Here is a 57,671-nt window from a genome sequence, read left to right as displayed (position 1 = left end):
AATCTATTTAGAAAAATTATACCGCTTTTTTTCATCTTCTTCTTTAATGCCCTTTTGGCCCAGGAACTATTGATCGAGGCTGAAAACTTTGACAATCCGGGAGGTTGGGTAATCGACCCTCAATTTGAACAACAGATGGGTTCCCCCTATCTTTTGGCGCATGGCATGGGGGTGCCTGTTGAAAATGCCATGACCAAAGTGAAATTCGAAACCGTTGGTAAGTATCACGTTTGGGTACGAACCAAGAACTGGGTCCCTGGCAATTGGGAGGCACCAGGGCGATTTCAACTAAAAGTAAATTCACAATTGATTGACAAGACGTTAGGTCTCCGCTCTGGTTGGGGATGGGAATATGTCGACAACATCAATGTGACAGCACATGAAATTCAACTGGAACTCATCGATTTGACTGGATTCAATGGCAGGGTTGATGCTATTTATTTTTCCACAAAAAATGAAGAACCACCATCTTCTTCTAAAAAGCTGGCATCATGGCGAAAGACCATCAAGTCCGAACCCAATGCGCCACCAATCACGAAATCATATGATTTAGTGGTTGTAGGTGGGGGAATCGCCGGTTGTGCCGCGGCTATAGCCGCAGCGGAGGAAGGCCTAAAAATCGCATTGATTCATGACCGCCCTGTACTTGGTGGGAATGCCAGTGAAGAGATCAGGGTTCATACGCTGGGTATCTATGGGAACTTTGAACGCATTCTTAAAAAAATAGATACCGAGCACTACCCCAATGGGAGTGATGAGGCAAAACTCGACCAGAAAAAACGGGATGATAACGTTAAAAATTATAGCAATATCGACCTATTCCTGAATCACCGGGCCTATGATGCCCTAGCCAAGGACAGTATCATTCAATATGTGGACGCAAGACATACATCCACAGGAGATCGCATTCGGTTTACAGCCCCGCGATTTGTAGATTCCACGGGTGACGGTTGGATAGGATATTGGGCAGGTGCCGAGTTTTCATATGGCCGTGAAAGTGTGGATACATACAGAGAGGAATGGGAAGAGCATGGTGAATTATGGAGTCCGAAAGAACCCGACAATGCCGTCATGGGCTCATCGGTATTATGGGGTTCAAAAGAAACATCATCCCAACAGGCTTTTCCAGAGGTACCGTGGGCCATGCCTGTGGCTAAGGATTATGCAAAAGTAGCCGGGGAATGGCAATGGGAGTTCAGCAGTCCGGATTTGAACCAAATCGATGACGCCGAAGAAATTCGCGACCACATGCTACGGGCTATTTATGGTTCGTTCGCAAATGCCAAAAAACAGCCTGAAAATGCCCATCGCGAACTTGAATGGGTATCCTATTTAGTAGGGAAAAGGGAATCACGAAGATTAATTGGCGACCATGTTTTCACCTTTAACGATGCAAAGGAAGGGCGCAAATTTCGCGATGGGGTGGTGATTGAAATAAGGGCCGTCGATATACACTATCAGACGGTACTTGAAAATGAGAACAACCCTGATTTTATATCGGAGGCACTTTTTTACAATACTCCTGAATATTATATTCCGTATCGAAGTTTGTACTCCAAGAATATTTCCAATCTTTTTATGGCCGGAAGAAATTTCAGCTGTTCCCACGCAGGGTTGGGCGGACCAAGGGTTATGCGAACCACGGGCCAGATGGGCGCTGCAGTGGGTTTTGCCGCTGCCCTTTGCAAAAAGTACGATGTTAATCCGAGGGAGATTTATACCGGTTATTTAGATGAATATTTAGCGTTGATAGAAGAGCAGAAATTTGAAAAGATCCCAGATTCAAAACAATGAAAACCTCTTTTTCCATACTTCTACTTATACTGCTCTTTTCAGGAAGACCCACCAGTGAATTAAAGGAGGTTCCCAACAAGCTTCCTATGAGTGATTTTTTGGATAAAGCGCCTGAATTTTATGTATTGCAATGGAACGTTGGCACAAAACTGACATCCCAAAAAACGGAGTTTTTCATCGAAGTAGATTCTGTGGGAAAACAGGGTATCGATGTTTTACTGAATCAAAGGAAAGAACCCGTTCTATATACCGCTGCTATTTCGACCCCCGTATGCGCTGATGGAGAATGCAAATTAATGAATCTAAAATTGTATTGGACACTTTTAGGGGAATATGCCGGTTTTGACCGCTATCCCGATTTACCCTTGACCAAATACGACCATGATATATTTCTGGAAGAAGATTATCAAAAACTACATGAACTTTTGACCGATGATAAAAGTATCCTGGGAAGAAGAAGTATTGACCGTTTGGTAGAGCAACCTAAAATGCGGACTGTTAATGGCGTGGATGCCGTTTCGGGGGCGACCATTACCCAAGTAAAAGAATCTATTGTACCTGGTGCACTTTATTCTTGTTACACCGCTTGGCATTTAGCACATGGGGATATTCGTGAAAAATTAAAAGCTAGGACCCTTGCTGTATTAAACGAGAATATAATAATCGATATGCTCTATAGCAATAACCCGGAATACCAGCTTTTTGCATTGGAAAAAATGGATCAGGAATTATATCTGCAACATCATGTTCAAATTTCGGAAATATTCAAAACGGCCATCCCATTGGTTCGCAGTGTCGTTGCGAAAAGCTTTATGACACATTTTAAAGCAACCCCGAACTTGCAACTACCCTTCTGGCAAGCTTTCGATAAAATAGATGTTGGCAGCCGTAGTTTATTACTGAAAAATTTGGATACAGCACCCCCTTTTGTTGTTGACATCCTATCTGGTAAGTTATCGGCAATGAGTAAAAATCAACTTAATAGCTTTTTCAGCCATTTATCGCCAAAGCATGAATTATCACGCGAAATTCTAAATAACATTGAAACATTTGCGAATTCCGATAGTGAAACCTACGCCTATCTTGCAAAGCAATATATAGAGGAAGGACAATAGAACTCCTTAAATAGAACCTATGGGAGACCAATTTATCGGCAAATTGATCATTGAATTTTAAGTAAGTAGTGAAACTATACTCACGTATCAACAAAACAATATGAAAACAACGGCAATACTTATTGCGCTATTGACTTTACTCTCATGTTTTGAACTCGATTCAAAAGAGGTAATACGACCAAATATCCTATGGATAATAGCCGAAGACTTGTCTCCATTTATGGGCTGCTATGGCGATTCAATAAACCAGGGGCACACGCCAATCATCGATCAATTGGCTTCAGAAGGTGTCCTTTTTAAACATGCCTATTCCACGGCTCCCGTCTGTTCAGCAAGTAGATCTGCATTGATAACCGGTGTAATGCAAACTTCCACTGGTACGCATCAACACCGTTCAAGCCGAACCGTCGATGGTGAAATTGTTCCTGAAGCGCTTCGAATCCATCTTCCTAAATATGTCAAGACCATACCCGAACTCATGAAAGCTGCTGGCTATTTTACCTTCAACAATGGTAAAGACGATTACAATTTTCACTACGACCGTAATGTACTTTATGATGTGGGAAATTCTGACGAGTATAAAACAGGCATGAATGGTTGGCAAGGCAACCGGGCTAAGAACTTCATGTCATTGACCCAAGCTGTATGGAGCAATCGTCCTGATAAGGATCAACCTTGGTTTGGTCAAGTTCAAATCATGGGAGGAAAAGCAGATGCCAAATATGTTCGGGAGGGAGAAAAGCTGGAAATTAATGATGTTCCGCTGCCCCCCTATTTTCCGAATATTCCATCGCAACGAGCGGCATGGACTACACATTACAATGCCAATCGTGGATCGGATGTACAACTAGAAAAGATTCTGGCTCAATTGAAAGCGGATGGCGAATTGGAAAACACGATTATTTTTTTCTTTTCCGACCACGGAAGCAATACCTCCTTGCGTCACAAGCAATTTTGTTATGAAGGTGGTATGCAAGTGCCCTTGATCATTAAAGGAAATCATGCATCACTTGAAGCGGGAAAAGTCCGTGATGAACTTGTATCGCTTCTTGATGTTAGTGCCACGACTTTAGCCTTGGCCGGAGCTGAATTACCGGAATATCTTGACGGGCAGAATTTGTTCGCCAAAGATTATAGAGCTCCGAAATTCGTCATAGGAGCTAGAGATAGGTGTGATTATACAATTGACCGTATTCGTACTGTTCGTTCAGAAGAGTTCCGCTATATAAGAAATTATTACCCGAATCGACCAATGCTGCAGGCCGGTTATCGGGATAATAGACCCATAGTAACGGATATGAAAGACCTATACGAAGAAGACAAACTCACAGAATATCAAGAGGAGCATTGGTTCGGAATTCGCCCAGAGGAGGAATTCTATGACCTGGAAACTGACCCACACCAAATGAGCAACCTTGCCAGTGATTCAAGTTTTGAAGTCGTTCTTCAGGAACATAGAAACGTATTGGAAACTTGGATTAAAGAGACTGATGACAAAGGGCAATATCCTGAATCGGCAACTCAACTTAAAGCTACATATGAATTATGGAAAAACCGACCGATCTTTAAAAATGCCAAAGTCAATCCAGAATTTGATCAATTTCAGGAATAAATATGTTGACCTTTGGGAAAATGAAAATAGTGAAAGTAATTATAATATCGTTATGTGTAGCATCATTGGCCTCCTGCAAACAGGAAAAAGCAAAGGTAGTAACGTGAAAATACGTCTCCAGATTTCAAGATTGAATTCGGAAAAGTTTCCCCGAAATCGATATATAGAAACGATGGCCTAAGTATTTGGGGCGGGTCTTTGGGTATGGCCCTGCCAAAGCTGAAGATGGTTCACACGGCGGACAATCATCAAAAATAGAATACACTGCTGAGGACATTCGATTTACGGTAGCGAAAGACAAAAAGGCCATGTATGTTTTCTTCTTGGGAAAGCCGGAAGCAGGAGAACTTATAGAAATACGTACCATAGGAGGCTATCATCGCAACATTCCTCCGGCACCAATAAAAAAGGTAAATGTATTGGGTTCTAATGTAGCGGTGAATTGGGAACTGACAGCTGAAAGCTTTTATCTGACGATACCTGTAAATGGAATGAACGAAATCGCAACCGTATTCAAGTTTGAATTGGAATAAATCAAAGCTTTCGAAAATTTCGAAGAGGTTACAATCTTGATTTAACAGGGTTGTAAAGTATTTGTCTAGTGAAAAAATATGGCATCTTGAACAATATGGATTAGTTTTATTTATATGCCATTAATGAAGTAAAAGCCAGTTAATAATTACGTAACATGAAAACAATCCTGAAATTAATACTATTTCTTTTTTGTTCTATAAATCTATCAGGGCAAGATAATTCCCAAAAATCAAAGCCTAACATCCTTTGGATAATAACAGATGACCAAAGGGCAGATGCTTTGGAATGTTATAACAGGGCAACCACTGGTAAGAGCGAGAGCAGTCTAGGCTACGTGATGTCTCCTAACATAGACAAACTTGCGGCTGAAGGTACATTGTTCGTTAATGCTTATAACAATTCTCCCATGTGTGCAATTTCAAGAGCTTCAATGCATATGGGACGTTATCCGTTTAGATCTGGGCATTATAAATTCTATTCGCATCAGGAGGCGGACGTTTCAAAACCATTGGTGTCCCAAATTATGAGAAATAAAGGCTACGGCACTGCAGCATTCGGCAAAACCCATTGGTCAATTGATAAAAACTTGGATAAGACAAAAAACAGACCAAATGATATGTTCGATTTAGTCGTTCATTTTGAAGGAGATCTTCAAAACAAGGGGTATGGAGATATATTTACAACTGGTGCCACTATAGAATTTCCTGATGGGATTTTTAAATTGATCAACAGAACGGAGACCACCATATATCCAAATGGTCCCGAGGTGAAATATATCACGAATGATATAGAAAAAGAAATTCCGGAAGCCGACCGAAAATTACGTGCAAAAGTGGATAAGGATTTTGATATTCTAAGAGTATATACCCGACCACACAATACGTTGATAATCGGTGGAGAAAACCCGAATCCGGCAGGAAAAACTATAGACGGATTAATTGTACAAGAATTCAAAAGTTATCTTGAAAATACTGATAAATCGTATGCTACCATATCGGGAAGAAAGGTGGAGGGTGCCGATAGCAATAAACCATTATTTTTGAATATAGGTTTTACATGGCCACACACCCCTGTCTTACCTCCAAAAAAATATCGAGACATTTTCAAGAACAAAAAATACAACCTTCCGGAGTTCAGCACGGATGAATTGTCCAATTTTCCTCCTCAATTGGTGTTGCATTATAACGAATGCAAAGCAGATCAATTAAAACAAGAAGAAAAACTACAAGCCATTCGAGATTACTATGCGTTTTGTGCCTACGGAGATGCACTGATCGGTGATGCCGTTGAAACATTTAAAAAGTATTGCGAAGAAAAAGATGAGGAATACCTGATTGTTTATACGGTAGGTGATCATGGATGGCATCTGGGGGAACAGGGCGTCATGGCAAAATTCGGCCCTTGGAAGCAATCTTTACATGATGCGGTCATAGTGGTCTCATCGGACAAAGAGAAATTTCCTGCAGGTAAAGTGAATACCGACATCGTTGAATATGTAGATTTTGTACCTACATTTTTGGCTGTAGGTGGTGTTGACATTGCTCAAAAAGAATACAATTACCTTGATGGTTATGATTTACAGGATGTGATTACCAATAAGGCACCAAAACGCCAATATGCCCTTGGAGAAATTAATGTGGTCAATGGTCATCGAGCATATATGCGAAACCTTGATTTTGCTTTTTCAATGCGCAGCAGGGATATGTGGGATGATGTTCATAGTCCAGACCAAAACAAAGATGTTAGATGGGCATTGACCTGTGACCGACCTAAAGCCGATATGGCCTTGTATGATCTTAAGGTCGACCCTTTAGAAAAAAATAATGTTGCGGATAAAAAAGAATACAGGGCATTGGCAGATTGGTTCAGAAACAAGTTGGGCAACATTGTATTGGGGGATGGCAGAGTAGAATGTGATTGGACTTTACCCAATAGTTATAACATCAGCAACTTTGCCGGAGGCGCCGATGATAAAAAACTGGACATTCCCAAAGAAATAATTCCAATGCACTAATTACCACCTATGTTAAGGTACAAATCTGAATTTATCACATGGCAAAATGAATAGAACTAAAATTGTAAAGACTAAAGGATGATTGATACTCTTTTCCCTTTTGGGTTTAACTATCAACTGTTGCCTAAATGTACAAGGGAAAACGGAAGAAAGCAACAGTTACTAAATCTAGAAAGTCCCCAAATATTTACGAAAAGTGGAACACCCACTGCCCTATTGTGTGGCGCAAATACTTTGAACGCCAACGGTAGACGTGAATCTTTTAAGGTATAGATACCTTTCAAAATTTAAAAAGAATGATCCCATAAGAAGTTATATGATAATAACCATAGTCAGCACTGTTTTTTTATTCAAATGAACCTAACCCTATTTTTACCAATGACCAATAGAGCCCGTATTTTAAGACAATTATTTGTAGTACTACTGACCATACAGAATGTTGCCTCATATGCACAAGACATTGATTTCAGTTTTTTGGATGATAATTTAACAGTGGACCAGCAATCGGAAATTTTGGTTTCACAAATGACCGTCGATGAAAAAATAAGTCAATTGACGAATCACGCCGCGGCAATCCCAAGGTTGAAGGTTCCGGATTATGATTGGTGGAACGAGGCCTTGCATGGTGTTGCCCGTAACGGGAAGGCAACGGTTTTCCCCCAAGCCATCGCTTTGGCGGCTACTTTTGACCCTGAATTGGCCAAGCAGGTTGCTTCCGCCATCTCTACCGAAGCAAGGGCCAAATTTGCCATTTCCCAAAGCATGGGAAACCATAGCAAATATGCAGGTTTAACATTTTGGACACCCAATATAAACATATTTAGAGATCCCCGATGGGGAAGAGGTCAAGAGACGTATGGGGAAGATCCTTTTCTAACGTCTAAAATAGGTGTTGCATTTGTAAAAGGATTACAAGGAGACGACCCTTTTTATTTAAAAACAGCAGCATGCGCCAAACACTATGCCGTACATTCAGGCCCTGAGGAGATCAGACATACCTTCAATGCCGAACCTAGCCAACAGGATCTGTATGAAACGTATTTACCCGCTTTTGAAGCATTGGTCACCGAGGCGAAGGTAGAAGGCGTTATGGGTGCCTACAATGCGGTTTTCGGTGAGCCGGCTTGTGCCAATACTTTTTTATTGCAGGATCTACTAAAGGATAAATGGGGATTTGATGGCTATATCACCTCTGATTGTGGGGCAATTGGGGGTATTGTATATAAGCAAAAGTTCGTAAAAACACCAGAGGAAGCTGCGGCCGTAGCCTTAAAGGCCGGTGTAAACCTAAATTGTGGTGAAACCTACAAACAGTTAAAAAAGGCCCTTGAAGAAGGTTTGGTGACTGAAGCCCTTATTCACGAACGTACCAAACAACTATTCAAGACTCGTTTTAGGTTGGGAATTTTAGGAGGTTCTAAGAATAATCCCTACGTAAATATCGGCCCTGAAGAAATTCACAGTGAGGCGCATGTAGCTTTGGCACGCGAGGTTGCACAAAAATCGATTGTCCTTTTAAAGAACAACAACAAGGTACTGCCATTGCCCAAGGATATAAAAGTGCCCTATGTCACTGGCCCCTTTGCCAATTCGGCCGATATGCTAATCGGCAATTACTACGGGGTGAGTCCTAATTTGGTCACCATCTTGGAGGGCATCACCGATGCCGTTTCATTGGGGTCTTCGTTGAACTATCGTTCGGGTGCCCTTCCTTTTCAAGCCAACTTGAATCCTTTGAACTGGGCCCCCAAAGTGGCCGCCGAATCCGACGTGACTATTTGTGTCGTGGGGATTACGGCAGACATGGAAGGAGAAGAAGTAGATGCCATTGCGGCAGCGGATAAGGGGGACCGTAAAGATTTAAAACTACCTGCGAACCAGATAAAATACATAAAGGAAATCGCTGAAAATAAAAAGGGCCCATTGGTTTTGGTTGTAGCCAGTGGGAGTCCGGTTTCACTGGAGGGCATTGAAGAACACTGCGATGCGATCTTGCAAATTTGGTATCCCGGGGAACAAGGGGGCAATGCTGTAGCCGATGTACTTTTCGGGGATATTTTACCTTCAGGTCATTTACCATTGACTTTTCCGAAGAATGTGGCCCAATTACCAGCGTATGACGATTATTCGATGAGGGGAAGAACCTATAAATATATGATGGAAGAACCTGCGTATCCCTTCGGTTTTGGCCTAAGCTATTCCAAAAGCGAATTCAGGAATTTAGCCTTGAGTTCTTTAAAATTGAATAAAAAAGAGAAATTGACCATTACTGTTGATGTTGCGAATATTGGTGCGTATGATATGGAAGAAGTGGTACAGGTATATGTAAGTCCTAAAGATACCTCTGGAGGTATTCCTTTGAAAAGTTTAAAGGCATTCAAACGGGTTTCACTAAAGAAAGGTGAGGAAAAAACATTGACTTTTTCATTGGAGCCAGAAGATTTGAAGGTAATCAACGAAAAGGGAGAGAAAATTTGGCGAAAAGGGGAATATACGATACTTGTTGGCAATTCATCACCAGGTGATTTAAGTATCCGACTGGGCGCAGCAATCCCCCAAAAAACGATTATACAACTGAGATAATAAAACTAAAATAAAAAATAGTAAATGCGAATAGCGATATATCTAGTGATAGGTTTCTTGGTTTTTAGCACAGGACTTAAAGCTCAGGCCCCTTCAGATGCCACATCTCAAATCGAAGCACGATTGGAGGGTATTATAGCTTCGATGACCATGGACGAAAAATTGGCGCAAATAGAGGGCATACGACTTAACCAATTATTGGTCGATGGGAAGCTCTCTCTTGAAAAGTGTCGAAAAGTGATCCCTGATGGTATTGGACATTTCTGCCAGTTTTCATCGGGATTGACCCTTTCACCTATAGAGCTCAGGGATTTGGTTAGAGAAGTGCAGCATTATCTAATGACCGAAACCAAAATGAAAATTCCTGCTATCTTCCATGAAGAGGCCATAACGGGTTTCGCAACAAAGGGAGCTACCACTTTTCCACAACAAATTGGAGTTGGCTGTTCTTGGAACCCGGATATCGTAAGAAAAAATGCGGCGTCAACCGCTAGGAACATGCGTGCGGCAGGCGCAACCTATGCCTTATCCCCTATGCTCGATATCAGTCGCACGGCACACTGGAACCGTCTAGAGGAAAGCTATGGAGAGGATGCCTACCTTACTTCGCGTTTAGGAGTTGCTTTTATCAAAGGGCTACAGGGCGATGATTTAGCAACTGGGGTAGCAGCTACTGCAAAACATTTTGCGGGGTATGGCACACAAAATCAGAACAAAAAAGAATTGTATGAGGAATATTTAATGCCCCATGAAGCTGCCATAAAGTTGGCAGGGGTTAAAAGTATAATGCCTTCCTATGGAAAATATAAGGCCTTAGCGGTAGCCGCGAATCCCATTATGGTGAATCAAATATTGCGGAAAGAAGTCGGTTTCGATGGAGTGGTGGTGAGCGATTATGGGGCCATCAACCTTATTCATACAGGGCATAAACAGGCGAAAAATTCCATGGAAGCCGGTGCGTTGGCTTTAAATGCAGGTATTGATATAGAATTGGCCGAGCCCATTGCCTATCCTTTACTTCCAAAAGCCCTTGAAGAAGGCCTAGTAACCGAAGAACTAATCAATACGGCGGTCAAACGTTTGCTAATGATGAAGGCTAAATTGGGCTTGTTGGATAATAACCCGGTCATAGGAAAAGATGGTTTACTTGATTTTGACCCTCCTTCGAACAGAAAACTGGCCTATGACGCAGCATGCCAATCCATTGTCCTATTGAAAAACAATGGTATCCTTCCTTTAAAAAAAGATATTGGCAAAATTGCTTTGGTAGGACCCAATGCCGCGACAGTCCATGGGTTGCTTGGGGATTATACGTACCAGTCTATGGTTTCATTTTGGTGGGGCCAATCTTTTGATCCGAACAACCCCAAATTGGTCACTCTAAAAGAAGGTCTGGAATCCAAGTTAGGAAGTGACGTTGAAATCCTTCATGAACGAGGGTGCGATTGGAGTGCTCCTCTAGAATCAATAGTGATAGCCGACGGTTTAGGTGATGATAGGCTAAGCAAGGTGAAAATGTTGACTATTAAAGGGCTGCCACAACCGGATTTGCAAAACGCCCTGAATATTTCCAAAGAAAGTGATGTTATCATTGCCGCCATGGGAGAGAATATCTATTTGTGTGGGGAGGGAAGAGAACGTAAAGGCATTCGATTGCCAGGAGAGCAAGAAGCCTTTGTCGAAAAACTTATTGAAACGGGCAAACCTGTTATTCTTGTGATGTTCGGGGGTCGCCAGCAACTTGTGGACAAATTTGAAGGTACATGTGCCGCGATCATCCAGGCTTGGTTCCCTGGAGAGGAAGGAGGAAACGCTGTTGCCGATGTACTCTTGGGTAATGTGAATCCATCGGGGAAACTTTGTGTGACATATCCGAGAACGGAAGCAAAAGAAGAAATAAACTACAAGAATGGTTATATGGACGATAATATGCCGCAATATCCTTTTGGGTATGGTCTGTCGTATACACAATACGAATACAGCGACTTAAAATTGAAACCTGAAGTAGCCATCACCGATGAACGATTCTCCCTTTCATTCAATATAAAGAATACAGGGGCCATGAACGGAACCGAAATCGTACAGTTGTATGTTTCACCCGTCGGGGAATCATCGACCATGAAGCCCATTCAGCTGAAAGGTTTTGAACGGATAAGCTTAAATTCTGGGGAAGAAAAAACGGTAACCTTTAAGATATCCCCCCAACAATTGGCCCAATATAAAAAGGACCTATGGTTTGTTGAAGCGGACAAGTACGAGTTCAAGGTGGGAGCTTCTTGCACCGATATCCGTTTAAATGGGATTTTGGAATTATCAGGGAACAACCTGATACTAGAAAATGGAAGGAACGTTTTTTTCGCGATCAGTGAATAAAAAAGAGGCCATTATTTGATGAAATATCAAAAACATAAGGTGATAAGCATTCTATTAGTAGCTTCCAATACAATGTGAGACACCTCTATTACAGGTTGAAAATGAATGGAAGAATTGGAGATCAAATGCTAAATCATCTTTAATTCCGGCTTAAAAAATATAACATCATGAACTTGAAGAATGCCCTGGTAAAAATCGTACTCAGTATTTTGATCATTGGCACTGTTTTATCCTGTAAGGATTCAAAATCGGAAAAAACAGTTGAATCAACTTTGGAAACAAAAACCACAGGTGTTTTTCCCCATAAAATACCCACTGAAAAACCCGATATTCCCTTGAGTGCTGCCATGGAACGCATGTTCAGCTATCCGGCTCCCAGGGTGCATGACAATGAACTTTTTTCCCAATTTAAATATACCCGATTAAAGGGTTTTGACTATCATAATGGCGATGGAACCGTATCCCGGCGCGACCCTTCGCGACCCATTCTGGTGGATGATAAATTTTATGTCTATTATACGAAACGACATACCGTAGTGCCCCCAATTGGCGCGAATCGCGCAAAGGAAGCGACAGATGAAATTCCATCTACCGATTGGGATTTATGCGATATCTGGTATGCAACCAGTGAAGATGGATTTACTTGGGAAGAACAAGGGGTAGCCGTATCAAGGCCACCCAAACCCGCACCGGGATGGCGTTCGGTTGCCACTCCTGATATTTTGGTATGGAAAGATAAATACTACCTCTATTACCAGGCCTTTAATGAACCCAGTGGACTTCGGGGAGATTGGTGTCCGGTATCGGTATCCTATGCCGATTCCCCCGATGGGCCGTGGACCCATGGTGGCGATTCTGTTATACCGTTTGGCAAAAAAGGCGAATGGGACCAAGATGCTACGCACGATCCACATCCGATCGTTTACAAGGGTAAAATTTATTTGTATTATAAGGCCGCTTACAACAAATGGCCAGATATACGTGATAAATATGCTGTAGCCCATGGGCTAGTGATTGCAGATGATCCTTTGGGACCTTTTGAGAAACATCCATTGAATCCCGTGCTCAATTCGGGTCATGAGACGACCTATTTCCCTTTTAAGGAAGGAGTTGCCGCGCTGGCGATCAAGGATGGAAACGAACGGGAAACGATGCAGTATGCCAAAGATGGGGTCAATTTTGAAATTGCCTCCAGTTTATCGCTTACCCCTACGGCAGCAGCACCTTTCGTTGCAGATGCTTTCACAGATACTGATTACGGCAGGGGATTTACCTGGGGGTTATGTCATTTTATAAACGCAGGAACTTCCCAAAAACAATACTCCATAATGGCACGATTTGATTGTGACCTAAGCTTGGATTTTGATGAGCCCGATATTTTTAAAAAAACAGGGGTATGGCATAAACCCGAAGTATATTTTGAACAAGGTCTAAGTAGGCCGGGAAACTAGAACAATTGATAATAAAAACGTCGAAGGCAACACTATAAAAATGTTTTTAGACAGGAGCTTGATGAAATTGATATAATGTTTACAGCTTGTCAATTGATTTAAAGAAAGTTAGCGTATTTATAAAGCTGAAAATCAATTCATGTGACAATTATTCAAACGATACTAAAACGATTAAAAATGATGTCTTTAGAAAGAATTGTATTGAGCGTAATGATTTTTTGTAGTACCAATGTATTCCGGGGCAATGCCCAAGTAAACGATTCAGGGCCACCTAAGCCACCCGTCGGTAAACGTTGGATATTAAACCCTGCTTTTTCGGACGAATTTAACGGTACAGTGCTAGATACAACAAAGTGGCTTGATCATCATCCTACATGGATAGGTAGACCTCCAGGGTTGTTTATGCCTTCGCAGGTTTCAGTTGCAGATGGTTCCCTGCAATTAAAAGGGCAAAAGATGAATAATGACACCATTGTTCATGCTTATGGAAAAGATATAACCTTCAATATCAAAGGAGCTGCCGTTGTTTCAAAAAGGCCGGTATTCCTCGGATACTACGAGTGCAGGGTCAAAGCAGCAGCAACAACGATGTCAACTACGTTTTGGTTTTCCGGTAATGGAGGTGTAGGCCCTAATGGGTGTGATAGCTATGGACAAGAATGGGATATTCAAGAGTGTATTGGAAGGGAAGGTGACTTTGAAGGAAAATACTTCGCTAGTGGAATGCATTCGAATGCACATTATTGGTATACCGATTGTGATGAAGGGAAACACGATTACCGGGCTGCTCAGGTAAGGTTTGAGGATACGGAATTGGCTTCAAAAGATTTTCATGTGTACGGCGGTTGGTGGCGCGATGAAAAATCTGCCAGTTATTATTACGATGATAGGGAGCCCAAACATCAAAAATTTTATGATAAGATAACAGATAAACCAATGGATAAGCCCATGTATATGAGATTGGTCCATGAAACCTATCCATTTCCATGGATTTCATTACCTACTGATGAGGAATTGGCAGATGACACTAAGAATACGGTTTATTATGATTGGGTCAGGGGTTACGAACTTGTTGGCCTTAATGCCTCTAACGAATCTAAATTGGAACAGGATTTAGGGCTATATGACGAAACTATAATTTTCGAAAGTGCCGAAATCAATTTAAGAAATTCGAAGACCCTAAATATTCCATTGAGCTACAAAGCCAATACGGATCGGCAAATTGAATTGGTACTATTTGATCTTGAAGGGAAAAAGATCCAAGAATCGATTTTTGTGGCATTTGCTGGTTACGCCAATCTGGAATTCAACTTTAAACTGGATAAGGAATTAAAACCTATGGCCGGTTATAAGTTGGTGGCAAGTATGCGTCCCATGGAAGGTGATCAAAAAAGCTCAATAGATGCAAATACCGTGTTTGTCAATCTTGTAAAGTAGAAATCAATAATAAGTTTAAAGTAAAACACCCTAAATGAAAAAAACAGCTTTACCTTTTATGGCAGTCCTTATTTTTTGTGCTTTTAGTATCCTAAAAGCGCAAGAAAGTGTGGTATATGAAGAATCCTGGGAATCACTTTCCAAGGTAAACCAAACACCCGATTGGTTTCTAGATGCCAAATTGGGCATTTATGCACACTGGGGCCCTGTATCAGAAGCATTTGAAGGCACCGACCCCAGCAAGAACTATAGCGGTTGGCATGGTATGATCATGTATCAAGACGGAAAGAAAGTACCCACTAAAAATGGAGAGCCCTCAAACAATTACTTACATCATAAAAAGAAATATGGTGATCCGGCCAAGTATGGGTACAAGTATATCATCGAAAATTTCAAACCCATAAAATTCAATGCCAAAGAATGGGCTGAATTATTTGCCAAATCGGGGGCAAAATTTGCGGGACCTGTAGCCATGCATCATGATAATTTTGCGATGTGGGATGCCAAATCAACACGATGGAACTCGATGAATTATGGGGGAATCGACCCCTCCGCAACCCTGAAAAAGGAGATTGAGGCGCAAGGATTGAAATTTATGGCCTCCTTCCATCATGCCTTTACCTGGAAATATTTTGCGCCAGCACACCAATATGGTGGGGTTGATCCCCAAGATTATGATTTGTACACGAATCCCCATAGTTTGGAATCGGATGTGCCAGATGACCGTTTCCGCGAGGAGTGGTGGGCCAAGCTCAAAGAATATATCGATATATACCAGCCCGATTTAATTTGGTTCGACTGGTGGTTGGAAAACCTTCCAGAAGCGGACCGTCAGAAATTTTTGGCCTACTATTATAATGAGGCACAAAAATGGGGCAAAGAAGTTTGTGTGGCCTATAAAGAAAGTACTTTTCCCATTACAACTGCCATTAAAGACTATGAGCGAGGTCGGCCAAACCAACCTAAAAGCCCGGCATGGTTGACAGATACTTCGCCAGGAGCTTGGTTCTACCGTCCTGGGGCGGAGTTTAAAAAACCAAACGATTTGATAGATATTTTGGTCGACATCGTGGCGAAAAATGGCTTGATGCTATTAAATGTACCTCCAAATCCGGATGGCTCCATACCAGAGGAAATGGTTTATCTACTTACCGAAATGGGTGCTTGGCTAAAGGTCAATGGTGATGCTATCTACAAAACCCGTCCGTGGACGGTCTTTGGCGAAGGTCCGACCCGCTTGCCTGAAGGCGGGCATAAAATTGAGAAAATCGAAATTGAATATACAAATACGGATATTCGATATACTAAAAAATCTGATAAAGAAATCTATGCTATTGTGATGGACAAACCGGAAGAAGACATCGTGATGAAGACCTTGAGCACAGATATTGGTGCATTAAACTCAAAAATCATGAGTGTGAGTTTATTGGGCAGTGATGAAAAATTGGAGTGGGAAAGGAATTCCCGTGGATTGGTAATTAAACCGCCCAAGTCATATCCCACAGACTATGCACATGCATTTAAAATTGTGATGGAAGGGTATAAAGAAAACGACATTGGTGGTAACGAAGATGCACACAAAGATTAGTCCATCAGACACATTATTCAAAAAGACACCCTAAATAAATTTTAAAAGATGAAACTGCAAAGATTGATAGTTGTTAGCATGATACTCTTAGTTTTGATTTCCTGCAAAAAAATCCAAAATGAAAAGGAGGTTACCTTATCTGAAACGAATACTATAGGCTTTCCTTTCAAACTTCCGGAAAAAAAGCCCAATAGAGCAATGAGTAAGGCAAGTGCACGTAATTATGATGCGTATTCAGCCCCCAGACCCTCTCAAAATGAATTGTATTCGCAATTCAAATATACCGAGCTCAAGGGTTTTGACTATAATAATGATGACGGCACTATTTCACGTCGTGATCCTTCAAAGGTTATCTTTGCCAACGGTAAATATTATGTGTGGTACACCCATCGCCATACCCCCACCCCGCCTCAAGGGGCTGAAAAATCGAACGATACCATTCCTTCAAGCGACTGGGATCTGGCCGATATTTGGTACGCTACGAGCGAGGATGGCTTTACATGGCAAGAGCAAGGGGTCGCCGTGCCGCGACCTCCCAAACCCAATGTGGGATGGCGATCGGTAACAACAACCGATATTCTGGAATGGGAAGGCAAATATTATTTGTATTACCAAGGTTTTATGGAGGCCAGCGGTAAGCGAGGGGATGATTGTCCGGTTGCTGTATCTTATGCCGATTCACCCGATGGTCCTTGGACTCCACACAATAAAATTGTGATTCCCAATGGTGCTGAAGGCGAATGGGATCAATACTCGATCCATGACCCATATCCCTTGGTATATAAGGGCAAAATCTACCTCTACTATAAATCCGATTTTGATGGAGACCCAGAGCTGGTCAGAATGCAAGGTTTGGCCATTGCCGACAATCCTTTGGGCCCTTTTACAAAGCATCCATTGAATCCCGTTATCAATTCGGGGCATGAAACTACGCTATTCCCATTTATGGAAGGGATTGCTGCCTTGGTTATCAGGGATGGCAATGAACATAATACAGTACAATATGCAGCGGACGGGGTTAACTTTGATATTGCCTCGATCACGTATTTAATGCCCAATGCCGCTGGACCTTATATTCCCGATGCCTTTACCAATACGGATTATGGAAAAGGTATTACCTGGGGCCTATCACATTTTACGAACGCAACGATTTGGAGTCAAAACCATGCTATACTCGCCCGTTTTGATTGCGATCTGAGCCTTGATATTCATGACCCGGATATGAAGCGCGCCCATGAATACTACAAGCCTGAATTTTATTTTGAACATGGGTTGAATGAAAAGCAGAAAAACCGTATTCTGAAGGAGAACAAAAACAGGGAATAGGTAAAAGGTAGCACTATTTGAAACGCTTATCGTTACTTCGTACATCACGGATACGGGCATTCGAAACATCATCAAAAACGACCACTTTCCGTGCGTCCTTCTCAATCATATTGACTTGAATATTCTCGAGAACCAATCCGTCGATATGTCTTGCATAAATACCGGAGGCCGGCAACGTACCTACCAAATGGAATTCGGGCCACCATCCATCCAATACATCGAGTGTATACTCCTTGATATTGGCTTTTTGGGCGTCTTCCTTAGTTCCTCCTCCAGAAATTGTAAATTGGATATCCTTCATGATCACCTCCTCTATTTTGTGATCAGGAAGTCCTGTTAAAAAGAAAGCCGAATTCTTATCGCCTTTAGAATTGTCAACTACGATATTACTGAATATAAAATGGTGCATTCGTTTCAAAGGTTCAAACTGGCCTTCTGGAGTCTCATTTGAAGCCCGTTGTTGGCAAAAAGTCATGAAAATAGGTCTGGGAACATTCTCCATCACTAAATTACTGAAGACCATATTCTTCATTTCACCCCCTTCATTCTGTTGGATCTTAAGTCCTGAATCCTGTATGTCCCGAAACGTACAATTGGTAACACTGACCGACTCGATATTGCCCCTAGAAAGAAGTCCAATACGCATCCCTGCCCATTTCGATGTGAAAGTACAATTGCTCACCACAACATTTTTACATGGTCTGTCGGGCCTGGAAGCTTGCAGACAGATGCTGTCATCACTGGTGTCGAACGTGCTATTAATAACACGTACATCGGTACAACCGTCAAAGTCAAGCCCATCCCCATTGCCATTGACCCTACTGACAATGTTGATGGCACTTACACTGATATTGTCACAGTAGAGCCATGCTGATGTCCATGCAGCTGGATTTATCAACGTAATATCATTTAAGTGGATGTCCTTACAATTTAAAAAGCGAATCATCATCGGTCGGCCCGTGTCCTTATTGAAAATTCCCTGTGGCCATTGCCGTCTATGGTCCCATAACCCTCAATGGCAATGGAGGTGGCATCTTTGGCAAAAATGAGGCAACTATCCATATGTGGCTCATTCTTGTACATATTCTTATGGGTATCTGTGGTATAATCTTCATAATTAGGACTACCCAATAGTACGGTACCATTACCGATATGCAGTGTTACGTTGTCTTTCAAATACAGGGTCCCGGTCATGTACTTACCCCCACCTGATAGCAACACTGTTCCTCCACCATTTCGAGTACATTCATTGATTGCAGTTTGTATGGCAATTGTATTTAAAGTAGTTCCATCATTGACCGCCCCGTAATCCTTTACATGATAAGTTTGGGCCGATGTACTCAAAAGAATAAAAAAAAATGCTAAAGGTAAATTGAAGAATAATCGTCTCATTTATACATATTTTAGAATTGTTCCCAAAAAGCATCTTCCCATTTAAGACCTTCGGTCCTGTTCTTCTTTAAACGTTCCCGTAAAAATGAAAGCGTCTCATTAAATTCAGGTTTTTGCGACAGGTCTGCAGTTTCATAAGGATCATTCTGCAAATCGAACAATTGTGTATTACGCTTCCCTCCTACTTGATATTCAATCAATTTATACCGTTCATCTCGAAGGGCACGTTGGGTGTGCCTATACCCAAAGTATAACTCTTTTCTGATCATTGGGTTAGTGGGATCTTCAATCGATTTGGCCAGACTAATTCCAGTAACAGAAAACGGAACTTCTATTCCAGTCAATTCACACAAAGTCGGAAAGATATCATAGGTATAGCAAAGGTCCTTACGGGTTTCATTTTTGGGAATGCCAGGACCATTAAAGACAATGGGGACATGAATACCCCCATCCTCATACAAATTTTGTTTGCCGAATAGTCCATGACTGCCCATTCCCAAACCACTATCGGTTGCAAATACAATAATTGTGTTCTTGGTCATGTTTTTGTCCTCTAGAGCTTGTAGTACTTTGCCTATTTGATCATCCAGATGAGTGATAATTGCATAATAGTCAGCCAGTTGATATTTCGTATCCCGTTCTGTTCTTGGATAAGGTGCCAACTTTTCATCACGTATATAAAGATCCCCATTATCAAAAGGATGCATCGCCATATAATTGGGAGGTAATGCTATTGTTTCCGGGGCATACATTTCATGGTATTTTTTCGGGGCATTTCTGGTATCATGGGGTGCATGAAAGGGTACATATAAAAGAAATGGTTCTTCTTTGTTATAGCTTTCCAAAAAATCCACTGCAGACTTCGCAAAGATCTCACTGGAGTGTGGCCCCATATGTTCTAGATTGGAATCTGGCTCCAAATGAATTTCTTGATGATCCCCAGCCATAAAATACAAGTGTTCTTCATCATAGGTGCCATCTTCCCGAAAATCTTGGTAGGGCATTCTAAAATGGGGGACATAATACCCGTTTGAAAGCCCAAATAAGGTTGCCCCACCCATAAAACCACGCATAGAAGCTTCAGGACCATTATGGGATTTGCCCGTAATGAAAGTGAAATATCCAGCATTCTTAAAGGCTGTTGGGAAAGACATCATTGATTCCGGAAAATAATGGCCATTTCCATCCGGGAGTTCAAAAACCCCACGCCCTGTCAACAACTGGGCCCTGCTCGGGGCGCAAACCGCCCCTGAATTTGCCCCTTGTATATAGGCATTGGTAAATGTGGTGCCACCTTTGATCAGTTTATCAAGGTTCGGGGTTTTAACTTGGCCATTGCCCAAAGCCCCAACAGCATCAAATCGATGATCGTCAGTAAAAATGATAACGATGTTGGGCTTGTTAGATGCATTTTTTTGGGCATGAACGAACTGATTGAATAACAGCCAGCTAACAATCAATAAACCCAGTGCTGTTTTTTGAAACATATCGTTAACTTACAATTGAAAAACCTTTTCCAAAAGTATCCACTTTTCACCTTTTTTAGCCCAAGGCAAGCCTTGCTGATATTTCCACATGAGTTGTTCCCATTCCTGTACCTTCGGATTATTGGCATCCATTTCAGCTTTTTTTTCCGGATTAAAAGTCTCGTCCACCTCCATGATCATGAACATACGATTTCCTGTGAGATAGATTTGCATATCAACAATTCCCGCGTCCCTGATACTCTTTGTGATCTCAGGCCAGGCGTTTCCGGCGGCATGGTATTTCTTATATTCCGCAATGAGTTTTGGGTCGTCTTTTAGGTCACAAGAGTAACAGAATCTAGTTGTATTTTTCGACATAATATGGACTTTTATGTTTTTAATGGATGACGGGTTTAGTGACTTTAAATGCGTACATACCATAAAGCGCTACAACAATCAAACAGATCATCGGGAGAATAAATGAAAAATGAATTTCGGGGATACCGGCGGTGACGATATCGCCAAAAACTTCTTTTCCATCAACCCTATCGCCATAATCCATGATCAAGGCTTGGGTCTTAGGTAAAAAGGCGCCTCCCACAATGGCCATGATAAGCCCGGAAGAAGCCAATTTTGCTTCCTCTCCCATATCCTTAAGTGCTAGGCCATAAATCGTAGGGAACATAATGGACATGAATACGGAGACCAAGACCAAGAACACTAAACTTGTAAGTCCCGATGTTACAATTACCCCAGCACACATTGCTGCTGCAGCGACGCCGAAAATTGCCAACATTTTAGCTGGATTGATCTTCTGCATCAGTGCGGTACCTATAAACCTAGTAATTACGAAGGAAACCATTGCGGTAATATTCCACCAGGTTGCCTCGATACCCAAACTACTCGATTGGTTCAAGTATTCGACCAATTGAAAAATGGCCGTCCAACACATGATTTGTGCCCCAACATAGAACATTTGGGTAATGACCCCCAATACATAGGTTTTGCTTTTAAATATTCTATTGAGGGATTCTTTTATCGATAAATGATCCCCCATGACCATGGCAGGAATCCTTGTTTTCCAGATGACAAAGAATACCAATGCCACAAAAAGGCCAACAGCGATATATGGAAAACTTATGACCCCAAGGTCATGTACTTTGATCTCGGCCGCCTTTTCTGCCCCAAGGGCCACAATGGCACTACTATCCGCATAATCCACGGAAAGCAATCTGTCGAGCACTACAAATTTCGCGATCAACATTCCGGTCAATGAACCAATCGGATTAAATGATTGGGCTAGATTCAATCGTCGTGTTGCCGTTTTCGGACTTCCCATCGAGAGGATCAAAGGATTGGAGGTTGTTTCCAAAAAGCCTAATCCACAGGTAATCACAAATAGGGAAATCAAGAAATAAGTATAAGAGCCATTCTCGGCTGCCGGATAAAAAAGCATGGCCCCAATAGCGTATAATGCCAAACCGAGCAATAGTCCCGATTTGTAACTGAATTTACGGATGAACAAGGCTGCAGGAATGGCCATAACCCCGTATCCAAAGTAAAAAGCGAACTGCACGTTGTACGCTTCTTCATTAGACAACACCATTACTTTTTTAAATGCCGCGACCATAGGGTTGGTAAGGTCGTTTGCAAAGCCCCAAAGCGCAAATATCGAAGTAGCGGCAATAAAAGGAACCAATAGTTCCTTAGGTACAACTGGTATTTTCTTGGTTATATTCATGCATTTGGTTGTTTAGTTGATTTCGATGAGCAGACCCATTGGGTTTTATATCTGATAGGTTTATCTTATTCCGTTAAGAGTGAACGATCTAAATGGACATAGCCCCCATCAACAAAGATAAATTGACCTGTCGTATGGGATGATCTTTCGGAAATCGTAAATAAGCACGTATCCGCTATTTCCTGTGGTGTTGTCATACGGTTTTCCAAGGGTATCTTCTTTACGATAGATTTAAGTTTTTCCTCGCCATCTTCAAGGGTTTTGATCCAATTATCATAGGCTGGTGTCCAACTTTCGGCAATAATAATGGCATTAGATCTTATCCCATATTTTATAAGGTCAACAGCCCACTCTCTGGTCAATCCCAGTACGCCACCTTTCGAAGCGGCATAGCCTGAAGTGTTCCCTTGTCCTGTCAAAGCTACTTTGGAACCGATGTTCAAAATATTTCCCTTTGATTTCTTTAAAAAAGGAAGTGCATGTTTCACCACTAAAAAGTAACTTACCATGTTCAATTTCAATGAATTCATGAATTCATCATAGGTAGCATCCAGTCCTACCCCGTCGTTTACCCCCACATTATTGATGACAACATCTATTTTTCCATATTTTTCTATGATGGCATTCATTGCCTTTTCTATCTGCTTTGGGTCTGTGACGTCCGTTTTACAAAAGAGGGCATCAATTCCTTTTTTCTGGATACTTTCCACATAAGAAAACCCACGGTCATTTCTATCGATTACTGCCGGTATCGCCCCTTCTTCCGCTAAATTTTGAAGTATGGTCTCCCCTATGCTCCCCTGAATACCTGCTGCCCCAGAGATAACGACTACTTTTCCCTTTAATCCTAAATCCATTGCGCTTTACTTTAGATTATAAAAATTTATGGCATTGCCGCCCATAATCTTTTGCTGTTCTGTTGTGCTTAGATCTGTAATAAAATTAATTACTAATTGCTTTACACGGGCATAATTCCCAGCTACGAGACATACCGGCCAATCCGAGCCGTACATAAGCCTATCCGGGCCAAATACCTCTAAAACCACATTCATATACGGAATGATCTGCTCGGGGGTCCATGAATTGAAATCGGCCTCAGTAATCATGCCCGATAATTTACAATAAACATTTTCGTGCTTGGCAATTTCTTTCATCAAAATGGCCCATCCATCAAAGAAACCATCCTTAATATAAGGTTTGCCCATATGGTCTATAACAAATCGCTGATTTGGAAACCGCTTTACGAATTCAAGGGTAGCGCCCAATTGGTGCGGGAAAATCAAGATATCATAGGTGTATCCATACTTTTCCAAATGGGATATACCCCTCATAAAATCAGGTCGTAACAAAAAATTATGATCCGCTTCCCCTTGAACAATATGTCGAAATCCCTTTATTTTCTTTTGTTCGCCATATTTTTCCAAAACAGGACCAATTCCTTTATCGCGCAAATCCACCCAACCTACGATTCCTTTAATAAAGTCATTCGACTTGGCCAGATCCAACAAAAAATAAGTCTCCTGTAGCGTTTGATCCGCTTGTACGGCCACGCAACCGTCAATATCATTTTCTTCAAAAACCTTTTTTAAGTCTGATGGCAAAAAATCCTTTCTAATCACAGCCATTGCATTATCTATCCAGCTATGTTTTACAGGATTGTAGTGCCAAAAGTGTTGATGGGCATCGATTGTCATTTCGTTATTGGGATATTTCTACTTTTATTACAGTGGCCATTTCATCAATACGTGATGACGGTGCTTTGACCTTAAGTCCTTTTTCTTCATCATAGGACCAATCTATTTTTTCATCACTACCCAGAAAAGCTACCCTTTCAATGGTAGGGGCATCGTGTATTTTTTCTTTGGCAAAAGATTCCAAAACCAACTCCTTATCTGGTTCAACAGCCCCAAGGACGATCGCATAAATTGAATAATCCTTGGTAGTATAGCGAATATCCTTATTCGAATATTTGAGTTTCATGAAGGCCTTATGGTTTTTGAAATGTCCTTCTGGTTCTTTGGTAGGACCTTCACCAAAAGTGTACCATGCCTCGGTATCGTATATGGCCTCTCCATATTTCTTGAGCCAGGAACCCATTTTAAGAATTCCTTCTTTTTGATTTTCAGGTATGGTACCATCGGCTTTGGGGGAGACATTTAAAAGTAGTACCCCATTCTTACTTACAATGTCGATCAACATATGAAGTACATCAACGGCAGGTTTCACCCCTAAGTCCTCGGTATAGCACCAACTACCATTACTAATGGTCGCATCGGTCATCCAAGTTTTTGTTCCGATGTTATTCTTTCGGGCTTGTTCCAGATCCTCAATACTCATATTCAAAGGAAGGTCATGCTGTTTTCGTACAATCACAACTTCTTGTTCCTTACGGGCAGCTTCATTGAGATAATAGGCCGCGAATTCTTTTCGATATTCCTCGGGGATATCACCAAGCACATAATCGAACCAGATGATATCGGGATGGTAGTTGTCTATCACCTCTTTCAATTTGCCAAACCACACCTCTTTATACCATTTTTCGGGCTCCATATTCCCATACATCAATTGTAAATCAGGATCATTTGAACTTGGGGGCATTCCTTCGAAATAGGGATAATGACTATTGGGTACCTCCTTGCCAAGTTCGGTGCTTCGCTGAAGGTTCTTGGCATGATGGAATGCCGTGATGAATCTCATTCCCTTGCCTTTGATTGCTTTCTCGAGCTCCCCGGTAATATCGCGTTTTGGCCCGGTATCCATCGTATTCCAGGGCGTGATTTCACTATCCCACATGGCATAACCATCATGGTGTTCCGCTACAGGTCCGGCAAATTGTGCCCCAGCATCCTTAAAAAGTTGGGCCCATTCGTCCGCATTGAATTTTTCTGCCTTGAACATGGGCGCAAAATCATGATATCCGAATTCTGAGGGTTCCCCATATTTTTCAACATGGTGCTTATAGACCTTGTTGTCTTTAAAATGCATCCATCTAGGATACCATTCATTGCTAAATGCGGGCACGGAGTACAAACCCCAATGGAAATAGATTCCCAATTTAGAATTCTTGAACCATTCGGGAGACTCATTGTGTTCGCCTAAAGACGCCCAATCTTCCTTAAATTCGGGTGTCTGATCAATAGTAGGTGGTGTCTTTGTTTTGGATTCTTGTTTTTCGGTACAGGCAAAAGAAATTGCCAAAATCAATAAAACCAAAACTCCTAATTTAAATATTTTCATCATTGAACCTTTATTATTGAACTCATTTTAAAAATTGACCATCGCTTTGATCACACCATTGGCTGGGTCCAACCAACCATCAAAATTACTGATCATCTCATCGAGATCGACGGTATGGGTGATGAAGGAATCGATGGGGAAATTCCCATCCTTCAGAACGGAAATGACGTGTTCAAAATCCTCCAAAGTGGCATTTCGGCTACACATCAAGGTAGTTTCCTTGGCATGGATGGCAGGGTGTGCAAACACAATTTCCCCTTTAGAGAGCCCAACCAAAACATATCGACCCCCATGGGACATATAGTTATGCCCAAATTCCAACGCCCCTTTATGGCCCGACGCATCAAAGACCGCCGTGGCCAGGTCATTATTGGTAATCTGACGCACTTTATCTACCGAACCTTCCCCGCCCAAAACGATATGATCAACCCCGATTTTTTCCTTGGCATACTGAAGCCTTCCTTGGTTCACATCCAAAGCGATGACCTTTGCCCCTGCAATTTGAGCCAATTTCATGATACCAATACCTATAGGGCCACAACCTACTACAACAATGGTTTCACCGGGTTGTAATTGTGCCCTTCGTATGGCATGGGCCCCGATGGCAAGGGGTTCCACTATAGCCATAGCATTATCGTTCAAATCGGGAGTGCGGATCAAAAGACTGATCGGAACCGATATCTTCTCTTGCATACCACCATCGGTATGTACCCCCAAAACCCTCATTTTCGTACAACAATTCGTCTTCCCGTTTCTACAGGCAATACATGAATTGCAATTGACATAGGGCATAACAACCACGTTGTCCCCTGGCCTGATTCCCTTATCATTTTCCTCGATCTCCAAAACCTCGGAGGCCAGTTCATGACCTAAGATCCTAGGATATTCAAAGAAGGCTTGATTGCCGGCATAGGCATGTAAGTCGGTGCCACAAATACCTACTTTTTTTATTTTCAAAATGGCTTCTCCAGGCACTTTTTTTGGTTCATCTTTCTCCTTTAGGATAAATTCACCGGGCTTTTCACAAACAATATATTTCATTGTACATTAAAATTGATATTTAAAGAACGCACCCTTACGGTGCGCTCTTAAATTATTGAAAGCTAACTCACATCACTATCTTAAGGCGTACCCAATGTTATTTCAAAAACATGGGCAAAATCCCCTGACTTTTCCCCCAAATCCTCAATGGATAATCCACTCTCTGATCGGGTAAATTTTATGTTTTCCTTACCGCCCAAAAGATGTACATTTTTAATTTTCAAATCCTTTGCATACTCACTTATACTCGATAAAGACTTTATGTTTACCAAACCATTATCTGGCCATTCTAACAGAATTGCATATAATTTATCCCCTTTTTGGGTAAAGCGGATGTCCTGTCCGGTAAAACCCTTGTTTTGTCCTTCTGAATGATGGCCTTTTTTGACTTCTGTTGGCCCTTCTCCATATGTCTTCCAGTATTTGGTATCATAAATAGCTTCGCCATTCAAGGCCAACCAATCGCCAATTTGCATTAAAATCTGCTTTTGATCTTCAGGTATTGTGCCATCGGCTTTGGGGCCTATGTTTAGTAATAGATTTCCGTTTTTTGAAACAATATCTACTAAATCATCAATAAGACTATTGGTTGTTTTTGACTCCCAGTTAGCTACATGGGACCAAGAATTTTTACCTATTGAGGTGTCTGTTTGCCAAGGCAATTTTCGAATTCCGGGAAGTTTTCCACGTTCCAGGTCATAAATTACCGTTCCTTCCGGAAAAGCCTCATGGTCAAAATTCTTGTCATTAATGACCACTTCTTTTCCCCACTCGATTCCCTTATTATAATAGTAAGCCGCAATTTTAGGTCGAACATCTGCGAAATCGGGAATATCCAAATAAAAATCAAACCAAAGTATATCGGGTTGGTAATTGTCAATCAAATCTACAGTGCGGTCCCACCATAACTTTTTAAATTCCTCGGATACAGGCTCGGTTACATCCTTTCCTTTTGGAGAATACAAATCGGCATACTCAGGATCTACAGTATCGAAATGCTCCTTTTTGTTGTAGAACGACCAGTTAAATGCATAATGAGAGGAAGCCCCCATGATCAGACCTTGTTCCCGACCCTCTTTAAAAAGTTCTCCCAGCACATCTCTTTTGGGTCCCATATTGACCGCATTCCATCGTGTGGTATTCGATTTATACATAGCAAAGCCATCATGATGATCGGCAACGGGGATCACATATTTGGCGCCCGATTTTTTGAACAGAGATATCCATTCCTTGGCACTGAACTTTTCAGCTTTGAACATAGGAACAAAATCCTTATACCCAAACTCTTTTTGATCGCCCCATTTTTCTTTATGATGAAGAAAAGTGGCATTAGGGCCTTTACTTTCCAAATCAAGTTGGGCCGTAAAGGTGGCTGTATCCATGTACATCTGGCGTGGATACCATTCAGAACCAAATGCCGGGACCGAATAAACCCCCCAATGAATGAAAATCCCAAATTTGGCATTGTTGAACCATTCGGGATCTTTATAGTTTTTTTTGATGGACTCCCAGTTGGGTTCAAATTTCAATTCCGAACCTGTAACCGCTACACCGGGTTCTGTCTTATTTTGATCCGATTTGCAAGATAAAAAAAAGGTAAGGATGGCAAGTAGTAGGAGCTGATGAATTCTAATAGACATGACTTCTCTTTAAAATGTCCCGCTAAAATCAGATTTTTTTGACCAAAGCTAAACTACGCACGTATAAATAAGTGCAACAAATGGTTATTCCAAAAAATTATATAATGATTTACATTTAAGGCCATGGAAAACCATTTCTATTTTGAAAAGGCCCGAACATATTTTTTTTGATAGACCAAAGGGGAACAGCCCATGAACTTTTTGAACTGTCTATAAAAGAAAGGTAGACTTTCATACCCACAGGAATAGGCAATTTGACTGATCTGCATGTTTGTTTCGATTAACATCTTGCACGCCAGATTAATACGATATTCATTTATAAAGGTGAAAAACGATTTGTTAAAGGCCTTTTTGAAGAATCGACAAAAAGCCTCATCACCCATAGAAACCAATGAGGAAACATCGGTAAGCTTGATCTTCTTATCGTAATTGTTTTGAACAAAATCATAAACCTTGTCTATTCTTTTGTTCGTTATCCGATTCAAATTAGGTAAAAAACCAGAAGTGGTAAGCGTTTCCATTTCATGGGTAGTACTTAACTCCTCCAATAATTGTAGAAAACCAATAAGTTTTGTAAAAGGTGGGAAATCCATAATCTCCTTTAATTTTTCAGATATGCCTTGGGCGTACTTTTCATTGAATTTAATACCCTCCGAAGCCTTGTTCAATACTGCCCTTATCGTTTTGAATTCATTTCTTAACAGCCAATCCGAACCTAAAAGATGGTCATCCCATTGAAAAACCAAAGATTTGACCTGAGTAGTGTTCTGGGGAGAATTTTTCCAACAATGCGGTAAGTTCGAACCTAAAAGTACAAGGTCTCCCTCTTCAAATTTTTCAACGCTATTACCAACATATCGTATCCCTTTCCCTTTTTCTATATAAGTAAGTTCATATTCAGCATGAAAATGCCAAGGTGCATCAAAATTTTCATTTTCATAAACGAAGGCATTGAAAGAACTCTCCCCAGACCCGGTTATTTTTTCATACTGTGCTTTCAAGACAAGACTATTTTTGGTTTAACCTTATTTATTATACCTCTTTTGTTGTAAAAATGACAAATAAAATGTCAAAATAAGGTATAAGTTGGTTAAAATCAAGGTAGAAATACCTTTTCCGTGTTACTACCTTTATTTTTTATTCATTCGAGGTAATCAACAAATTCAGAGCAACCCATGGCGGATTAAATTATATTCCTTTCTTTTAAGCATTCGTTTCAATCCAAAGTTTAAACACCCTTCACTCACTTAATGAAATATGCATTTCAAATATCCAAAATTTTCATTGTAATAGTAACGGTGTTTACCTTAATCCAATGTGGCGATAAAAAACCAACCCTAGAACAAAAAGAAAATTCCGAAGAAGTTTCAGATACCATTATAGTTGCCGACCTATCCAAATTGATCATTCAAAAACCAGTCGACCTGAACACCCCGGAAGATATGGTTTGGATTCCCGGAGGCGAATTCATGCAGGGTGCCATCCCAGAGGATAAAATGGCCATGCCCCATGAAAAACCTGCACATAAGGCTGCAGTTGATGGTTTCTTTATGGATATTACCGAGGTAACAAATGCCCAATTTAAAAGGTTTGTTGATGCAACGGGATACATTACCGTGGCCGAAAGAAAGATCGATTGGGAGGAACTTAAGAAGCAAGTCCCGGAAGGCACTCCCAAACCCCATGATTCTATCTTGCAACCTGGATCTTTGACCTTTAAAAAAACCAAGAGCCCCGTACCCAATCTATATGATTTCTCACAATGGTGGGATTGGACCATAGGTGCCAATTGGAAACACCCTAATGGCCCAGATTCAAACGTAAAGGGCAAGGATAACCATCCCGTTGTCCATATTGCATACGAAGATGCCTTGGCCTATTGCGAATGGGCAGGCAAACGATTGCCCACTGAAGCAGAATGGGAAAGGGCAGCGCATGGTAATAAGAAGGGAAATATCTATTTTTGGGGTGATGAGGCTTCAGCATTGTCACAAATGGCGAATAGTTGGGAAGGGGAATTTCCGGTAAATAATACACAGGTTGATGGTTTTGAACGGCGGGCCCCCGTAAAAACCTACCCTCCCAATGATTTTGGCTTGTATGACATGGCAGGAAATGTTTGGGAATGGACCAATGACTGGTATAGAACAGATCATTACCTTGAGGTTTCCATGGCGCATGTAGTATCGGTAAACCCCAAAGGAGCGGCTACCCCCTATAATGTTCGGGAACCTTATGCCAAGGAAAAAATAATGAAAGGGGGCTCATTCTTGTGCAATGCATCCTATTGTGCAAGTTATCGGGTTTCCTCAAGAATGGCCACAAGTGTGGATTCTTCATTGGAACACTTGGGCTTTAGAACTGTTGCCTCTGTTGCCATGGTCAGGAATATGAAAAACAAATAATATAGAAATATGCGATTTTTAGACAATTTCAAACCAGAACTTACTGTTGAATCCCCAGGTAGAATAAATATAATCGGGGAACACACCGATTATAATATGGGATATGTACTGCCTACGGCCATAGAAAAGAAGATAACGTTCAAGTTTCAAAAAAATGGATCGGATAAAATCTGCCATGTCTACAGTAAGGGTTATGACACCGGGTTCGAATTGTCTTTGGATACCATTGAAATAAGTAAGGTTGAATGGGAAAACTACATTTTGGGTGTTTTGAATGAAATATCAAAAAGGACAGATAAACTCAGAGGTTTTGACTGCGTACTTGAAAGTCATGTGCCTATTGGTTCTGGAGTGAGTTCTTCGGCCGCATTGGAATGCGGGTTGGCTTTTGGTTTAAATGAAATGTTCGATTTGGGATTGAGCAAAATGGATATCGTAAAGCTATCACAAGCTGCTGAGCATACCTATGCGGGCACCAAATGTGGTATCATGGACCAATTTGCCTCCGTCATGAGCAAGAAGGGGCATGTCATTCTATTGGATTGTGAGTCACTGGAATATTCCTATATCCCTATACACATAAAACCATACAAGATCGTACTCTTGAACACCAATGTTTCGCACAATCTTGCGTCCGGGGAATATAACAAAAGAAGGGCCCAGTGTGAAACAGGGGTTAGCGCACTTCAGAAGATCTATCCTGAAGTAAAATCGTTGCGTAATGCCAATATGGACATGTTGAATGAGGTAAAGGATACCATCGACGAAACGGTCTACAATCGTTGTGCCTATGTCATACAGGAGAAAACCAGGGTTTTAGAGGCTGTTGAGGCCCTTAAGGCCAATAATCTCAAGAGAGTTGGCGAATTATTGTATGAAACCCATGAAGGATTGAGCAAAATGTATGAGGTAAGTTGTCCTGAATTGGATTTTCTGGTAGCGTTTACAAAAGGTAATGATGCGGTCTTGGGGGCACGGATGATGGGCGGTGGATTTGGTGGTTGTACCATAAATTTAGTACACGAAGATGCCATTGAAGAATTTGTAGCTGCGGCATCAAAAGCCTATGAGAAAGCATATAACCTTAAATTAACTTGGTTTGAAGCCAGCCCTAGCCAAGGAACGTCGATCCTAAAAAAATAATATGAGCACTGAATTCAACGAAAATCCGCATAGAAGGTTTAATATTTTAACAGGGGAATGGATCTTGGTATCGCCCCACAGAACGAAACGACCATGGCAAGGCAAGACCGAAAAACCTGCTTTGGAAACCAAGCCAAAGTATGATCCAAACTGCTATTTGTGTCCTACCAATGGCAGAATGGGCGGTGCGGTAAATCCCGATTATAAAAAGCCTTTTTCATTTGTGAATGATTTTTCAGCACTCCTTAAGGATGTAAAGGAAGATAAATATGAAAATGGTTTGCTTTATGCCGAATCCGAATCCGGTATCTGTAAAGTAGTTTGTTTTTCGCCAGATCACTCCCTAACGCTGCCTTTAATGTCCACAGAAGAAATCACCGATGTAATTTCATTATGGCAGCAGGAATATAAGGAACTGGGCGCTATTGATGGAATAAACCATGTTCAGATTTTTGAGAACAAGGGCGATGTCATGGGTTGTAGTAATCCGCACCCCCATGGACAAATATGGGCGCAACGGAGTATCCCCCAGGAAGTTCAAAAGAAATGCGATCGGTTATCGACCTACTGGAAAGCTCACAAAGCAAGTATTTTAGAAGATTATGTGAAGCAGGAAATGGAAATGGACGAACGCATTATTCTAGAAAACGAACATTTTGTATCCTTAATTCCCTATTGGGCGGTGTGGCCTTATGAAACCATGATCGTTCCAAAGAGAAAGATGGCCCATATCGGTGAACTTTCCGATGCAGGGAAAAAGGCATTTGCCGATATCCTGCGAAAAACTACCATACGACTGGACAATGTCTTTCAAACTTCGTTTCCGTATTCCGCGGGAATCCATCAGGCACCCACAGACGGAGAAGCACATCCTGAGTGGCATTTTCACATGTCTTTTTATCCACCATTATTGCGGTCGGCAACCGTTAAAAAGTTTATGGTAGGCTATGAGATGTTCGCAAACCCCCAAAGGGACATCACAGCGGAACAGGCGGCAAATACCATTAAAGCTTTGTCAGATATTCATTATTCCAAACAATAGGATTTCATCATAAACCTAGTAGTAAAAAAATGATTTATTATGCCATTTATATTGATTATATGATAAATATCATGTCAAAATAAGGTATTATTTGGCTAAAATCAACGTAGAAATTGCCTGCTAATTGATTTACTTTTAATGACAATATAAAATGTGTTGTCATGACCAAAAGAGAAATCATCAAATCTGTGTTGGAACATAAAAAACCTCCCTATGTTCCATGGTCCTTTAAATTCACCAAAGAACCCAAGGAAATGCTTCAGGAGTATTACAAAACAGATGACCTCGATGTCGTCTTGGGAAATCACATCCTAAACCTAGGCAGTGATATTGGCTTCTTTGAAGAAGTAAAGAAAGACCATTTTAAAGACGTTTTTAATGTGGTATGGGATCGATCTATAGATAAGGATATCGGAATGCCCATTGAGGACATTATAAAAGATCCCACTTTGGAAGGAATTCAATTCCCTAATCCCCATGACCCTCGCTTCTTTGCGAATATTGAGTCAGAAATCGAAAAAAAGCCTGATTTGTTCAGGGTCTTTCAAATAGGGTTTTCGCTTTATGAAAGGGCCTGGTCTATGCGGGGCATGGAAAATCTGTTAATGGACTTTTTCATGTATCCCGATTTTGTACACGAATTACTGGGCAAAATTGCGGATTACAATATTGCCCAAGTGGACAAAGCCCTGGAATATGACATCGACGCCGTTTATTTTGGGGATGATTGGGGGCAACAACACGGATTGATCATGGGTGCCGATCTTTGGCATGAATTTTTATATCCCCACATCAAAAGAATGTACAAAAGAGTCAAGGATGCAGGCAAATATGTGATGATCCATTCCTGTGGTGACGTCGATGAATTGTTCCCATCCCTAATAGATGCAGGTTTAAACTGCTTTAACCCTTTTCAACCAGAGGTGATGGATGTACATCAGATCCACTCCGAATATCTAGGTAAGCTTTGTTTCCATGGAGGCTTGTCCATGCAGAAGACCTTGCCTTTTGGAACCAAGGAAGATGTAACCAAGGAATCATTGGCGCTTTTGGAAATGGGCCGAAAAGGAGGCTATATTTTCTCCCCTTCCCATTCCGTGGAAAGTGATACGTCTCTAGAAAACATCCTGGCCTTTATAGAGGTGGCCCAATCCCAATTGAAAGAATTAAAACCAGTATAATATCATGGAAATTTTAGCAAAAATCTCTGACTGTATTGAATTCGGAAAAATAAACAAAACCTCCCCATATCCTCCAAACATGAAGGATCAAGACGGGGCCGATGAACTTACCAAACAAGCCTTGGATGAAGGCATTTCTGCAAATGACATATTGGCCAAAGGATTGATTGTTGGTATGGAGAAGGTTGGTGTTAAATTTAGGGAAAACAAGATTTTCGTTCCTCAGGTATTGATGTCGGCAAAAGCGATGAGCACGGCAATGATGCATTTAAAACCGATTTTTGCCAAAGGGAACGTACAGAAAAAAGGAATTTTTATCATTGGCACCGTTGCCGGTGACTTACATGATATCGGGAAAAATCTGGTATCAATGATCGTAGAAGGTAATGGATATGAGGTCATTGACCTGGGCACGGATGTTCCTGCCAATAAATTCATTGACACCATCAACGAATTTCCTGATGCCATTATTGGCTTATCCTCCTTACTGACAACAACAATGCAAAGTATGGAAAACATCGTGAAGGAAATAAAAACGAAGTTCCCAAATCAAAAAGTGACCATTGGAGGGGCACCCATTACACAGGATTTCTGTGATAAGATCGGCGCGGATAATTACTCCCAAGACCCCCAAGGTGTTGTCGAGTTTATGAACAATCTAAAAAAATCGGCATAATGCAAGGGTTAGAACTTATTCAAGCGGCAATGAAACGCCAAAAGGTAGCCCGTATTCCTTGGGTACCCTTTGTAGGTGCCCATGCAGGGGAATTGTTGGGATTGGATGCCACCACATATTTTAAATCGGAAAACCATATTGTAAATGGGGCCGAATTAGCGATAAAAAAATACAATCCCGATGGCATTCCAGTGACCTTCGACCTTCAAATAGAAGCAGAGGTTCTGGGCTGTGATATCAAATGGTCCCAAGATAATCCACCTGCGGTGGTTTCCCATCCGCTTGCCGATGGCAGTCTGAAACTGGAAGACCTAAAAGTTCCATGCCGGTGCAAAGGGAGAATCGCCACGGTTATGAATGCCGCGACAAAAATCAAGGAGAATCATCCGAATATCGCTTTATACGGTTTGATTACCGGCCCATTTACCCTGGCATTGCACCTTTTGGGCACCGATATATTCATGAAATTATTCGAAGATCCCGAATATGTTGGAAAGGTTATGGACTTTGCAACAAAAGTGGGCAAGGCCATGTCTGATTACTATGTCGAGGCAGGGTGCGATGTTATCGCAGTTGTCGACCCCATGGTAAGTCAAATAGACCCAATGTCTTTTGAAACATTCGTTTCACCGTATTGTACCGATTTATTCGGTCATATTAGAGAAAGTGGTGCCTTAAGCTCGTTCTTTGTTTGCGGCAACGCCTCCCAGAATATTGAAGCAATGTGTAAATGCAAGCCGGACAATATTTCTATAGATGAAAATATTCCTCTTGATTTCGTTAAAGAGCACGCAGAGAACTATAAGATTAGCTTCGGTGGTAATATGAAGTTGACTTCGGTATTGTTAATGGGAACTCCAGAAGAATCGAAATTTGAAGCCATTGAGTGTATGGACATCGGCGGGGATACTGGCTTTATCCTGGCCCCTGGTTGTGATCTGCCCATGGCCACGCCCGTTGAAAATCTTGAGGCAATAGCAGAAATCGTTCATGATACATACCAACAGGATGTTCTGAGGGCAAAAGGACAGACAGCCAAGAATATTGAGCTTCTTGATTTGGAAAATTATTTTGAAAAGGATAAAGTAAAAATAGACATCATCACATTGGATTCCGCCTCTTGTGCTCCTTGCCAATATATGGTGAAGGCCGTTAAACTTGCAGTCGATGATTTTAATGCGAACAATATTGAATATAAAGAACATAAGATAAAAAATGAGGAAGGCATTCAAATGATGCTATCGCTTGGAGTTAGAAATCTTCCTACAATTTGTATTGATGGTGAAGTTGAATTCATTTCGATTATCCCACCGAAATCAGAATTGGTCGCACGAATCCAAAAACATTTAGACCGAAAGCAATTGGCCAAAGTATGATCGCAGATTTAATTCTTATCAGTGGATTTTTAGGCAGTGGAAAAACCACACTGCTTAAAAAGCTATTGAACTTACACAAGAATAAAAGAATTGCGGTCATTCAAAATGAGTTCGCCCCTACCGGTGTTGATGGAAAAGAGCTTAAAATTGAAAACCAGGATTTCAAATTGGTCGAGATCAACAATGGCTCTGTTTTTTGCGTTTGCTTGTTGGGCAATTTCATAGAGAACCTATCGACCTTATTGGATCAGTACGATCCCGAGGTAATTTACTTAGAGGCCTCCGGTCTTTCTGACCCGATTTCTATCTGCGAATTGTTGAATAATGATAGCATCAGTAACAAGGTGCGATATGCCGGAGCATGGTGCGTTGTAGACGCCTTGAATTTTGATAAAAGTGCTGCCTTTGTGCAACGTGCAAAACATCAAATCAGGGTTGCTGATAAAATTATATTGAACAAAATAGATTTGGTCGATGCATCCAAAACCGCAAAAGTCATCCAATCTATAAAAGAAATAAATCCGTTCGCGCTCATTGAGAAGCATGTATTCTGCAAAATCAATTCCACACAATTGATGCAAGTAACTTCAATTCCTGAAGGTGCGATGGAGGACACACGTCCCGAAGACATTAAAACTGCCGTGTATAGAACCACTGATATTATTCCCCTAGAAAGTTTAGAGACCTTTTTACAGGAACTGGGCAAAATAAGTATACGCGCAAAGGGTTTCGTCAGGGTCGCTGGGAACGAATACCGCCTTTTCCATTTAACCTTTGGCAATTATGAGATTATTCCCCTCAAGGATTTCACAGGGAATTGCGAAATTATCGCATTTGGGGCGCAAATGAACCTGAGGTTGTTGCGGGCAACGTTTCGAAAAGCAAAAGAATTAGTGTCATGACAAAAGCCTGTTCCTATAACATCGATTTTTCGGACATCAAACTTGAAAAGGAAGAAATATCTTCTTTTATGGGATTGGGCCCTACGCCTGACGAACCATTCAACACCATGATCGATCAGGCCCTTGAATTATTGTCCCAGAATAAGAACATACGAGGGGGATTCGTAATAAGACCGGTCACGGATTTTTCCATAAAAGATGGCAGTATTACAATCGAAGATAAATCGTTCAAGACAGGAAAAATGATTACCTCATTTTTACGAGGTTCAGAATTTGCCGCCCTTTTTACGTGTACTGCTGGCTATGAGGTTGAGAAATGGAGCAATAAGTATAAAAAAGACGAGGATTATGTAATGAGTTATGTAATTGACGCCACTGGTTCTCTTTTAGTGGAAGGTGCTATGGACATTGTTTATAAGAAATTGAAGGACTATACTGACACCCATAACTTGTCGCTCACAAACAGATATAGTCCAGGATATTGCGAATGGAAGGTTGCCGACCAACAAAATCTCTTTTCATTACTACCAAAGGATTTTTGTAATATACAGCTAAGCCAGTCCTCGTTGATGAGTCCAATTAAGTCTGTGAGCGGTATTGTCGGGATTGGTAAATCTGTACAACACAGGGGGTATATATGCGATTCATGCCACAGTAAGGACTGTGTTTATCGTGCCAAGAAAATGTATGTGCGGCACTGATCTGCACTTAACCTGAACCGTTCAAAATTTTCCAAAACCAACCACCAAATCACTTCAGAAAGTCCTTATCTTAACACGATAAGTACACAAACCCATCCAAAAGGTCAAAATAAGCACTATTTTGGTTAATAATGATACTGATTTTACCAATGGGATTAATCATTTTTGGAAATACAAATAAAGTACCTCACTATTAAACGGTCAAGATAATGAAGAAAAGCAAAATCACAGATCCTTTTGAAAAGGCCAGGCTTGAAAAAGGGTATGGCGAAATGAATGATCAAAATGATCCGGTCGTCATGGTTTTAGGCCATAAAGATGTTCGTAGGTGTGCACATAATTGGAAGACGTTTCAATCCGGTGCTGAACCTGGGCGCATTGTAATTCCTTCAGAGGTAAACATCAGGGATATACGACAAATACCTTTTGAGGTCGACCCACCATTACATGGAGTGTATAGAGCTGTGGTTGAACCTTGGTTTAAACGTCCGTTGGAGGCCGAATATGAGGCCAAATTGAAGAAGCAAATCAATTCCTTGGTCGATGAGACTTTGAAGAAAGATACCGTAGAGGTCATTCGGGAATTTTCATTGGTCTTACAATCCCGTGCATTGACCCTATTATTCAATGTGCCCAATGAAGAATCAGAAACCTGGATTTCCTGGGGCACCCATGTTTTCAGAAGTGAGGAGACGGCCTTGGATGCTGACAAAGCCAATATATTGTATGACTACATAGACAAACAAATTGAAAATAGCATAAAAAATCCCGGAGCCGATTTCTACTCCAAATTACTTGCCTCTGAAGTCAATGGACAGAAACTCACAAAAGAAGAAATAAAGGGGGTACTTATCTTGACCTTTGCTGGAGGTCGGGATACGGTTATCAACGCGATCACTAATTCCATTGCCTATTTTGCCGAACATCCCGAATCTTTGGAAAGGCTTCGTAAAGAGCCTGAATTAATCCATTTTGCGATTGAGGAATTGGTTCGCTATTTCTCACCATTGACCCAAATGGGACGTGTCGCCACCGAGGAAACACAAGTTTGTGGGCATGCCGTAAAAGCGGATAGCAGAATTTCTTTATGTTGGGCTTCCGCCAACCGAGACGCCTCTGTTTTTGACAATGCCAATGAGGTGGTTATCGATCGGAAAATAAACCCCCATGTCGCTTTTGGCTTTGGCACCCATAATTGTTTAGGGGCCACACATGCAAGACAAATATTGAAAGTTTTAGTGCATACTTTAATAGATAAGGTACAATCCATAGCTATTTTGGATTATAAAGAAAACATAGAAGACCTTGGCGAATTCAAACGTAAGGTTGGATATGACAAAATCAATGTGAAATTTAATGCGAAATAAAAATAAAATGGCAAAAATTACATTCGTTACAAGGGATAACGAAACCATAACGGTTGAAGGAAAATCGGGCAGTATCATGGAACTGGCCGTTAAAAACAGGATAGAGGGTATCGATGGGAATTGTGGCGGGGTTTGTTCCTGCGCTACTTGTCACGTGCATGTACAACCGGAATTTTGGGAAAAGACCGGTGCCCCTAGCGATTTGGAAAGCGATCTGCTCGAGTTCGACGAAAATGTTAGTGAATACAGTCGTTTGTCTTGCCAAATACAAATCAGTAAAGACTTGGATGGACTAGTGCTAAAAGTGGCCAATTAAACATTTATGATCGATACATCCGATAAAATTTGTGTGGTCATTGGTGCAAGCCATGCCGGTGTGAATTTTGCCTTTGCCCTACGGCGTGAAGGTTGGGAAGGAAAAATCATCGTATTCGATAGCGATGCCGAACTTCCCTATCATAGACCACCCTTGTCAAAATCATGTTTAACCGTAAATGATGATTCCCAATCAAATTTATTGTTTCCGGAGGAAAGCTATAAGGATGATTCTATTACCCTATGTTTGGGTAGGACCGTGGTATCGATCAATAAAGAAGCAAAAACCGTTAAAACATCGGATGGAATGGATCAGGCCTATGATACATTGGTTTTGGCCATGGGAGCGCGACCTTTCATTCCATCTATAAAAGGTATCGAAACGGCCAAAAATATTTTTCCGTTGCGAACATGGGATGATGCCATTAAAATTGGTTTGGCCCTAAGGCATTCCGATAGAAAACGCGTCGTGGTCATCGGCGGGGGTTATATCGGTTTGGAAACCGCTGCTTCTTTACGAAAGTTAGGGGCGGAAGTGACGGTCTTAGAACGTGAGGAGCGGATATTATCGCGTGTTACCGCTCAAGAGATGTCCGATTTCTTTGTTAAACTCCATACTGAAAATGGTGTTTCAATTTTATCGAATAAAAACGTAACCTCAATTCAAAACACAAACGACGCAAATGAAATATTTTGTGATGACCATACCAGGTACGATGCAGATGTGATCATTGTGGGCGTTGGTATACGGGTGAATACAGCATTGGCGGAGCAAGCCGGGTTGCCTATCGAGAATGGCATCAAGGTAGATGGGACTGCAAGAACCGATGATAAAAATATCTACGCCATAGGGGACTGTACGTATCATTACAATCCACACTTTGATCGCTATATCCGATTGGAATCAGTCCAAAATGCGGTGGAACAGGCAAAAGTGGCCGCCGCTGCTATCTGTGGTCGAAAGGTTGCCTATAATACCATCCCGTGGTTTTGGTCCGATCAATATGATGTGAAGTTGCAAATGGTCGGACTTTCATCAGGTTATAACCAAATCATACAACGAGTTGAGGAACTTACCGATAATTGTCTTTCAGTATGGTATTTTAAAGATGAAGAATTGCTCGCGGTCGATGCCGTAAATAATGCCAAAGCTTATGTGTTGGGAGGTCGATTTATTCAAAGCAGGCAGCAATTGGATAAGGAAAAATTAAAGGATACCTCAATTCCTATTAAACCCCTAAGCTTCATAGCAGACTAATGCATGAATTAAAACCAAGTTATGTCCATACTATCAAAATCGGCGATTGCAAAAGGGGATGGTACTTTTATCATAGATAATGTAACGGTTGCAGACCCCTTGAAAGATGAGGTGCTGGTTGCCATAAAGGCTGCTGGACTTTGCCATACGGACCATGATTCCCTGCATTGGGGAAAACCTATTGTGATGGGTCACGAGGGTGCCGGAATAGTAAAAGCCATAGGCCGCAATGTTAGAACTGTTAAGGTAGGTGATGCAGTTATTTTAAATTGGGCGACACCTTGTGGCGAATGCTTCCAATGTAAAAATGGGAATGAGCATATTTGCGAAAACAATTCCCCCGTTGTGGCTGGAGGAAACGGGTATACGCCAGGACATGCCCATTTAGAGGGTACGAATTGGAATGGAAAGCCCATACTACGCTCTTTCAACATCGGTACCCTATCAGAGTACACTTTGGTAAAAGAATCCGCGGTCGTCAAAAACCCTTTCCAGAATATGCCGTTTCCTGCGGCAAGTATTGTAAGTTGTGGGGTGATGACAGGATTTGGATCGGCGGTAAATACCGCCCAAGTAAAAGAAAATTCATCTGCAGTAGTATTGGGTACAGGTGGCGTTGGCCTAAATGTAATTCAAGGCATCAAAGTTTCAAAGGCATCAAAAATCATCGCAATAGATATCAATCAAAACAGATTGGATATGGCCATCGAATTTGGGGCCACACACACTATTTTAGCCGATAAAAACGATAAAGGTCTCCTAAAAGCGGCCTTAATCGTAAAACAAATGACCGATGGCAGGGGTGCCGACTATGCTTTTGAATGCACCGCCATTCCAGCGTTGGGGGCCGCCCCTTTGGCTATGGTACGGAATGCGGGGACTGCAGTCCAGGTGAGTGGAATTGAGCAAGAGATATTAATAGACATGGCTCTATTTGAATGGGATAAAATTTATATCAATCCCTTATACGGTAAATGTAATCCCCAAACTGATTTTCCAAAAATAATAGCGCACTACAGAAACAAAGAAATCAAATTGGATGAAATGATAACAAGAACCTACCCATTAGAAAATTTACAACAGGCATTTGATGATATGCTTTCGGGGAAAAATGCCAAAGGGGTAATAGTATTTGAATAATCCATCGACATAAAAAATATGAAAATTAGAATTTTTTTAGTAATCGCTTTAATAACATCATTAAATATCTCGGCCCAAAATATTGAATTGTTGAAAGATTGGAAGTTCACCAATTACGATTATGGAGCTGCTTTTCAAGAAGATTTCAACGATACCGATTGGGAAAATGTAACCGTTCCCCATGATTGGGCCGTCGAAGGAGACTTTGACTTTGCCAATGATGTACAATTGACAATGGTAATCCAGGATGGGGAATCAACACCAAAATATCGTTGTGGAAGAAGCGGTGCCCTACCTTATGTTGGGGTAGGTTGGTACAGAACCAAGTATCATATTTCAGCAGCAGATTTAGAACAAAAAGTACAATTGCTGTTTGATGGAGCGATGAGCAATTCCAAGGTTTATGTAAACGGTGCGTATGTGGGCGAAAGACCTTTTGGGTATATTTCGTTTTATTTTGATATCACCAAATTCTTAAAGGAAGGAGCGAATACGATAGCCGTACGATTAGAGAATTACAACAGCCAATCACGTTGGTATCCAGGTGCTGGTTTGTATAGGAAAGTTTCGACCATAAAAACCAACAAAACCCATGTAAAAACCTGGGGGACGTTTGTAACTACACCTTCAGTTTCCAAAAAGAAAGCCATTGCCAACCTAACTTTGGAATTGCTCGGAAATGGAAATTATACGATCAAAAACGAAATTTTAAATCCAACAGGAAAAATAGTCAGTTCTAAATTAAAAGAGGTGACTATTAGAGATAGCGTATTGGTACACGAGGATTTTGAGGTTTCCCAACCTGAATTGTGGAATTTAGAAACCCCAAATCTGTATGAATTAAAAACAACGATTCTTAAAGGTAACGATGTAGTAGATACCTATACAACCACTTTCGGAATACGTACTATTCGGTTTGAAGTGGATGGATTTTATTTGAATGACAAAAAAGTACGCTTCAAAGGCGTCAATATGCATCATGATTTAGGACCCGTTGGAGCTGCATTCCATAGGGAATTATTTGGTCGACAAATGAAAAAGATGAAAGAAATGGGTGTGAATGCGATTCGTTTTTCACATAATCCACCGGCCCCGGAAGCTTTGGACATTTGCGACGAGTTAGGACTTTTGGCTATTGATGAAGCTTTTGACGAATGGCAAATCGGCAAAGTAATGAATGGTTATTCAAAACATTTTGACAAATGGTCCAAAATAGATCTGTCAGACATGATTTTGAGAGACAGAAATCATCCAAGTGTGATTATGTGGAGTATCGGCAACGAAATTATGGAGCAGTACAAACACGACCCTAATAAGATTACAGCGTATTTGAATAATATAGTAAAGTCCTTAGACACAACACGCGCTACGATTGCTGGTTTTAATTCCGCCAAAAATGCAATAGATAGCGGTATGGCAACTACCGTAGATGTTGCGGCCTTTAATTACAAGCCAGGGGTTTATGGTGCAATACGTAAACAAAATCCGAATTTAAAGTTTTTTGCAAGTGAAACGGGAGGTGCTGTAAGTGTTCGCAATAGTTACAAATTCCCAGTAGTTTTTGATACAATTCATGGCAAAAGAGGGGACTCATCCCATACCGTGGTGTATCCAGATGGGCATCCTGGTAATTTTGAAACGACTAATGTGCCTTGGGGCTATCCTGCTTATAAGGAGTTTGCTGCCCAAGATACATACACCTCCGTTTACGGGGAGTTTGTATGGACAGGCTTTGACTATTTAGGGGAACCATCACCCTACCATGATGCAAAATCCAGAAGCTCTTATTTTGCACCCGTTGATTTTGTTGGTTTAGAAAAAGATAAATTTTACCTCTATCAATCACAATGGAACAAAGAGAAAGAAGTACTTCATTTTTTCCCACAATGGACATGGCCCGATTTGAAGGTGAAATCATTCCCTGTGGTTTGTTATACTTCCTATGATAAAGCCGAATTGTTCGTGAATGGAAAAAGCTATGGCGTAAAAACCAAGCAACCTTTACGCCAATTAAATTTCGAAAGCAGCAATATTGCCAAAGAAGCTTCTGGAGGAGGCAATTGGGATTTATTTAAAGCCTATGCCATTGTTTGGGATGATGTAGTTTACGAACCAGGCGAAGCAAAAATTGTTGCCTATGATAAAAACAACAACAAAGTAGCAGAAACAAAAAGAGTAACTGCCGGAGCTCCCCATAGTATTAAGATTGAAGCAGAAGTTACCGGTTTAATCGAAGGGGAAGTAGGAGTCTATGTAGTTTCAGTAATGGATAAAGATGGTAATTTATGTCCACACTATAATGAGAACATGACTATAGAAGTGAGTGGTGCCGCTAAATTTTTAGCCTCTGGCAATGGAGACCCAACCAATATGCAAAATCTTTCAAAACCCCAAAGAAAATTATTTAATGGTCAAGCTGTAATTTATGTGCAATCTACTATAAAAGGAAATGTTATTGTAAAGACCACATCGGGTGAATTAAAGGCAACGCATAATCAACTTCTAGTGAAATAATCTTTAAATGGAATCGAAGTTTAGAACAACAGAAATATCGAACCCCGAATTTGAAGCCAACAATCTTCGCTTCATCACCGTTAAAACTTCCAATCTTCAGGGTCGGGGAGATATTTGTGTCTTTGTTCCCCCAGGTAGGAATCTAAAAGATGTTCCCATTGTGACCCTATTGCACGGGGTCTACGGAAGTGCATGGATTTGGGCCCACAAAGCGGGCGTTCATTTTACCGCCTTACAACTCTTGGAAGAAGGTTTGATCAAGCCAATGGTGCTTGCCATGCCGTCAGATGGTTTATGGGGCGATGGTTCTGCCTATCTGCCCCTCAACAACAAAAATTTTGAAAACTGGATCGTTGACGATGTTATTGAAGCGGTCATTGAAAATATTGATTGCACAAGTCACACATCGGAATTGTTTATTTCGGGCCTCTCCATGGGAGGTTATGGGGCTTTACGGCTTGGGGCGAAGTATCCTACGAAATACAAGGCCATCTCTGGGCATTCCTCGATTACCCATAAAAATCAGATGTCCTTGTTCGTTGAAGAGGGAGTATCGAACTATGACCAAAAGAATCCTATGGAAGAAGGTGTTTTTGAATTGCTATTGAAAAACAAGAGTGACCTCCCATACCTACGATTCGATTGCGGCAAGGATGATGTATTGATACAACATAACAGAAAATTGCACCAAGACCTAAAACGCTATGGTATTCCTCACCAATATCAAGAATTCGAGGGGAAACATGAGTGGCCCTATTGGGAAGAGCACATTAAGGAAACACTACTATTCTTTTCTGGTAAAATGGCGCGTAAAGGCTAAACCCTTTCTATTGATCAAAGCCCATTTATTATTAAACATATGTCGTAGTTATTTAAACCTGTGTTATCAAGGAATTGTCATCTAATCGTGAAATTTACATTTCCTATCAAAAGACAACTATGAGACATTTCTGTTTACTTGCCATTGGTTTTCAAATCCTTTTCCTTTCCTGTCAAAAATCCGAAGAGGCCCTAATTGCCGACACCTCCTTTAATAAAGATTGGTTGTTCTCCAAAGGAGATCCCAAAGGTGCTGATACCTATGCTTTTAATGATGCCGATTGGCGTAAATTGGATGTTCCCCATGATTGGGCCATTGAAGGTCCATTTGACAAGAAATATAATGCACGTACAGGGGGGTTGCCCGTACACGGCACAGCTTGGTACAGAAAACATTTCACACTTGGAAAAGCGTATGACGGCAAACGAATCTCCATAGCTTTCGATGGCGCCATGAACAATAGTAAGGTCTGGTTAAACGGCGTTTATATTGGAGAGCGACCCTTTGGGTATATGGGCTTTGAATTTGATTTAACGCCCCATATTAAATTCGGGGAAGACAATGTGATCGCCGTGCAATTGTCGCCCGAAGACCTCGCTTCCAGATGGTATTCAGGTGCTGGAATCTATCGGAATGTTTATTTGAAGATCAATAATCCCATACATATTCCCCAATGGGGCACGTACATCACAACGCCAAAAGTAACGGATCAAGAGGCCGAAGTACAGATTGAAACGACCTTGAGAAATTCGGGTGAGGACAATGCCACGGTAATTTTGGAAACCATTTTAGAGGACCAAAATGGAAATGTGGTGGGTACTACAACCAAGGAGATCGAGCTTTTGAAAGGAGAAGACAAGGCCGTAACGGAAACCGTTAAAATAACCAACCCCAAAAGATGGGACATTGAAAGTCCGACACTTTATATAGCCAAAAGCAAGGTGAAAATAAATGGCGATTTGGTCGATGATTATGAAAGTAATTTTGGCATACGCACCATAAGATTCGATGTCAAAGAAGGGTTTATTCTTAATAGCAAGCCTGTTGAATTCAAGGGGGTCTGTATGCACCACGATCTAGGTCCATTGGGGGCTGCGGTCAATGTACGGGCCACCGAACGCCAGATGCAGATCATGAAAAATATGGGGGTCAATGCCCTACGTACCAGTCATAATCCACCGTCCCCAGAAATGCTCGACGTTTGTGACCAGCTTGGTATCGTGGTTTTGGATGAGGCTTTTGATGAATGGAAAATCGGTAAGGTCGTTAATGGCTACAATAAAGTTTTTGACGAGTGGCACGAGCGGGACTTACGCGACATGATAAAACGGGACCGTAACCATCCTTCTATAGTGATGTGGAGTATAGGCAACGAAATCTTGGAACAAGGGGACGAAAACGGATGGAAAGTAGCCAAAACGTTAAACGATATTTGCCATGATGAAGATCACACCCGTCCAACAACAGCAGGTTTCAACAACTATACTGGTGCATTTCAAAACAAATTGGCCTATCAAATTGACATTGTTGGATTAAATTACAAACCTCTTGATTACCAAAAGACCATAGAAGAAAACCCAAATATGATTCTTTATGGATCGGAAACTTCTTCCCAAACAAGTAGCAGGGGAGAATACCATTTGCCCATTGAATTTGATCATCAAAAAGCAACGCTTCAAGTATCTAGTTACGACGTGACGGTCGGGCCCTCATGGGCCTATCCTCCCGACGTAGAGTTCGATGCTCAAGAAGCGAATCCTACTTTTCTTGGCGAATTTATGTGGACGGGAATTGATTATTTGGGCGAACCCACACCCTACGGGGGGCGGGACAACTCGACAAACGGCTATTGGAACGCAGACTGGCCCGTACACGCCTCCTATTTTGCTCCTGTTGATTTATGTGGTTTCCCAAAAGACCGTTATTATTTATACCAAAGTCAATGGACGACCGATCCAATGGTGTATGTATTGCCTCATTGGAATTGGGAAGGAAATGAAGGGCAGATCATCCCGGTTTACGCCTATACGAATTGCGAGGAAGTTGAACTCATAGTGAACGGAAAATCCATGGGCAAGAAAATCAAGGGCGTCGACACCACCGATATCCCTGCAGAATTTCGCGGTTTCAAAAAAGGGATGTATACTTCAAAATATCGCTTACGTTGGAATGTGCCCTACGAATCCGGAAGCATTAAGGTCATCGGATTCAGGGATGGAAAAGCCGTGGCCGAAAAAGAAATCAAGACGGCCCAAGAACCAGCAGGCATACGACTCACGGCCGATAGAAACGAAATTACGGAAGACGGAAAAGACCTTTCCTTCATCACCGTGGAAATTGTGGACAAGCATGGAACCATGGTGCCTCAAGCCGACAATGAAGTACATTTCAAAATTGAAGGTGCTGGCATGAAGGCAGCCGTCGGCAACGGTAATTCGGCGTCCTTGGAGTCTTTTCAAGGGGATCAAATAAAAGCCTTCAATGGAAAGTGCCTATTAATCGTTAAGGCATCGGAGTCTCCTGGCAATATTGAAATATCCGCCACTTCCAATGGATTACAGGGTGCTGATCTGACCATTAAAACCAATGTAATAAAATGAAATATCCTAGAAATTATCTTTTAGTAGCACTATTGAATATCACTTTTTGGAGTACTGCACAGGAAGTGACTTCTGTTCAATGGCACAATCCCTTTCCTATTGGCGAAGAGAATACAACGTATACGATTACACCCTCCGAAAATCCAAACGGTAAACAATTATTTCAAATCAATAAGAATAGCATCGAAGTTTTATACAGTTGGCAAGGGCAAAAGGCGCCGTTTGGCACGATTACCACAAATAAAACATACAGCCATTATAATCTGGAATTGGAATATAAATGGGGCGAACGCAAATTTGAACCCAGACTGAACGACAAACGCGATGCTGGAATTTTATTCCATATTCGAGGCGAAAATGTTGTTTGGCCCACGGCTTTGGAGTGCCAGGTACAAGAAGGGGATACGGGCGATCTTTGGGTAATCAAAAGTCATCAGACCCTATGGGTACAAAAAGATGGTGCTGAAAAACTTTTGGACTCTAGGGAACAACCCCATTTTATCCAGGGTACAAAATATGCGAACCATGAAGTCGAAGGCTGGAACAAGGTTCGCGTAGAGGTCAGAGGTGCTGAGGGTGCCAAGTTTTTTGAAAACGGACACATGGTGAATGAAATAAAAAACATGATGGATGCCGAAGGCAATCCCCTCGAGCGTGGCCATATCGCACTGCAAGCCGAGGGTGCCGAAATCATCTATAGGAATGTCCGAGTACAGGAAATGCCCGCCACCCAGAAAAAGAATTTGACAAAAAAAGAAAAACCCAACATCATCGTCGTCCTGACCGATGACCAGGGTTGGGCCGATGTGGGTTTCAATGGCGCCACGGACATCCCTACCCCCAATTTGGACCGGTTGGCCTCCGAAGGGGTGGTTTTCTCCAATGGCTATGTTACACATCCGTATTGCAGTCCCTCTAGGGCAGGTTTGCTCACAGGACGATATCAGGCCCGATTTGGTCATGATTGCAATATGCCTTACGAAGGTGAGAATGGTCCAACAATAGGCACCCCCTTAGCTGAAAAAATGATATCCGAAGCCTTGAAAGAACAAGGATACCGCACCAGTGCCATAGGAAAATGGCACATTGGAGACCATCCAGACCTTCACCCTACCCAACAAGGATTCGACCATTGGTTCGGTTTTGTAGGGGGCGGCATGAACTATTGGGGGAAACCTGACGGCCCATTAAGAACCATTTTAAGAAACGGGAAAGAAGTGCCACAACAAGAGCTTCATTATCTGACCGATGATTTTACCGAGGAAGCCATTCGGGTAATCACAAAAAAAGATGACAAACCCTTCTTTATCTATCTTGCCTATAATGCGCCCCACGCTCCCGACCAAGCCACCGAAAACTATCTGAAACAGACCGAACATATCGAGTATGGGGGTCGCAGTGTGTACGGTGCCATGGTCAACGCCGTAGATGCCGGAGTAGGCAGAATCGATTCCACATTGATCGCAAACGGCTTAAAGGATAACACCCTATTGATATACCTCAGCGACAACGGTGGTCGTGGCGAATATGCCGACAACAGACCTTATAGGGGGTATAAAGGCATGTTATATGAAGGTGGCATCAAAGTGCCCTTATTTATCACTTGGCCCAAGTCCATTCCAAAAAACCAGCATTATGAAAAGGTGATAAGTGCCTTGGATATATTTCCCACGGCCTTAGAGGCTGCAGGTAAAAATGCTGCTGAAGAAAAACAATTGGAAGGCGTAGACCTCTTACCGTATATTCAAGGAAAGAAAAATGAAACGCCTCATGAAGAACTGTATTGGAGATCTGTAGGAGGTTTTGAATATGCCGTTCGTATGGGCGATTTTAAATTGTACAAAAGGGCGAATACAGAAAACCTGCTGCTCTTTGATCTAAAGAACGACCCGTACGAAAGAACGGACGTCGCCAGCCAGCTTCCTAAAATGGTAGCCGATTTGGAAAAAGCCTATCAAGATTGGGATGCGAAAAACCTCCCTCCTGGATGGGAAGATCCACATGAAGAAAACGTCATTAAGGAACAACAAGCATTAAAAGCCTATCGCGAAAAGGCCATGATGTCCAAAAACAAATAACTGGAGGTCAATTTGTTTGCTCAATAAAATTATACGCGTTTAAAAAGCCACATGTTTTGGAATGCTCCTGAAAATGAAGCCGAGGGAATCCTAGAGAATACCTTAATAGTTTTCACTAGTGATAACGGTCCGGTTTTGAATGAAGGTTATTTTGATGATGCTGTAGAAAAATTAGGTAGGCACACCCCTACCGGTGGGTTAAAAGGAGGCAAATACAGTTTATTCGATGCCGGTACGCATGTACCCTTTATAACCTATTGGAAAGGAACCATACAACCCAATGTTTCCGATGCTATTATATGTCAAGTAGATTTACTAAGTTCTCTTGCGAAACTAACAGGCAGTACCGTTAAAACGGAAGATAGCGATCAGTTAATGGATGCTTTATTAGGAAAGTCAAAAACCGGAAGAACCGATCTAATCTTGGAAGCGAGCCAGAAAACAGCATTGAGAAGCGGTGATTGGGTATTGATTCCTCCTTATAAAGGCAACCCAATAAACAAGCAGGTCAATATTGAATTAGGTATTGCCGAATCATATCAACTTTTCAATGTTAAAGAAGATAGGAAACAAGAAAAGAACCTAGCGGAATCCAATCCGGAAAAATTGAAGGAGATGATTGCCACATACGAAAAAATTAGAGGTACTGAAAAAATTGAAATCAAGGAATTGGAATTAAAATAGCTTAATTTAAATTATAGTTCAAAGACTTTGGGTTCATATTCAAAGCCTTTTTTTATCCTCTTATTAAAGGTAAAAACATAACATTGGATATGTCACCTTCCGTTTTTTGGCAGCTAAATCAGAAATTAACCATATGTTATAGTATTCCGTACATCTCTAATTTAACAAGTTGTACATAAAGGATATTTTTATTTACACATTAAAAGAATGAAATAAATGAGGTTTGCAATAATCCAAAATTTCTTGGTTTTAATCTTTATTGCATCAAAGGTTTCCGCTCAGGATTTAACCATTCCACCAAAGAATTATGTCGATTCCATTCAACTCGAAAACAGCGTAGATCGGGTTAATTCCAATTATCCTTTATCGGATCAAACCAATCATAAGAATTGGAAATTGCTAAAGACATATTCTGATGAATTTGATAGTAAAAAATTGAATGAGGATAAATGGTATCCCAATAACCCAAAATGGAAAGGAAGACCACCCACCTATTTCCACGGTTCCAATGTGAGCTTGGAAAATGGGGAATTGGTCATTCGGGTGAATAGGCATGGGGCTGAAAAATTACCCAAAGACTTTACGCATACCACAGGGTTTATTAAAAGCAAACAGCAATTTCTATATGGTTATTTTGAAGCTGAGACGAAATTGATGGATGCTCCATGGGTTTCAGGTTTTTGGATGACAAAAGGAGATAAAGATTGGTGGACTGAAATTGACATTTGTGAAAATGCTCCTGGTTTGGAATACAATCGTCATGATTTAAATTCAAACATACATGTGTTTAAATCCCCGAAAGATCAAGGAGACGTTAAAAAACACTTTTCTAGAACAAAGAAATATTATTTCCCCGAAGAGTTACAAAAAGATTACCACGTTTGGGGATTGGAATGGACTAAGGAATATATCCGATTCTATATAGATGGGATATTATTTAGGGAAGCAAAAAACACACATTGGCATCAACCATTGGAAATCAATTTTAACTGTGAATCAAACAAATGGTTTGGGGCCTTACCCGATAATGATAGGTTAGATGGTGAATATCACGTTAAATATTTTAGAGTTTGGAAATAAAAAAGCAAAAAATGAATAAAACAAACGTACTTATATTAGTATTCTTATTGTCCTTACCATTGAAGGCGCAGAACCTGCCGGAAGGAAACATTGAAACCGATAGAACAAAAACCAATTTAAATATCGGGTGGAAGTTTCATTTGGGTGATTTAAAAGATTCCCCTACTTCCATTGATTTTAATGATAGATCTTGGAAGAACGTTTCCGTGCCGCATACTACAAAATTAATTTCCTATGAAATGGATAGTATTAAGGAAACCTGGGTACAGGAAAAATACTTACGTGATATCAGTTGGTATCGGAAAAAGATAACTATTGATGCCAATCCTTCCGCTAAGGTTTTTCTTGAATTCGAAGCGGTTCATAATGCTACCGAATTATGGGTAAACGGGAAAAAAGTAGGCAATTATGCGGTAAATGGTTATGTGCCCTTTTATTTCGATATAACGGATTATGTACAGTTCGGAAAAGAAAACACCATAGCCGTAAAAGCGGACAACTCTTACAGTCAAGTTATTGCACCCGATCCACATAGAACAGATTATGTAAAGTTTGGTGGATTGTATAGGGATGTGTATTTAGTGACCACGAACAAATTACATGTAAATTATAATTGGGAAGATTTTGATGCCGGTGTGCATATAACAACACCAACAGTAAACAAACACAATGGCACGGTTACGATCAAAACCACGGTAGAAAATGAAAATCCTTCAGCTAAAAAAACCAAAATAGTCACCAAGATCATCAATAAAGAAGGCTATGTCATCAAGAAATTGATTTCTGAAATAAGCATTGCTGCCCAATCAACACATACCTTTAGACAGTCTACGACCATCCAAGATGATTATCATCTATGGTCACCGGACTCCCCTTACCTCTACCGGGTGAATTCAGTAATATATGATGAAGAAACCCCAGTAGATTTTGTAGAGAATACATTTGGTTTCAGAAAGTTTTCTTTGGAAAAAGGAAAAGGGTTCGTTTTAAACGGGGAACCGTTATTCTTAGTTGGAGCCAACCGGCATCAAAGTTATCCCAATATCGGTGATGCCGTTCCTAACTCGTTTCATTATAATGAAGCTTTGCAATACAAAAAAGCGGGTATGAACATCATAAGGCTATCGCATTATACCCAAGACGATGCCTTTATAAAAGCTTGTGATGAATTAGGAATCTTTATTTATGAGGAACCTTCCACATGGATAGAATGGGGCGATGACACTTGGTTTGGCAACTTGGAAAAAGCAACAAGAACCATGATCCGAAATCATCGAAATCACCCATCAATAATTGTTTGGGGTGCCGGTATAAACCATAGGGGTCCCGTTCCAAGAATGCAAACCGTGGCCAAGGAAGAAGATCCTTTCAGGTTGACCGCCTCTGCTTCTGCCCCTTGGGATGGTCCAAAAAATGAAGGTATTACAGATGTGCATGCCACAATGGATTACCGCAGAACAGAGTTTCCTGAAAGTGCCTTTACCATGGTTATGGAACATGGTAGTTCCCCTAATTCAGAAGTAAATCAATTTCATATATCAAGGTACAAAGGCAATAAGAATAATTTTGCCGCAATTACATGGTTAGGTGCAGATTACAACCATTTACAACCTGATATCGTTGATGATCAATGGTCAAGGGACTTTATGACCACCTACGGTGTACTTTCACCTTATAGAGTGCCCAAACCTGTATACTATTGGTATCAATCGGAATTAGTGGCAAAGCCTATTGTTCACATAGCTGATGAAACGGCATCCAAAGATGGAAAAGTCCGCGTCTTCAGTAATTGTCAGGAAGTTGCCTTATACCACAATGGCGAATTAATTGCGAGACAAGTACCCGATAATGACATTACCAAAATCAATCTAAGCCATCCTTCTTTCACATTTAAATTCAATTGGAAAGAAGGAGCCCTAAAAGCCGTTGGTTATACCAATGGAGAAAAAGTAACGGAATTTACCAGACATAAAGAAGGTAAACCACATCATATAAAAGTTGAGTACAATATCAATAACAAACCTTTTTATGCCGGAGGATCGGATATAAGATTGGTTTACGCCTCTATTGTAGATGAAAATGGTGAAGTTGTAACCAGTACTGAAAATGAAGTTCAATTTTCGGTTTCCGGTGCTGGGGAACTAATGGATAATGGAAAAATTTATGCCAATCCTGCCCTAGTTTATGACGGCGTTGCTGCCATCTACGTAAAAGGAACCAAAGACCCTGGAACAATTACGGTAACCGCAAAAGCAAAAGGGTTGAAATCAGGAAAAGCAACAATCAATACCGTAAAATTTAATACCGATGAAATTGCGAATAACGCGAAACCCATTTATGATTTCCCGATAACCAGGGTCGATATTGGCGGGGAAAAGCAATTGGTGCAGTTCGAATGGGAAGAATGGACAGGAAATAGCAATTCTGATTTAACCTTTCATCTAAATGATTTTCACTCAAAGATCGAAATCAGTGCAAAAGAGAAAATCAACTGGTTGGGGGATACTGCAATGATAGGTGATTTAAGTTTTGTAGGGACTGATGGATTGTTTGTTGAAAAAGGAAGTTTAACGATCAAGCTGAACAACTTAAAGGCCGGGAATTATGAAATTGAAACCTTTCACCATTCTAGGAGGGTTAATGTAAAAATGACAAATGAAATTAAGGTAGAAGTAATTGATACCAACGGGAATTTCAGCAGAAAATCCGATGATCATATCGTGGACTATTACCATAATGATACTACCGGAGAACGTGCACCATTATCAATTATATCCACATTTACTTCAAATGGAAAAAACCCGGTTATTCTAAATTTTGAAAATATACAGGACAAAGGTGATATGTGGTTAAACGGATTTATAATCAAACAAATTAAATAAAAATGGATTTCAGGAAAATATCAATACTATTCTTATTCATAACATCCTCAATTACGGCACAAAAATATAGCGTTGACGTTTCGTATGTAACATTGGATAAAGGGGAAGCACATCCTATCAAAAGATTTGAGACCAATATAAATTCTAAGGAAAAGGTGCCCCAAAATGATTTTATCGTTTTGGTTCCTGAAGTCGAATTCCAGACCATTGAAGGTATAGGGGGTGCATTCAATGAAAATGGTGGAGAGGCACTTTTTAGCTTACCCAGAGTGCAACAAAAAGCGGTCTTGACAAATCTGTTCAATCCCAAAAATGCCGACTTGTCTTTTAACAGAACACCCATCGGAGCCAGTGATTTTGCCTTGGATGCCTATAGTTATAGCATGGTACCCGAAGATTATAAAATGAAGCATTTTACAATTGACAAGGACCAAAAATACCTCTTGCCATTTATAAAAGAAGCTTTAAAGGAAAATAGTTCCATGCTTTTGCAAGCTTCACCTTGGAGTCCTCCCGCTTGGATGAAATATAGCAATGCGATGGACAGGAACAATGAAAATCATGAAAAAAGCAGGTTAAAAGAATCCCCTGAAATTTATATGGCTTACGCCACATATTTCGTAAAATATATTGAAGCATATAAAAAAGAGGGCGTTATAATAGATCGGTTGTGTGTGCAAAATGAACCGGATACCTATGCCCCATTTCCAGGTTGTAATATGACCATGGAACAATTACAGGAATTGAGTTTCAACTATATTATGCCTGCTTTTAAAAAAGAAAAATTGAAAACAGGTATTTGGGCCGGTACATTTAGAACAATTAACAGAGGGGACCATTATAAAATCTTAAATTCTGAAACCTTTTCACAATTTGACGGCATAGGTTTTCAATATGCCAATGAGCCTTTTATAAGGGAAGTCTCATTACTAGCGCCTAAAATGAAAATCATGAATACGGAAACAAAGTGTTACAATGGCGCCAATTCCAATGAACAGGCGAAAGAAAGGATTGCAGAGATCGCCAATTATATAAATGCAGGAAGTACTAATTATTGTTACTGGAATCTGATTTTAAATGAAACTTCGGAAAGTGCATGGGGTTGGAAACAAAATTCATTGGTGGTCATAAATCGAGAAAATGGCCAAATTCAATATACTCCGGATTATAATGCCATGTATCTGGCTGGTAGCACAATCAAGAAAAACGATAAACGCATCGCACATATTTCCAAACACAAAATAGTGACCACCAAAAATGATGATAATGAAATTAAGGTGTTGATTCAGAACGATATGCCTACAAACAAGTATGTGAAATTAATTATCAATGAAGAGGAAATAAATATTGAGTTACCAAAAAATGCATTATGTAGGTTAAGTTTAAAATCCATTTAAGAATAAACGGTCAAATAATAACATTAGTCCTATTCTATCTGATATTGACCGGAATGTTTTCAAATGTATTTGTCCAACAAAGAAACAAACCGAATCTACTTTGGATACTTACTGATGATCAACGGGTAGATTCCAATGGTTTTTACAATGAAATTGTTCGGGTGAAAAAAATAGTCCATTAGGTTATGTTTCATCCCCAAACTTGGATGGTTTGGCAAAGGAGGGTATCGTTATCACCAATATGTACTGCAGCTCCCTGCCTGTGCCCCATTAAGGTCTTCAATGATCTCAAGGAAATTTTCGCATCATAATGGGGTCTATGGCGAATGTGCCCATACCCAAAAGTTACCAAGGCAAGGATATAACTCCGCTGTTGAATAGAAAAGCATCTTCAATCCGGCCTTATTTATTTACTGAGAATCTTTGGTCTACCCAATTCGGGAATCCCAGATGTGAATCGGTCCAGAATAAGGAATGGAAGTATATCAGGTACTACAAGAACGTGAACTTTCAGCCCGCAAGAAAATGGCCACTGCCAATACTATGGGGATTAATATGAGCAGTATGCTATATAGGGTTCATGAACCCTATATAGCCGTTTACAAGGATTATATTGATGGACCTCTTAATAGAGAACCCGCTATTTATGAGAAACTAAATTTGGTGAAGATCCTGACGAAACTATTACCCTTGTTGATGACGGCTCTAAGAATGAAATACTTTCGTAAATGAGCCTTGCTTGGGGGAAGGAAGTCAAATTCGTCAGGGGTGAAGGTATTCCCCAAGTCTATCGCTATACCACGGATAGTGAGGCCGAAAAATGGGTGCTCATTGATCTGAAATAACCTTATCCTTATTCTTAAGTAGAGGTAGACTACAAGCTATAATGACCCTTTTTATAGAGTATCGTGCATTATTCCAAAAAGTCAGGGAGGACGTCAATTTCCCTAATTAAAATATTGCGATAAAACGCCTCCGCAGCTTCTGATTGCAATTGTAATTTTCCACTGCTAACGGCAATAAAACCCTCACTTGTTTTTCTTTCGGCCTTATTTAGCACCATAACTATTTTCCCATTTACAATATGGAATGATCTGCCATTAAAACAGATCAATTCCAAGGTATTCCATTCACCATTGGGTCGTTCATAGTTGTCTTTCCGGATACATCGGTATTCTTTTCCAGGCATTCCAGAACCAACCTTAACCTCGTTCGAAGAAGCCCCGTACACATAAAAACCTTCTTCATTTTTGAAAGCATTAATATTATTGACGCCACCGGCCAAGCCGAAATAATCTCCCATGTCCCCTTCCTGTATTTGAAATTCCTGTGATTCCATCCATACATTCCAAAAAGCACCATGGGGCCCATTGCAATGATATAAAAGTCCATTATCCCTTTTATCGTTCAACCGGGGTTCCCATTTTCGCTCTCCCCATTTAAATTCCAACTTCAAATGGTAGTTTTCAAAGATTTCCTTAGAGGTTAGACCGCCATAAATTTCACCACTGATGTGCAATATCGTTTCACCTTGTTCAATCTTGGTAGAAAAAACCTTTAGGGGATCCTTGTTAAGGCCTAAGGGAACACCTTCCATGCCATTTCCTTTAGGAATACCTTCCAAACCATTAACTGTGAAGTGAGGTACACCCATGAATACATCCCATTGGGTAAGGTCTTCGTCCAATAAGGCCTGCCACTGGGATTCCTGTGCCATTGTAACCGCGTGGTTCAACAATATGCCAACTATATAGAGTATTATAATC

General features: G+C 41.0%; 44 protein-coding genes (1 of these 44 running past the window's edge). 32 read left to right on the top strand and 12 right to left on the bottom strand.

Translation table 11 applies throughout. The annotated features are described in order from the left end of the window. The 11 genes from WBM98_RS01380 to WBM98_RS01330 all read left to right on the top strand — a co-directional run. Nucleotides 1–1,794, top strand: the 3' portion of a protein-coding gene (locus tag WBM98_RS01380) for an FAD-dependent oxidoreductase (RefSeq protein WP_424364224.1). 3 nt of this gene lie to the left of the window's left edge; only the last 1,794 of its 1,797 coding nucleotides appear in the window; its start codon lies beyond the left edge, outside the window; its stop codon occupies nt 1,792–1,794. Next, a complete protein-coding gene (locus tag WBM98_RS01375; RefSeq protein WP_424364223.1) occupies nt 1,791–2,909 on the top strand; it encodes a hypothetical protein in 1,119 nt (372 codons plus the stop codon). The genes WBM98_RS01380 and WBM98_RS01375 overlap by 4 nt, the downstream gene beginning before the upstream one ends. A 100-nt stretch (nt 2,910–3,009) precedes the next feature. Then, nucleotides 3,010–4,521 (top strand): sulfatase family protein, encoded by a 1,512-nt coding sequence (locus WBM98_RS01370; RefSeq protein WP_424364222.1) that lies wholly within the window; start codon nt 3,010–3,012, stop codon nt 4,519–4,521. 185 nt (nt 4,522–4,706) lie between these two features. Continuing rightward, nucleotides 4,707–5,054: a hypothetical protein gene (locus WBM98_RS01365; RefSeq protein WP_424364221.1), complete on the top strand. Its 348-nt coding sequence runs from the start codon at nt 4,707–4,709 to the stop codon at nt 5,052–5,054. Between the two features lie 155 nt (nt 5,055–5,209). Then, a complete protein-coding gene (locus WBM98_RS01360; RefSeq protein ID WP_424364220.1) occupies nt 5,210–7,069 on the top strand; it encodes a sulfatase-like hydrolase/transferase in 1,860 nt (619 codons plus the stop codon). Nucleotides 7,070–7,447: 378 nt separating this feature from the next. After that, nucleotides 7,448–9,652 carry a glycoside hydrolase family 3 C-terminal domain-containing protein gene (locus WBM98_RS01355; protein ID WP_424364219.1) on the top strand — a complete coding sequence of 735 codons (2,205 nt, stop codon included), beginning with the start codon at nt 7,448–7,450 and terminating at the stop codon, nt 9,650–9,652. Nucleotides 9,653–9,676: 24 nt separating this feature from the next. Then, on the top strand, nt 9,677–12,025 hold the full coding sequence (locus WBM98_RS01350) for a glycoside hydrolase family 3 N-terminal domain-containing protein (protein WP_424364218.1): 2,349 nt from the start codon (nt 9,677–9,679) through the stop codon (nt 12,023–12,025). Between the two features lie 167 nt (nt 12,026–12,192). Next, nucleotides 12,193–13,476: a glycoside hydrolase family 117 protein gene (locus WBM98_RS01345; RefSeq protein ID WP_424364217.1), complete on the top strand. Its 1,284-nt coding sequence runs from the start codon at nt 12,193–12,195 to the stop codon at nt 13,474–13,476. 177 nt (nt 13,477–13,653) lie between these two features. Continuing rightward, nucleotides 13,654–14,913, top strand: coding sequence for a family 16 glycosylhydrolase (locus WBM98_RS01340; protein WP_424364216.1), 1,260 nt, complete (start codon nt 13,654–13,656; stop codon nt 14,911–14,913). A gap of 34 nt (nt 14,914–14,947) precedes the next feature. Further along, entirely contained in the window at nt 14,948–16,501 is a 1,554-nt protein-coding gene (locus WBM98_RS01335; protein ID WP_424364215.1) for an alpha-L-fucosidase, read from the top strand. A gap of 78 nt (nt 16,502–16,579) precedes the next feature. Next, nucleotides 16,580–17,827: a glycoside hydrolase family 117 protein gene (locus WBM98_RS01330; protein WP_424364214.1), complete on the top strand. Its 1,248-nt coding sequence runs from the start codon at nt 16,580–16,582 to the stop codon at nt 17,825–17,827. 13 nt (nt 17,828–17,840) lie between these two features. Here WBM98_RS01330 and WBM98_RS01325 read toward each other — a convergent pair whose 3' ends face one another. The 11 genes from WBM98_RS01325 to WBM98_RS01275 form a co-directional block, all read right to left on the bottom strand. Continuing rightward, on the bottom strand, nt 17,841–18,773 hold the full coding sequence (locus tag WBM98_RS01325) for a glycoside hydrolase family 28 protein (protein WP_424364241.1): 933 nt from the start codon (nt 18,771–18,773) through the stop codon (nt 17,841–17,843). Next, entirely contained in the window at nt 18,773–19,219 is a 447-nt protein-coding gene (locus WBM98_RS01320; RefSeq protein WP_424364213.1) for a glycosyl hydrolase family 28-related protein, read from the bottom strand. The genes WBM98_RS01325 and WBM98_RS01320 overlap by 1 nt, the downstream gene beginning before the upstream one ends. Nucleotides 19,220–19,230: 11 nt before the next feature. After that, a complete protein-coding gene (locus WBM98_RS01315; RefSeq protein ID WP_424364212.1) occupies nt 19,231–20,706 on the bottom strand; it encodes a sulfatase-like hydrolase/transferase in 1,476 nt (491 codons plus the stop codon). 9 nt (nt 20,707–20,715) lie between these two features. Beyond that, nucleotides 20,716–21,063, bottom strand: a complete 348-nt coding sequence (locus WBM98_RS01310) for an L-rhamnose mutarotase (RefSeq protein WP_424364211.1) — start codon at nt 21,061–21,063, stop codon at nt 20,716–20,718. Nucleotides 21,064–21,082: 19 nt separating this feature from the next. Further along, nucleotides 21,083–22,426 carry an L-fucose:H+ symporter permease gene (fucP, locus tag WBM98_RS01305; RefSeq protein WP_424364210.1) on the bottom strand — a complete coding sequence of 448 codons (1,344 nt, stop codon included), beginning with the start codon at nt 22,424–22,426 and terminating at the stop codon, nt 21,083–21,085. A 65-nt stretch (nt 22,427–22,491) separates the two neighbouring features. Further along, nucleotides 22,492–23,283, bottom strand: coding sequence for an SDR family oxidoreductase (locus WBM98_RS01300; protein ID WP_424364209.1), 792 nt, complete (start codon nt 23,281–23,283; stop codon nt 22,492–22,494). Between the two features lie 6 nt (nt 23,284–23,289). Then, entirely contained in the window at nt 23,290–24,120 is an 831-nt protein-coding gene (locus tag WBM98_RS01295; RefSeq protein ID WP_424364208.1) for an amidohydrolase family protein, read from the bottom strand. A 4-nt stretch (nt 24,121–24,124) separates the two neighbouring features. Continuing rightward, nucleotides 24,125–25,666 (bottom strand): alpha-L-fucosidase, encoded by a 1,542-nt coding sequence (locus WBM98_RS01290; protein WP_424364207.1) that lies wholly within the window; start codon nt 25,664–25,666, stop codon nt 24,125–24,127. A gap of 24 nt (nt 25,667–25,690) precedes the next feature. Next, nucleotides 25,691–26,704, bottom strand: coding sequence for a zinc-binding alcohol dehydrogenase family protein (locus WBM98_RS01285; RefSeq protein WP_424364206.1), 1,014 nt, complete (start codon nt 26,702–26,704; stop codon nt 25,691–25,693). Nucleotides 26,705–26,784: 80 nt separating this feature from the next. Continuing rightward, complete coding sequence (locus WBM98_RS01280; RefSeq protein WP_424364205.1) at nt 26,785–28,344, bottom strand: alpha-L-fucosidase; 1,560 nt, start codon at nt 28,342–28,344, stop codon at nt 26,785–26,787. A 137-nt stretch (nt 28,345–28,481) separates the two neighbouring features. Then, complete coding sequence (locus WBM98_RS01275; protein ID WP_424364204.1) at nt 28,482–29,345, bottom strand: AraC family transcriptional regulator; 864 nt, start codon at nt 29,343–29,345, stop codon at nt 28,482–28,484. Between the two features lie 249 nt (nt 29,346–29,594). Here WBM98_RS01275 and WBM98_RS01270 point away from each other — a divergent pair, with 249 nt between their 5' ends. From WBM98_RS01270 to WBM98_RS01170, 21 genes are all read left to right on the top strand, one after another. Beyond that, nucleotides 29,595–30,749 carry a formylglycine-generating enzyme family protein gene (locus tag WBM98_RS01270; protein ID WP_424364203.1) on the top strand — a complete coding sequence of 385 codons (1,155 nt, stop codon included), beginning with the start codon at nt 29,595–29,597 and terminating at the stop codon, nt 30,747–30,749. Between the two features lie 9 nt (nt 30,750–30,758). Beyond that, entirely contained in the window at nt 30,759–31,892 is a 1,134-nt protein-coding gene (gene galK / locus WBM98_RS01265) for a galactokinase (protein WP_424364202.1), read from the top strand. A gap of 1 nt (nt 31,893) precedes the next feature. After that, on the top strand, nt 31,894–32,934 hold the full coding sequence (locus tag WBM98_RS01260) for a UDP-glucose--hexose-1-phosphate uridylyltransferase (RefSeq protein ID WP_424364201.1): 1,041 nt from the start codon (nt 31,894–31,896) through the stop codon (nt 32,932–32,934). Nucleotides 32,935–33,095: 161 nt separating this feature from the next. Continuing rightward, nucleotides 33,096–34,115 carry a uroporphyrinogen decarboxylase family protein gene (locus tag WBM98_RS01255; RefSeq protein ID WP_424364200.1) on the top strand — a complete coding sequence of 340 codons (1,020 nt, stop codon included), beginning with the start codon at nt 33,096–33,098 and terminating at the stop codon, nt 34,113–34,115. A 4-nt stretch (nt 34,116–34,119) separates the two neighbouring features. Next, the gene (locus WBM98_RS01250) at nt 34,120–34,791 is read left to right on the top strand and encodes a cobalamin B12-binding domain-containing protein (protein WP_424364199.1); all 672 of its coding nucleotides are present in this window, start codon (nt 34,120–34,122) and stop codon (nt 34,789–34,791) included. Further along, entirely contained in the window at nt 34,791–36,167 is a 1,377-nt protein-coding gene (locus tag WBM98_RS01245; protein ID WP_424364198.1) for a uroporphyrinogen decarboxylase family protein, read from the top strand. The genes WBM98_RS01250 and WBM98_RS01245 overlap by 1 nt, the downstream gene beginning before the upstream one ends. After that, the gene (locus WBM98_RS01240) at nt 36,164–37,069 is read left to right on the top strand and encodes a CobW family GTP-binding protein (RefSeq protein WP_424364197.1); all 906 of its coding nucleotides are present in this window, start codon (nt 36,164–36,166) and stop codon (nt 37,067–37,069) included. The genes WBM98_RS01245 and WBM98_RS01240 overlap by 4 nt, the downstream gene beginning before the upstream one ends. After that, nucleotides 37,066–37,770 carry a vitamin B12 dependent-methionine synthase activation domain-containing protein gene (locus WBM98_RS01235; protein WP_424364196.1) on the top strand — a complete coding sequence of 235 codons (705 nt, stop codon included), beginning with the start codon at nt 37,066–37,068 and terminating at the stop codon, nt 37,768–37,770. Before WBM98_RS01240 ends, WBM98_RS01235 begins: the two co-directional genes overlap by 4 nt. A 209-nt stretch (nt 37,771–37,979) precedes the next feature. Continuing rightward, nucleotides 37,980–39,137: a cytochrome P450 gene (locus tag WBM98_RS01230; protein WP_424364195.1), complete on the top strand. Its 1,158-nt coding sequence runs from the start codon at nt 37,980–37,982 to the stop codon at nt 39,135–39,137. 7 nt (nt 39,138–39,144) lie between these two features. Then, nucleotides 39,145–39,453 (top strand): 2Fe-2S iron-sulfur cluster-binding protein, encoded by a 309-nt coding sequence (locus WBM98_RS01225; protein ID WP_424364194.1) that lies wholly within the window; start codon nt 39,145–39,147, stop codon nt 39,451–39,453. A gap of 6 nt (nt 39,454–39,459) precedes the next feature. Beyond that, on the top strand, nt 39,460–40,710 hold the full coding sequence (locus tag WBM98_RS01220) for an NAD(P)/FAD-dependent oxidoreductase (protein ID WP_424364193.1): 1,251 nt from the start codon (nt 39,460–39,462) through the stop codon (nt 40,708–40,710). A 21-nt stretch (nt 40,711–40,731) separates the two neighbouring features. After that, nucleotides 40,732–41,850 carry a Zn-dependent alcohol dehydrogenase gene (locus WBM98_RS01215; protein ID WP_424364192.1) on the top strand — a complete coding sequence of 373 codons (1,119 nt, stop codon included), beginning with the start codon at nt 40,732–40,734 and terminating at the stop codon, nt 41,848–41,850. An 18-nt stretch (nt 41,851–41,868) separates the two neighbouring features. Beyond that, the gene (locus WBM98_RS01210) at nt 41,869–44,364 is read left to right on the top strand and encodes a glycoside hydrolase family 2 TIM barrel-domain containing protein (protein ID WP_424364191.1); all 2,496 of its coding nucleotides are present in this window, start codon (nt 41,869–41,871) and stop codon (nt 44,362–44,364) included. Between the two features lie 7 nt (nt 44,365–44,371). Next, entirely contained in the window at nt 44,372–45,184 is an 813-nt protein-coding gene (locus WBM98_RS01205) for an alpha/beta hydrolase (protein ID WP_424364190.1), read from the top strand. 119 nt (nt 45,185–45,303) lie between these two features. After that, entirely contained in the window at nt 45,304–47,784 is a 2,481-nt protein-coding gene (locus WBM98_RS01200) for a glycoside hydrolase family 2 TIM barrel-domain containing protein (protein ID WP_424364189.1), read from the top strand. Continuing rightward, the gene (locus WBM98_RS01195; RefSeq protein WP_424364188.1) at nt 47,781–49,862 is read left to right on the top strand and encodes a sulfatase-like hydrolase/transferase; all 2,082 of its coding nucleotides are present in this window, start codon (nt 47,781–47,783) and stop codon (nt 49,860–49,862) included. Before WBM98_RS01200 ends, WBM98_RS01195 begins: the two co-directional genes overlap by 4 nt. Nucleotides 49,863–49,913: 51 nt before the next feature. Further along, nucleotides 49,914–50,546: a sulfatase family protein gene (locus WBM98_RS01190; RefSeq protein WP_424364187.1), complete on the top strand. Its 633-nt coding sequence runs from the start codon at nt 49,914–49,916 to the stop codon at nt 50,544–50,546. A 216-nt stretch (nt 50,547–50,762) separates the two neighbouring features. Beyond that, complete coding sequence (locus WBM98_RS01185) at nt 50,763–51,626, top strand: family 16 glycosylhydrolase (RefSeq protein WP_424364186.1); 864 nt, start codon at nt 50,763–50,765, stop codon at nt 51,624–51,626. Nucleotides 51,627–51,637: 11 nt separating this feature from the next. Then, complete coding sequence (locus tag WBM98_RS01180) at nt 51,638–54,508, top strand: glycoside hydrolase family 2 protein (RefSeq protein ID WP_424364185.1); 2,871 nt, start codon at nt 51,638–51,640, stop codon at nt 54,506–54,508. Between the two features lie 2 nt (nt 54,509–54,510). Then, the gene (locus WBM98_RS01175; RefSeq protein ID WP_424364184.1) at nt 54,511–55,905 is read left to right on the top strand and encodes a glycoside hydrolase family 30 protein; all 1,395 of its coding nucleotides are present in this window, start codon (nt 54,511–54,513) and stop codon (nt 55,903–55,905) included. Between the two features lie 474 nt (nt 55,906–56,379). Next, nucleotides 56,380–56,637 carry a hypothetical protein gene (locus WBM98_RS01170; RefSeq protein ID WP_424364183.1) on the top strand — a complete coding sequence of 86 codons (258 nt, stop codon included), beginning with the start codon at nt 56,380–56,382 and terminating at the stop codon, nt 56,635–56,637. 181 nt (nt 56,638–56,818) lie between these two features. On the opposite strand, the gene WBM98_RS01165 is transcribed toward WBM98_RS01170, so the two are convergent. Further along, nucleotides 56,819–57,671: 3-keto-disaccharide hydrolase (locus WBM98_RS01165; RefSeq protein WP_424364182.1), on the bottom strand; the 853-nt coding region annotated here is incomplete at its 5' end.

Origin of the sequence: Maribacter sp. (assembly GCF_049667165.1) — a bacterium.
Lineage (GTDB): Bacteria > Bacteroidota > Bacteroidia > Flavobacteriales > Flavobacteriaceae > Maribacter_A.
This window is presented reverse-complemented; position numbering and strand designations above follow the sequence as displayed.

Bases quoted from the DNA above. Each gene is read 5' to 3' on its own strand.
- WBM98_RS01280 (WP_424364205.1), bottom strand. From the start codon at position 28,344: ATGTCTATTAGAATTCATCAGCTCCTACTACTTGCCATCCTTACCTTT.
- WBM98_RS01260 (WP_424364201.1), top strand. From the start codon at position 31,894: ATGAGCACTGAATTCAACGAAAATCCGCATAGAAGGTTTAATATTTTA.
- WBM98_RS01250 (WP_424364199.1), top strand. From the start codon at position 34,120: ATGGAAATTTTAGCAAAAATCTCTGACTGTATTGAATTCGGAAAAATA.
- WBM98_RS01230 (WP_424364195.1), top strand. From the start codon at position 37,980: ATGAAGAAAAGCAAAATCACAGATCCTTTTGAAAAGGCCAGGCTTGAA.
- galK (WP_424364202.1), top strand. From the start codon at position 30,759: ATGCGATTTTTAGACAATTTCAAACCAGAACTTACTGTTGAATCCCCA.
- WBM98_RS01245 (WP_424364198.1), top strand. From the start codon at position 34,791: ATGCAAGGGTTAGAACTTATTCAAGCGGCAATGAAACGCCAAAAGGTA.
- WBM98_RS01235 (WP_424364196.1), top strand. From the start codon at position 37,066: ATGACAAAAGCCTGTTCCTATAACATCGATTTTTCGGACATCAAACTT.
- WBM98_RS01370 (WP_424364222.1), top strand. From the start codon at position 3,010: ATGAAAACAACGGCAATACTTATTGCGCTATTGACTTTACTCTCATGT.
- WBM98_RS01360 (WP_424364220.1), top strand. From the start codon at position 5,210: ATGAAAACAATCCTGAAATTAATACTATTTCTTTTTTGTTCTATAAAT.
- WBM98_RS01295 (WP_424364208.1), bottom strand. From the start codon at position 24,120: ATGACAATCGATGCCCATCAACACTTTTGGCACTACAATCCTGTAAAA.
- WBM98_RS01375 (WP_424364223.1), top strand. From the start codon at position 1,791: ATGAAAACCTCTTTTTCCATACTTCTACTTATACTGCTCTTTTCAGGA.
- WBM98_RS01190 (WP_424364187.1), top strand. From the start codon at position 49,914: ATGTTTTGGAATGCTCCTGAAAATGAAGCCGAGGGAATCCTAGAGAAT.
- WBM98_RS01320 (WP_424364213.1), bottom strand. From the start codon at position 19,219: ATGAGACGATTATTCTTCAATTTACCTTTAGCATTTTTTTTTATTCTT.
- WBM98_RS01355 (WP_424364219.1), top strand. From the start codon at position 7,448: ATGACCAATAGAGCCCGTATTTTAAGACAATTATTTGTAGTACTACTG.
- WBM98_RS01300 (WP_424364209.1), bottom strand. From the start codon at position 23,283: ATGGATTTAGGATTAAAGGGAAAAGTAGTCGTTATCTCTGGGGCAGCA.
- WBM98_RS01215 (WP_424364192.1), top strand. From the start codon at position 40,732: ATGTCCATACTATCAAAATCGGCGATTGCAAAAGGGGATGGTACTTTT.
- WBM98_RS01200 (WP_424364189.1), top strand. From the start codon at position 45,304: ATGAGACATTTCTGTTTACTTGCCATTGGTTTTCAAATCCTTTTCCTT.
- WBM98_RS01240 (WP_424364197.1), top strand. From the start codon at position 36,164: ATGATCGCAGATTTAATTCTTATCAGTGGATTTTTAGGCAGTGGAAAA.
- WBM98_RS01315 (WP_424364212.1), bottom strand. From the start codon at position 20,706: ATGTTTCAAAAAACAGCACTGGGTTTATTGATTGTTAGCTGGCTGTTA.
- WBM98_RS01210 (WP_424364191.1), top strand. From the start codon at position 41,869: ATGAAAATTAGAATTTTTTTAGTAATCGCTTTAATAACATCATTAAAT.
- WBM98_RS01335 (WP_424364215.1), top strand. From the start codon at position 14,948: ATGAAAAAAACAGCTTTACCTTTTATGGCAGTCCTTATTTTTTGTGCT.
- WBM98_RS01255 (WP_424364200.1), top strand. From the start codon at position 33,096: ATGACCAAAAGAGAAATCATCAAATCTGTGTTGGAACATAAAAAACCT.
- WBM98_RS01310 (WP_424364211.1), bottom strand. From the start codon at position 21,063: ATGTCGAAAAATACAACTAGATTCTGTTACTCTTGTGACCTAAAAGAC.
- WBM98_RS01205 (WP_424364190.1), top strand. From the start codon at position 44,372: ATGGAATCGAAGTTTAGAACAACAGAAATATCGAACCCCGAATTTGAA.
- WBM98_RS01345 (WP_424364217.1), top strand. From the start codon at position 12,193: ATGAACTTGAAGAATGCCCTGGTAAAAATCGTACTCAGTATTTTGATC.
- WBM98_RS01170 (WP_424364183.1), top strand. From the start codon at position 56,380: ATGGAAGTATATCAGGTACTACAAGAACGTGAACTTTCAGCCCGCAAG.
- WBM98_RS01285 (WP_424364206.1), bottom strand. From the start codon at position 26,704: ATGAAATATATTGTTTGTGAAAAGCCCGGTGAATTTATCCTAAAGGAG.
- WBM98_RS01340 (WP_424364216.1), top strand. From the start codon at position 13,654: ATGATGTCTTTAGAAAGAATTGTATTGAGCGTAATGATTTTTTGTAGT.
- WBM98_RS01290 (WP_424364207.1), bottom strand. From the start codon at position 25,666: ATGATGAAAATATTTAAATTAGGAGTTTTGGTTTTATTGATTTTGGCA.
- WBM98_RS01270 (WP_424364203.1), top strand. From the start codon at position 29,595: ATGAAATATGCATTTCAAATATCCAAAATTTTCATTGTAATAGTAACG.
- WBM98_RS01185 (WP_424364186.1), top strand. From the start codon at position 50,763: ATGAGGTTTGCAATAATCCAAAATTTCTTGGTTTTAATCTTTATTGCA.
- WBM98_RS01225 (WP_424364194.1), top strand. From the start codon at position 39,145: ATGGCAAAAATTACATTCGTTACAAGGGATAACGAAACCATAACGGTT.
- WBM98_RS01195 (WP_424364188.1), top strand. From the start codon at position 47,781: ATGAAATATCCTAGAAATTATCTTTTAGTAGCACTATTGAATATCACT.
- fucP (WP_424364210.1), bottom strand. From the start codon at position 22,426: ATGAATATAACCAAGAAAATACCAGTTGTACCTAAGGAACTATTGGTT.
- WBM98_RS01350 (WP_424364218.1), top strand. From the start codon at position 9,677: ATGCGAATAGCGATATATCTAGTGATAGGTTTCTTGGTTTTTAGCACA.
- WBM98_RS01175 (WP_424364184.1), top strand. From the start codon at position 54,511: ATGGATTTCAGGAAAATATCAATACTATTCTTATTCATAACATCCTCA.
- WBM98_RS01220 (WP_424364193.1), top strand. From the start codon at position 39,460: ATGATCGATACATCCGATAAAATTTGTGTGGTCATTGGTGCAAGCCAT.
- WBM98_RS01325 (WP_424364241.1), bottom strand. From the start codon at position 18,773: ATGATTCGCTTTTTAAATTGTAAGGACATCCACTTAAATGATATTACG.
- WBM98_RS01330 (WP_424364214.1), top strand. From the start codon at position 16,580: ATGATACTCTTAGTTTTGATTTCCTGCAAAAAAATCCAAAATGAAAAG.
- WBM98_RS01180 (WP_424364185.1), top strand. From the start codon at position 51,638: ATGAATAAAACAAACGTACTTATATTAGTATTCTTATTGTCCTTACCA.